Source organism: Gordonia sp. NPDC003585 (genome assembly GCF_040610755.1).
Lineage (GTDB): Bacteria > Actinomycetota > Actinomycetes > Mycobacteriales > Mycobacteriaceae > Gordonia.
The window spans coordinates 1-57671 of sequence record NZ_JBEXMX010000024.1; the positions used below are offsets into that span (position 1 = coordinate 1).

Annotated in this window: 52 protein-coding genes, 1 tRNA gene and 1 pseudogene (1 of these 54 running past the window's edge); 34 read left to right on the forward strand and 20 right to left on the reverse strand. The window is 64.9% G+C overall.

Features of this window, described 5'->3' with window-relative positions; all coding sequences use genetic code 11:
* On the reverse strand, positions 1-286 hold a 286-nt coding region (locus tag ABZW74_RS08700), incomplete at its 3' end, for a DUF5685 family protein (RefSeq protein ID WP_355275703.1).
* Between the two features lie 98 nt (positions 287-384).
* On the opposite strand from ABZW74_RS08700, the gene ABZW74_RS08705 reads away from it, so the two are divergent.
* Positions 385-1767 (forward strand): DUF2252 domain-containing protein, encoded by a 1383-nt coding sequence (locus ABZW74_RS08705; protein ID WP_355275629.1) that lies wholly within the window; start codon positions 385-387, stop codon positions 1765-1767.
* A gap of 12 nt (positions 1768-1779) precedes the next feature.
* Here ABZW74_RS08705 and ABZW74_RS08710 read toward each other — a convergent pair whose 3' ends face one another.
* On the reverse strand, positions 1780-2652 hold the full coding sequence (locus ABZW74_RS08710) for an NmrA family transcriptional regulator (protein WP_355275631.1): 873 nt from the start codon (positions 2650-2652) through the stop codon (positions 1780-1782).
* A gap of 92 nt (positions 2653-2744) precedes the next feature.
* On the opposite strand from ABZW74_RS08710, the gene ABZW74_RS08715 reads away from it, so the two are divergent.
* A complete protein-coding gene (locus ABZW74_RS08715; RefSeq protein ID WP_355275633.1) occupies positions 2745-3728 on the forward strand; it encodes an AraC family transcriptional regulator in 984 nt (327 codons plus the stop codon).
* Here ABZW74_RS08715 and ABZW74_RS08720 read toward each other — a convergent pair.
* Positions 3712-4410: a hypothetical protein gene (locus ABZW74_RS08720; RefSeq protein ID WP_240855750.1), complete on the reverse strand. Its 699-nt coding sequence runs from the start codon at positions 4408-4410 to the stop codon at positions 3712-3714. The genes ABZW74_RS08715 and ABZW74_RS08720 overlap by 17 nt on opposite strands.
* Positions 4411-4613: 203 nt before the next feature.
* Here ABZW74_RS08720 and ABZW74_RS08725 point away from each other — a divergent pair, with 203 nt between their 5' ends.
* The 6 genes from ABZW74_RS08725 to ABZW74_RS08750 all read left to right on the forward strand — a co-directional run bounded on the left by ABZW74_RS08725 (position 4614) and on the right by ABZW74_RS08750 (position 10359).
* Positions 4614-4907 carry a hypothetical protein gene (locus ABZW74_RS08725; RefSeq protein ID WP_355275636.1) on the forward strand — a complete coding sequence of 98 codons (294 nt, stop codon included), beginning with the start codon at positions 4614-4616 and terminating at the stop codon, positions 4905-4907.
* Complete coding sequence (locus ABZW74_RS08730) at positions 4904-5728, forward strand: hypothetical protein (protein WP_240855745.1); 825 nt, start codon at positions 4904-4906, stop codon at positions 5726-5728. The genes ABZW74_RS08725 and ABZW74_RS08730 overlap by 4 nt, the downstream gene beginning before the upstream one ends.
* Before the next feature lie 80 nt (positions 5729-5808).
* Positions 5809-7737 carry a fumarate reductase/succinate dehydrogenase flavoprotein subunit gene (locus ABZW74_RS08735; RefSeq protein ID WP_240855743.1) on the forward strand — a complete coding sequence of 643 codons (1929 nt, stop codon included), beginning with the start codon at positions 5809-5811 and terminating at the stop codon, positions 7735-7737.
* Positions 7738-7755: 18 nt separating this feature from the next.
* Complete coding sequence (locus tag ABZW74_RS08740) at positions 7756-8502, forward strand: succinate dehydrogenase/fumarate reductase iron-sulfur subunit (RefSeq protein ID WP_240855741.1); 747 nt, start codon at positions 7756-7758, stop codon at positions 8500-8502.
* 57 nt (positions 8503-8559) lie between these two features.
* A complete protein-coding gene (locus ABZW74_RS08745; protein ID WP_240855739.1) occupies positions 8560-10065 on the forward strand; it encodes an amino acid permease in 1506 nt (501 codons plus the stop codon).
* 78 nt (positions 10066-10143) lie between these two features.
* On the forward strand, positions 10144-10359 hold the full coding sequence (locus ABZW74_RS08750; protein WP_240855737.1) for a hypothetical protein: 216 nt from the start codon (positions 10144-10146) through the stop codon (positions 10357-10359).
* A 473-nt stretch (positions 10360-10832) separates the two neighbouring features.
* Here ABZW74_RS08750 and ABZW74_RS08755 read toward each other — a convergent pair whose 3' ends face one another.
* The 6 genes from ABZW74_RS08755 to helR all read right to left on the reverse strand — a co-directional run bounded on the left by ABZW74_RS08755 (position 10833) and on the right by helR (position 18632).
* Positions 10833-11786: an SDR family oxidoreductase gene (locus ABZW74_RS08755; protein WP_355275640.1), complete on the reverse strand. Its 954-nt coding sequence runs from the start codon at positions 11784-11786 to the stop codon at positions 10833-10835.
* Positions 11786-12745: a bile acid:sodium symporter family protein gene (locus ABZW74_RS08760; RefSeq protein WP_355275642.1), complete on the reverse strand. Its 960-nt coding sequence runs from the start codon at positions 12743-12745 to the stop codon at positions 11786-11788. The genes ABZW74_RS08755 and ABZW74_RS08760 overlap by 1 nt, the downstream gene beginning before the upstream one ends.
* Positions 12742-14046 (reverse strand): NAD(P)/FAD-dependent oxidoreductase, encoded by a 1305-nt coding sequence (locus ABZW74_RS08765; protein WP_355275644.1) that lies wholly within the window; start codon positions 14044-14046, stop codon positions 12742-12744. Before ABZW74_RS08765 ends, ABZW74_RS08760 begins: the two co-directional genes overlap by 4 nt.
* Positions 14047-14728: 682 nt before the next feature.
* Positions 14729-15610, reverse strand: a complete 882-nt coding sequence (locus ABZW74_RS08770; protein WP_355275646.1) for a 2-hydroxy-3-oxopropionate reductase — start codon at positions 15608-15610, stop codon at positions 14729-14731.
* Positions 15611-15634: 24 nt separating this feature from the next.
* Positions 15635-16447: a TIM barrel protein gene (locus ABZW74_RS08775; protein ID WP_240855730.1), complete on the reverse strand. Its 813-nt coding sequence runs from the start codon at positions 16445-16447 to the stop codon at positions 15635-15637.
* A gap of 37 nt (positions 16448-16484) precedes the next feature.
* Positions 16485-18632, reverse strand: coding sequence for an RNA polymerase recycling motor ATPase HelR (gene helR, locus ABZW74_RS08780; protein WP_240855729.1), 2148 nt, complete (start codon positions 18630-18632; stop codon positions 16485-16487).
* A 123-nt stretch (positions 18633-18755) separates the two neighbouring features.
* On the opposite strand from helR, the gene ABZW74_RS08785 reads away from it, so the two are divergent.
* Positions 18756-19352: a sulfite oxidase-like oxidoreductase gene (locus ABZW74_RS08785; protein ID WP_240855727.1), complete on the forward strand. Its 597-nt coding sequence runs from the start codon at positions 18756-18758 to the stop codon at positions 19350-19352.
* On the forward strand, positions 19349-20065 hold the full coding sequence (locus ABZW74_RS08790; RefSeq protein ID WP_355275649.1) for an FAD-binding oxidoreductase: 717 nt from the start codon (positions 19349-19351) through the stop codon (positions 20063-20065). Before ABZW74_RS08785 ends, ABZW74_RS08790 begins: the two co-directional genes overlap by 4 nt.
* A 114-nt stretch (positions 20066-20179) precedes the next feature.
* Here ABZW74_RS08790 and ABZW74_RS08795 read toward each other — a convergent pair whose 3' ends face one another.
* Positions 20180-20593 carry a MarR family transcriptional regulator gene (locus ABZW74_RS08795; protein ID WP_355275651.1) on the reverse strand — a complete coding sequence of 138 codons (414 nt, stop codon included), beginning with the start codon at positions 20591-20593 and terminating at the stop codon, positions 20180-20182.
* 88 nt (positions 20594-20681) lie between these two features.
* Here ABZW74_RS08795 and ABZW74_RS08800 point away from each other — a divergent pair, with 88 nt between their 5' ends.
* Positions 20682-21092 carry a hypothetical protein gene (locus ABZW74_RS08800; RefSeq protein WP_355275653.1) on the forward strand — a complete coding sequence of 137 codons (411 nt, stop codon included), beginning with the start codon at positions 20682-20684 and terminating at the stop codon, positions 21090-21092.
* 38 nt (positions 21093-21130) lie between these two features.
* On the opposite strand, the gene ABZW74_RS08805 is transcribed toward ABZW74_RS08800, so the two are convergent.
* A complete protein-coding gene (locus ABZW74_RS08805; protein ID WP_240855720.1) occupies positions 21131-21793 on the reverse strand; it encodes a M23 family metallopeptidase in 663 nt (220 codons plus the stop codon).
* Between the two features lie 352 nt (positions 21794-22145).
* Here ABZW74_RS08805 and ABZW74_RS08810 point away from each other — a divergent pair.
* A pseudogene (locus ABZW74_RS08810) lies at positions 22146-23315 on the forward strand (alpha-hydroxy-acid oxidizing protein).
* Positions 23316-23387: 72 nt separating this feature from the next.
* On the opposite strand, the gene ABZW74_RS08815 reads toward ABZW74_RS08810, so the two are convergent.
* A complete protein-coding gene (locus tag ABZW74_RS08815) occupies positions 23388-24008 on the reverse strand; it encodes a malonic semialdehyde reductase (protein WP_355275655.1) in 621 nt (206 codons plus the stop codon).
* Between the two features lie 93 nt (positions 24009-24101).
* Here ABZW74_RS08815 and ABZW74_RS08820 point away from each other — a divergent pair, with 93 nt between their 5' ends.
* On the forward strand, positions 24102-24482 hold the full coding sequence (locus tag ABZW74_RS08820) for a helix-turn-helix domain-containing protein (protein ID WP_240855716.1): 381 nt from the start codon (positions 24102-24104) through the stop codon (positions 24480-24482).
* Between the two features lie 170 nt (positions 24483-24652).
* Here the strand turns inward: ABZW74_RS08820 and ABZW74_RS08825 are convergent.
* Positions 24653-24729, reverse strand: a tRNA-Leu gene (locus ABZW74_RS08825).
* Positions 24730-24877: 148 nt separating this feature from the next.
* Here ABZW74_RS08825 and ABZW74_RS08830 point away from each other — a divergent pair.
* The 12 genes from ABZW74_RS08830 to ABZW74_RS08885 all read left to right on the forward strand — a co-directional run bounded on the left by ABZW74_RS08830 (position 24878) and on the right by ABZW74_RS08885 (position 40199).
* Positions 24878-25501 carry an ANTAR domain-containing response regulator gene (locus ABZW74_RS08830; RefSeq protein ID WP_240855695.1) on the forward strand — a complete coding sequence of 208 codons (624 nt, stop codon included), beginning with the start codon at positions 24878-24880 and terminating at the stop codon, positions 25499-25501.
* Positions 25502-25670: 169 nt separating this feature from the next.
* Positions 25671-26891, forward strand: coding sequence for a branched-chain amino acid ABC transporter substrate-binding protein (locus ABZW74_RS08835; RefSeq protein ID WP_240855693.1), 1221 nt, complete (start codon positions 25671-25673; stop codon positions 26889-26891).
* A gap of 103 nt (positions 26892-26994) precedes the next feature.
* A complete protein-coding gene (locus ABZW74_RS08840) occupies positions 26995-28041 on the forward strand; it encodes a branched-chain amino acid ABC transporter permease (protein ID WP_355275658.1) in 1047 nt (348 codons plus the stop codon).
* Positions 28038-29255, forward strand: a complete 1218-nt coding sequence (locus ABZW74_RS08845) for a branched-chain amino acid ABC transporter permease (RefSeq protein WP_355275660.1) — start codon at positions 28038-28040, stop codon at positions 29253-29255. The genes ABZW74_RS08840 and ABZW74_RS08845 overlap by 4 nt, the downstream gene beginning before the upstream one ends.
* The gene (locus ABZW74_RS08850; protein ID WP_355275662.1) at positions 29252-30220 is read left to right on the forward strand and encodes an ABC transporter ATP-binding protein; all 969 of its coding nucleotides are present in this window, start codon (positions 29252-29254) and stop codon (positions 30218-30220) included. The genes ABZW74_RS08845 and ABZW74_RS08850 overlap by 4 nt, the downstream gene beginning before the upstream one ends.
* On the forward strand, positions 30204-31031 hold the full coding sequence (locus ABZW74_RS08855; RefSeq protein ID WP_355275664.1) for an ABC transporter ATP-binding protein: 828 nt from the start codon (positions 30204-30206) through the stop codon (positions 31029-31031). Before ABZW74_RS08850 ends, ABZW74_RS08855 begins: the two co-directional genes overlap by 17 nt.
* 39 nt (positions 31032-31070) lie before the next feature.
* The gene (locus ABZW74_RS08860) at positions 31071-31643 is read left to right on the forward strand and encodes a GNAT family N-acetyltransferase (RefSeq protein ID WP_355275666.1); all 573 of its coding nucleotides are present in this window, start codon (positions 31071-31073) and stop codon (positions 31641-31643) included.
* Positions 31644-31691: 48 nt separating this feature from the next.
* Complete coding sequence (gene polA / locus ABZW74_RS08865) at positions 31692-34463, forward strand: DNA polymerase I (protein ID WP_355275668.1); 2772 nt, start codon at positions 31692-31694, stop codon at positions 34461-34463.
* Positions 34464-35025: 562 nt separating this feature from the next.
* Positions 35026-37341 (forward strand): bifunctional serine/threonine-protein kinase/ABC transporter substrate-binding protein, encoded by a 2316-nt coding sequence (locus ABZW74_RS08870; protein WP_355275670.1) that lies wholly within the window; start codon positions 35026-35028, stop codon positions 37339-37341.
* A gap of 183 nt (positions 37342-37524) precedes the next feature.
* Entirely contained in the window at positions 37525-38460 is a 936-nt protein-coding gene (locus ABZW74_RS08875; protein WP_240855676.1) for an ABC transporter substrate-binding protein, read from the forward strand.
* A 4-nt stretch (positions 38461-38464) separates the two neighbouring features.
* The gene (locus ABZW74_RS08880; RefSeq protein WP_240855674.1) at positions 38465-39430 is read left to right on the forward strand and encodes an amino acid ABC transporter permease; all 966 of its coding nucleotides are present in this window, start codon (positions 38465-38467) and stop codon (positions 39428-39430) included.
* Positions 39417-40199: an amino acid ABC transporter ATP-binding protein gene (locus ABZW74_RS08885; RefSeq protein WP_355275673.1), complete on the forward strand. Its 783-nt coding sequence runs from the start codon at positions 39417-39419 to the stop codon at positions 40197-40199. The genes ABZW74_RS08880 and ABZW74_RS08885 overlap by 14 nt, the downstream gene beginning before the upstream one ends.
* Positions 40200-40205: 6 nt before the next feature.
* On the opposite strand, the gene ABZW74_RS08890 is transcribed toward ABZW74_RS08885, so the two are convergent.
* The gene (locus ABZW74_RS08890) at positions 40206-41030 is read right to left on the reverse strand and encodes a class I SAM-dependent methyltransferase (RefSeq protein ID WP_240856026.1); all 825 of its coding nucleotides are present in this window, start codon (positions 41028-41030) and stop codon (positions 40206-40208) included.
* A gap of 34 nt (positions 41031-41064) precedes the next feature.
* On the opposite strand from ABZW74_RS08890, the gene ABZW74_RS08895 reads away from it, so the two are divergent.
* Positions 41065-44037: a BTAD domain-containing putative transcriptional regulator gene (locus tag ABZW74_RS08895; protein WP_355275675.1), complete on the forward strand. Its 2973-nt coding sequence runs from the start codon at positions 41065-41067 to the stop codon at positions 44035-44037.
* Here ABZW74_RS08895 and ABZW74_RS08900 read toward each other — a convergent pair.
* From ABZW74_RS08900 to ABZW74_RS08910, 3 genes are all read right to left on the reverse strand, one after another.
* Positions 43981-45078 (reverse strand): class I SAM-dependent methyltransferase, encoded by a 1098-nt coding sequence (locus tag ABZW74_RS08900; protein ID WP_240855670.1) that lies wholly within the window; start codon positions 45076-45078, stop codon positions 43981-43983. The genes ABZW74_RS08895 and ABZW74_RS08900 overlap by 57 nt on opposite strands.
* Before the next feature lie 439 nt (positions 45079-45517).
* Complete coding sequence (locus ABZW74_RS08905) at positions 45518-46054, reverse strand: 2'-5' RNA ligase family protein (RefSeq protein WP_240855669.1); 537 nt, start codon at positions 46052-46054, stop codon at positions 45518-45520.
* 51 nt (positions 46055-46105) lie between these two features.
* Positions 46106-47005, reverse strand: coding sequence for a DUF4189 domain-containing protein (locus ABZW74_RS08910; protein WP_355275678.1), 900 nt, complete (start codon positions 47003-47005; stop codon positions 46106-46108).
* 267 nt (positions 47006-47272) lie between these two features.
* Between ABZW74_RS08910 and rpsA the strand changes: the two genes are divergently transcribed.
* The 3 genes from rpsA to ABZW74_RS08925 all read left to right on the forward strand — a co-directional run bounded on the left by rpsA (position 47273) and on the right by ABZW74_RS08925 (position 50316).
* Positions 47273-48733, forward strand: coding sequence for a 30S ribosomal protein S1 (rpsA, locus tag ABZW74_RS08915; protein WP_240855666.1), 1461 nt, complete (start codon positions 47273-47275; stop codon positions 48731-48733).
* Positions 48734-48821: 88 nt separating this feature from the next.
* Entirely contained in the window at positions 48822-49724 is a 903-nt protein-coding gene (gene coaE / locus ABZW74_RS08920; protein ID WP_355275680.1) for a dephospho-CoA kinase, read from the forward strand.
* A gap of 142 nt (positions 49725-49866) precedes the next feature.
* Entirely contained in the window at positions 49867-50316 is a 450-nt protein-coding gene (locus tag ABZW74_RS08925) for a hypothetical protein (protein ID WP_240855658.1), read from the forward strand.
* 14 nt (positions 50317-50330) lie between these two features.
* Here the strand turns inward: ABZW74_RS08925 and ABZW74_RS08930 are convergent, their stop codons facing one another.
* Together ABZW74_RS08930 and ABZW74_RS08935 are read right to left on the reverse strand one after the other, a co-directional pair.
* Positions 50331-50807, reverse strand: coding sequence for a hypothetical protein (locus ABZW74_RS08930; protein WP_355275682.1), 477 nt, complete (start codon positions 50805-50807; stop codon positions 50331-50333).
* Positions 50804-51331, reverse strand: a complete 528-nt coding sequence (locus ABZW74_RS08935) for a DUF402 domain-containing protein (protein WP_355275684.1) — start codon at positions 51329-51331, stop codon at positions 50804-50806. The genes ABZW74_RS08930 and ABZW74_RS08935 overlap by 4 nt, the downstream gene beginning before the upstream one ends.
* A gap of 74 nt (positions 51332-51405) precedes the next feature.
* Between ABZW74_RS08935 and uvrB the strand changes: the two genes are divergently transcribed.
* Both uvrB and ABZW74_RS08945 read left to right on the forward strand, forming a co-directional pair.
* Entirely contained in the window at positions 51406-53556 is a 2151-nt protein-coding gene (gene uvrB / locus ABZW74_RS08940) for an excinuclease ABC subunit UvrB (RefSeq protein ID WP_240855653.1), read from the forward strand.
* Between the two features lie 171 nt (positions 53557-53727).
* Positions 53728-54174: a universal stress protein gene (locus ABZW74_RS08945; protein ID WP_355275686.1), complete on the forward strand. Its 447-nt coding sequence runs from the start codon at positions 53728-53730 to the stop codon at positions 54172-54174.
* Between the two features lie 12 nt (positions 54175-54186).
* Here the strand turns inward: ABZW74_RS08945 and ABZW74_RS08950 are convergent, their stop codons facing one another.
* Complete coding sequence (locus tag ABZW74_RS08950; protein ID WP_355275688.1) at positions 54187-55092, reverse strand: hydroxymethylglutaryl-CoA lyase; 906 nt, start codon at positions 55090-55092, stop codon at positions 54187-54189.
* A gap of 140 nt (positions 55093-55232) precedes the next feature.
* On the opposite strand from ABZW74_RS08950, the gene ABZW74_RS08955 reads away from it, so the two are divergent.
* The 3 genes from ABZW74_RS08955 to ABZW74_RS08965 all read left to right on the forward strand — a co-directional run.
* The gene (locus ABZW74_RS08955) at positions 55233-55919 is read left to right on the forward strand and encodes a GntR family transcriptional regulator (protein ID WP_355275690.1); all 687 of its coding nucleotides are present in this window, start codon (positions 55233-55235) and stop codon (positions 55917-55919) included.
* A gap of 36 nt (positions 55920-55955) precedes the next feature.
* Positions 55956-57194, forward strand: a complete 1239-nt coding sequence (locus ABZW74_RS08960; protein ID WP_355275692.1) for a CoA transferase — start codon at positions 55956-55958, stop codon at positions 57192-57194.
* Between the two features lie 63 nt (positions 57195-57257).
* Positions 57258-57671, forward strand: partial view of a hydantoinase/oxoprolinase N-terminal domain-containing protein gene (locus ABZW74_RS08965; RefSeq protein ID WP_355275694.1) — the 5' portion only. Its footprint extends 321 nt past the window's final position; only the first 414 of its 735 coding nucleotides appear in the window; it begins with the start codon at positions 57258-57260; its stop codon lies off the right edge, out of view.

The following is a 57671-nucleotide window of genomic DNA, read 5'->3' on the forward strand; positions in this document are numbered from 1 at the left end:
GGCTGGCCGTCAACCGGCCGCCGCGGGAGATCGTCGAGCTGCTCAACGAGTGCTCCCGGCGCATTCCGCGCAGCGCGCACCTGCCCACCTCCGTGGAGGCGGGCGCCTCGACGCGTTGTGCCGCGGTCAGCACGGACACCATGACCGCATCGGTGTTGGTCGTCAGGCGCATTGCCTGGCCGTGGTTGTCGCGCAAGGACACGCACAACCCGCACATGTGACTGCGCCACTGCGACATCAACTCATCGTCGAACGCGTGGCGGCACGGTGAGAGCAGTCCGAACATTGCATATTCAAACACGCCGATCACCGGTTTCGTCGGGGACGAAAGCAGATTCGTTCAGACAACGCAGGCCGCACCACTGATCCGGTTAGATTCTCCTTGTGGCCAAGGAGAAGTCGCAGGTGAACCTGCGTCAGACAGTCAGCGGAACGTCCCTGTTCGAGCGCGGCAAGCAACTGCGCCACACCATCCCGATCGAGGCACACGACCGGGTCGTCGAATCCGTTGAGCGCCCCGGTGTCCTCGACTTCATCGACGCCAGCAATCGTGGTCGGCTGCCGCACCTCATTCCACTCCGCATCGGCCGAATGGTGTCGTCACCGTTCGCGTTCTACCGCGGCTCGGCCGGACTCATGGCGGCTGACCTGGCCGCGTCTCCGGTGAGCGGCATCGAAGCGCAGCTGTGCGGCGATGCCCATGCCGCCAACTTCGGTCTATACGGCACCCCAGAGGGTGACATCGTCATGGACATCAACGATTTCGACGAAACGATCGTCGGCCCGTGGGAGTGGGATCTCAAACGGCTGTCGACCAGCCTGGTGCTCGCGGGTCGGGAAGGTGGTGTGCCCGACACGGAGTGCGTGGAGGCCGCCGAGGACGCGGTGAAGTCTTACCGGCGAACCATTCGTGAACTCGCGCAGCAACCCTTCCTCCAATCCTGGAGTGCCTTGCCCGATCAGTCGGTCATCACGCGCGCCAAGGCGGATGCGTTGCTCGACGATTTCGCCAAGGCCGCGAAGAAGGCCAGCCGCAACACCAGCGCGCGGGTGGCAGAGAAGTGGACCGCACACTTCGACGACCACGAAACGGGTGTCAAGCACCGCAGATTCGTCGAAGAGCCACCCACGCTCACCTCGGTGGACGCAGACGTGGCCGACGCTGTGATCGATGGACTCGAGCGGTACGTCGACACGTTGCGTGAATCCCGGCGCAACCTGATCGGCCGCTACTCGGTGGCCGACGTGGCATTTCGGATCGTGGGTACCGGAAGCGTCGGCCTCCGCAGTTATGTCGCGCTGTTGCTGGGCAACACCGACGAGGTACTCGTCCTGCAGATCAAGCAGGCTCAACCGTCGTCGCTGGCGCCATATCTGTCGGCGGCAGAGCCGTCACACGAGGGCAAGCGGATTGTGCACGGCGCCAGGCTCGTTCAGGCCGAGACCGACATTCTGCTTGGCTGGACCACCATCGACGGAATCCCGTACATCGTGCGCCAGTTCCGGAATCTGAAGGGTGACATCGACCCGAGTGCGTTGGAAGCAGATCACCTCGACGACTACGGCCGACTCGCCGGGGCGCTGCTCGCCCGCGCACATTCACGCTCGCTCGATCCTCGGCTGTTGAGTGGCTACCTCGCCGGCGACCAGGAACTCGACGAGGTCATCGGCCGCTTCGCGGTTCGCTACGCCGACCACGTGGAGGCCGACCATGCTGTGCTGGCAGAGGCCGTGCGAGCCGGACGGATGGCCGCGGAGTCCGGATGACGTTGTCGGACATCATCGATGACGCTCCGCGAAGGCGGCGAAGTAGGTGAAGTCGCGGGCCGGGCGGCCGAGAACGTCGGCGACATCGGTGGTCACGCTGGAGTTCCGCCCATCGAAGAGGTTCGTCAGCAGGGTGGACATGAGTTCGATCGTCGGCGCGTCGAGACCTGCCGATGCCAGTATCGCGCGGTACTCATCGTGGGTCACGCGGTGGAAGGCGATTGCGGCTCCGGTGGCCCCGCCGAGTTCGGTGGCCACCTCGGCGAAGGTGAGTAGCCGCGGGCCGGTCAGGTCGTAGGTCTTGCCGGCGTGTGGGTTCTCACCGTCTGACGTCGTGTCGAGGAGAGCGGCGACGGCCACGTCGGCGATGTCGTCGGCGTCGATGAACGGTTCACCAATCTCGCCCACCGGCAGCGTCAACGACCCGGCGTCGATCTCCGGGGCGAAGCCGCCTTCGGAGAAGTTCTGGTCGAACCACGCACAGGACAGGACGGTCGAATCTGCCTGCGCGGCATGCACGACACGGCCGGCATGCTCGGCCTCGGGTTCACCGCGCCCGGCAAGCAGAACGAGCCGTGCCGCACCCGCCTTGTCGGCGAGTCGCACGAACTCCGCGATGTCGGCGACCGCTCCGTCGGCGATCAGGTCGGGCTGATAGGAGATGTACACCGGACCAACGTCTTCCAGAGCGGACGCCCAGGTGGTGCGGTCGGTCCAGTCGAACCGGGGTTCGGTTGACCGGCCGGCCCGGCGGACGGGAACCCCGCGCGCATCGAGTCGATCGGCGATGCGCCGTCCGGTCTTGCCGGACGCGCCGACGATGAGGGCCGGGCGAAGGTCGGGGCGTTGAATGGTTGCGTCGGGGAGTGTCGAGAGTTGTGTCATGCATCGAGTACACCGCCCTCAGGCGAGACGATCCATGGCTCATAGGATCAGTTGCATGTCCGATCGTCTCATCGCGGCGTACTCTCGTGGTCGTGGATGCTCTGGGAAGTCTGCTGAACGGTCCGCGCGCGCACAGCCCCATGATGCTGCGCATGGTGATGGCGTCGCCCTGGTCGGTTCGCATCGAGGACACGGCTCCGCTCACCGTCGTGGCGGTCACGCGAGGGGAGTCGACGCTGTCCTATGACGACGGTGTGAGCTATCGGGTGCGACCCGGCGATGTCGCGCTGGTGCGTGGGACTCATCCGTATGTGATCGCCGACGAACCCGAACACGAGTGGGTTGCGCGCATCGACACCGGTGGTCAGTGCTTCGACCCGACGGGCACGCACAGTGTCGCCGAGGACATGTGCTTCGGCGTGCGTTCGTGGGGAAACTGCGCCGACGATACTGCGGCGCAAGCGATCATGCTGATCGGCACTTATGCGAGTGGGGAGGTGAGCCGACGCCTTCTCGACGCTCTCGACCGTTTCACCCTGGTGTCCCTGCGCGACCATCCGCTGATCGCGCTCATGGAAGACGAGATCGTCCGTGACTCGCCTGCCCAAGACGCCGTCCTCAACCGTTTGCTCGATCTACTTCTCATCACGGGGCTGCGACAAGCCATGGAACGCGGCGATGTTCGCGCCGCAAAATGGTATCGCGCACACTCCGACCCGGTCGTCGGCCATGCTCTACGCCTGCTGCACAACGGGATTGACCAGCCATGGACGGTGGCCTCGCTGGCCACCGCGGCCGGCGTGTCACGCGCGGCGATGGCCAGACGCTTCACCGACCTCGTCGGTGTGCCCCCGATGACCTACCTCACCGACTGGCGGCTGTCGGCCGCCGCCGACCTCCTCGCCGATCCAGAGCAGACCCTGACATCGATTGCGCGACAGGTCGGCTACGGCAGCCCGTTTGCCTTCAGCGCGGCGTTCAAGCGGCAACACGGTGTCTCGCCGGCAGTCTTTCGAGCGCGCGCGACGCCCGGGAACGCCCATGGCCCGGCGGATGGTGTCAGCCGAGCAGATTGACCGCGTTGGCGACGACGAGGCTCAGGATGACGATCGACAGCATCGACTGCACAGCCATGGCGAGCTTCGCCCATCGGGCGAGTGGCAGGACATCGGTCGGGCTGAACGCGGTGGCGTTGTTCAGGCCGAGGTAGAGGTAGTCGAAGAACACCGGCCGCCAGCCCGGAGCGGCAAGTTCGGGATTGAGTTGCTGGGGGAACGCCAGATCGGTGTACTCGCGGGGATGCAGATGCCGGTTGACCGGCCCGCCGTTGTCGAGTTCCCAATACAGGAACGCGAACGCGATGATGGTTTGGATCCAGACGAGCGCACCGGACACGAGGAGTTCCAGGGCGTTGGTCGTCTGCGGGCTGCCGTGGAGCAGATCCCAGACCAGTCTCGCCGATCCCCACGCCGCGCCCGCGGCGATCGTTGCGACCAACGCGAGCGACAGTCCGCGAACCCACGGACCGGGCCGGTCGATGCGGCCGGGGTCCGCGATCACGAGAGCGAGGAGTGCCACTCCCTGAATGGTGGGGAAGAACCAGGGGATGAACCAGTCGGTGCCCGGGCCGTAGTGGCCGGGCAGAAGAAACGGCACCGACATCGAGACGAGAACGCACGCCGATGCGGCCCAGCGTCGTTCCGCGCGTGGTCTCTGTTCGCCCGGCCCCGTGTCGTCGGGCGCGGTGTCGTCCGCCACCTCGGTTCCCTTCCGGTCGGGCAACGCTCAGGTTCGGGAGCCGGTCACCTCTGCGGCGCCTCCACGAGCATGCATTTGTTCGCATGCTTGCGAGGAAGGGTACCCAGGAGAGGTCAATACGACATGTTGTAGTGGAATGTCGTTGACTGAGGGGTCCCCGACGGTACTGTGGTGCGTATCACATAGTTCTTGGAGGGAGTCCCATGGTAACGGCCGAGATGAATGAACTCCATCGGAGCATCGGGACGCTGCGGCACCACATCGTCAAGCTGAAAGCACGGTATGGCGATGTCGACGCCGTTCGACGGATGATGAACGACCTCGACCGGCTCGAAATCGATCTGCACGACTTCGAACATGCGCCGCCGCCCCTCCTCAAGGCCAAGAGCGGCAAGGACGACGTCATATACGTACCGGACAGCAAGTCGGATGAGTCGGCGTGGCTCGGTGCACAAGACGAAGGGCTGGGCTTCCACTCGCGTGAGCGAACGAAGTGAGCGCCCCCGCAGCTGAGCGGGAGGCAACCGGGGTCTTTTCTCCGGGACGGGCGCGCATTCTGGCGCGAACCCTGAGGGTCGACAGGTGGTGGCTGTCGCCGCTGCTGACGGTGCTCGGTCTGTCGGCTTTCATCGTCTATGCGACGGTGCGTTCGTTTGTTCGCAGCGCGTACTGGGTTGCCGACTATCACTATCTGACGCCGTTCTATTCGCCGTGCCTGAGTGAGTCGTGCGTGCCGGGTTCGAGTCATTTCGGGACCCCGTTTCCGGAACTCCCGATGTGGATCCCGCTCGGTTTCGTGGTGCTCCCGTTCCTGCTGGGATTCCGCCTGACCTGCTACTACTACCGCAAGGCCTACTACCGTTCGATCTGGTTCTCCCCGCCGGCCTGTGCGGTGGCCGAGCCGCACGGCCGCTACACGGGAGAGACCAGGCTACCGCTCATCGTGCAGAACGTGCACCGCTACTTCTTCTATGTCGCGGTGATCGTTTCGCTGATCAACACCTACGACGCGATCACCGCGTTCCACGGGAAAGACGGCGGGTTCGGCTTTGGGCTGGGCAACGTCATCTTGGTGGCGAATGTGCTGCTGCTCTGGACCTATACCGTGTCGTGCCATTCGTGCCGGCATGTCACCGGAGGCCGGCTCAAGCACTTCTCGGCCCACCCGGTCCGGTACTGGATCTGGACCCAGGTGTCGAAGCTCAACACCCGGCACATGCAGTTCGCCTGGATCACCCTCGGCACCCTGGTGCTCACCGACTTCTACATCATGCTGGTGGCCAGCGACACGATCTCTGACCTGAGATTCGTAGGGTGACACCCCTTGGATTTCACAACGACTGACATGTTCACAATCACTGTCGTGCAATCGATTTCACAGTAGGGGGTCTTGGCTAGATGACTGAACCGGAACGCCACAGCTACGACGTCGTCGTCATCGGTGCGGGCGGTGCCGGGCTGCGTGCGGTCATCGAGGCTCGTGAGAAGGGCTATTCGGTTGCCGTGGTGTGCAAATCGTTGTTCGGCAAGGCACACACGGTGATGGCCGAGGGTGGTTGTGCCGCATCGATGGGCAACGCCAACTCCAAGGACAACTGGCAGGCGCATTTCAAAGACACCATGCGCGGAGGTAAGTTCCTCAACAACTGGCGCATGGCCGAACTGCATGCCAAGGAAGCGCCGGATCGGGTCTGGGAGCTGGAAACCTATGGCGCCCTGTTCGATCGAACGGCCGACGGGCGGATTGCCCAGCGCAACTTCGGGGGTCACACCTACCCGAGGCTCGCCCACGTCGGCGACCGGACCGGCCTCGAACTGATCCGGACGATGCAGCAGAAGATCGTCTCGCTGCAGCAAGAGGATTACGCGGCCACCGGAGACTACGAGTCGCGGATCAAGGTGTTTGCCGAATGCACGATCACCGAGCTACTCAAAGACGGCGACGCCATCGCCGGCGCGTTCGGCTACTGGCGCGAATCGGGCCGCTTCGTCCTGTTCGAGGCACCCGCGGTGGTGCTCGCGACCGGCGGCATCGGCAAGTCGTTCAAAGTGACGTCCAACTCATGGGAGTACACCGGCGACGGACATGCACTCGCCCTGCGCGCCGGCGCGAGCCTCATCAACATGGAGTTCATCCAATTCCATCCGACAGGCATGGTGTGGCCGCCGTCGGTCAAGGGCATCCTGGTGACCGAAGGTGTTCGAGGTGACGGTGGTGTCTTGAAGAACACCGAGGGCAAGCGCTTCATGTTCGACTACATCCCGCCGGTGTTCAAAGGGCAGTACGCCGAAACCGAAGAGGAAGCCGACAAATGGCTTGCCGACAACGACAGTGCGCGGCGCACTCCCGATCTGCTGCCCCGTGACGAGGTGGCCCGGGCGATCAACGAAGAGGTCAAGGCGGGCCGTGGCACCGACCACGGGGGTGTCTACCTCGACATCGCCTCCCGCATGCCCGCCGACGAGATCGTTCGCCGGCTTCCGTCGATGCACCACCAGTTCAAGGAGTTGGCCGACGTCGACATCACCGCCGAGCCCATGGAGGTGGGTCCGACCTGTCATTACGTGATGGGTGGGATCGAGGTCGACCCGGATACCGCTGCGTCGCGCGTGCCCGGCCTGTTCGCCGCAGGGGAATGCTCCGGTGGAATGCACGGGTCAAATCGGTTGGGCGGCAACTCATTGTCGGACCTGCTGGTGTTCGGGCGCCGGGCCGGACTGGGCGCCGCGTCTTATGTCGAATCGCTGGACCGACGACCGGAGATCGCGGCCGAAGACGTCGAGCGTGCAGCTTCCTTCGCGCTGGCTCCCTTCGATCCTCCGGCCCAAGGGAAGCCCGAGAATCCCTACACACTGCACACCGAACTGCAGCAGTTCATGAACGACCTGGTGGGCATCATCCGTAAAGAGGCGGAGGTGCAAGAGGCGATCACCGACCTGGAAGAGATGCGAAACCGGTTGGGCGGCATGCAGGTCGAGGGTCACCGGCAGTTCAACCCCGGCTGGCATCTGGCGGTCGACATGCGCAACATGCTGCTGGTGTGTGAATGCGTCGCGAAGGCGGCACTCATCCGTACCGAGAGCCGAGGCGGTCACACCCGCGACGACCACCCGGCGATGGACGCGACGTGGCGTAACACGCTGCTGGTGTGCACCGCTGACGCCGGTGACGATTCGCCGGTCCCCGAGGTCACCGTGGTCCGCGAAGATCAGATCCCGATGCGCCCGGACCTGCTGGAGCTGTTCGATTTCTCCGAAATCGAGAAGTACTACACCGCCGACGAGATCGCCGGGCACCCCGACGCGGACGGCCACGGGGAGAACTGACGGTCACGAGGAGACAAGATGGGCTACGACGCGAAGTTTCGGGTGTGGCGCGGGGACACCGACAGCGGTGATCTCCAGGACTACACGGTGCTCGCCAACGACGGCGAGGTGGTGCTCGACATCATCCACCGTCTGCAGGCCACACAGGCCCCCGACCTGGCTGTGCGCTGGAATTGCAAGGCCGGCAAATGCGGCTCGTGTTCGGCGGAGGTGAACGGTCGCCCGAGGCTGCTGTGCATGACCAGGATGTCGACCTTCACCGAGGACGAGGTCATCACGGTGACACCGCTCCGCACCTTCCCGGTGATCCGCGATCTGGTCACCGACGTCTCGTTCAACTATGCGAAAGCCCGCGAGATCCAGGCGTTCACCCCACCCGAAGGCTTGGAGCCGGGGGAGTACCGGATGAAGCAGGTCGACGTGGAACGGTCGCAGGAGTTCCGCAAGTGCATCGAGTGCTTCCTATGTCAGGACACCTGCCATGTGGTCCGTGACCACGAGGAGAACAAGCAGAACTTTGCCGGACCTCGTTTCCTGATGCGAATCGCCGAACTCGACATGCATCCGCTCGACGTCGCCGAACGCCGCGACTCGGCACAGACCGAGCATGGTCTGGGACTGTGCAACATCACCAAGTGCTGTACCGAGGTGTGCCCCGAACACATCAAGATCACCGACAACGCGCTGATCCCGATGAAGGAACGGGTGGTCGATCGTCGATACGACCCGTTGGTGTGGTTGGGGAACAAGCTCTTTCGTCGCTAGTGGTGTGTCCGTCAGGGAATGCGCGCCAGGCCGTCGAATCGCGGTTAAGCTCAGCGAATGTCGAGTCCTCTCGGGATCACCCCGGACGAGTCCCTGCGCAAGGGGCTGCAAACCCGTCACATCAGCATGCTCGCCCTCGGCGGCGCCATCGGTACCGGTCTGTTCGTGGCGTCGGGTGCGACCATCGCCGACGCCGGACCGGGTGGCGCGATCACGGCATACCTGCTCATGGGCGCTATGGTGTTCTTCCTCATGCAGAGCCTGGGCGAGATGTCGGCGTACATCCCGTGCAGCAACCCGTTCGAGGAGTACGGCAAGCGCTTCGTGAGCCCGTCCTTCGGCTTCGCGGCCGGATGGAACTACTGGTTCAACTGGTCCATCACTCTCGCCGCGGAGGTGGTGGCTGCCGGGCTGATCATGAAGTACTGGCTGCCCGACGTCCCGTCGTGGGTCTGGTCGGTGGTCTTCCTGGCGGGTCTGTTGGCTCTGAACCTGTTCGCGGTCAAGGCCTTCGGTGAGGCGGAGTTCTGGTTCGCCACCATCAAGGTGATTGCGGTGGTGGTGTTCCTGTTCGTGGGCGTCCTGTTGATTCTCGGTGTCGTCGGTGACATGCCCTCGCCCGGGTTCAGCAACTGGACGGTCGGCGACGCGCCGTTCGTCGACTTTCCGCTCGGCATGCTGTCGGTGTTCCTGATCGCGGGCTTCGCGTTCCAGGGCACGGAGATGATCGCGGTCGCGGCAGGTGAGGCGGTCAATCCGAAGACAGCCATCCCGCGTGCCGTCCGCACGGTCTTCGTACGGATCCTGCTCTTCTACGTGGGAACCCTGACCATCATCGGATTCCTGATCCCGTACACCAATCCCAACTTGCTGAATGCCTCCGAGGAGAACATAGCGATCGCGCCGTTCACCCTGGTGTTCAGTCAGGCGGGCATCTCGGTCGCCGCGTCGATGATGAACGCCGTGATCCTGATCGCCATTCTCTCGGCCGGCAACGCCAGCCTGTTTGCCGCGACCCGGGCGTTGTTCGGCCTGTCCCTGGAAGGCAGCGCTCCACGCGCCTTCGCGCACGTCACTCGCACCGGAGTCCCGATACTGGCAGTGGCCGCCACCGCGGCCATCGGAGCTCTCTGCTTCCTCGCCAGCAGGGTGGGCGACGGACGTGCGTACGTGTGGCTTGTCACCGCGTCGTCGGTGGCCGGTTTCGTCACCTGGATGGGAATCGCCTGGGCCCATTACCGCTTCCGGCGGGCCTGGCATGCGCAAGAGCGACCGCTCGACGACCTGCCGTACAAGGCATGGCTGTATCCGGCCGGCCCGATCATCGCGCTGGTCATGTGCGTGGCCGTCATCGCCGGCCAGAACCTGCCCGCCATCCGCGACGGCAGCGCAGGCAATCTCGAACTATGGCTGACCGCCTACGGCGCGTTGTTCGTGTTTCTGGGGCTGTGGTGGGGACACAAACTCGTCACCCGACTACCGGCGGTGGACTTGCGCACCGCCGACCTCTCACCCAGGTCGGCCGCGTCGGCGCATTACCTGACCGACGAACACGCGAAGTAGATCTACTCCGGCACCGATGTTGCCGAATGAATGACCCGTTTTTGTTGACTACCAGGCACTCGAACTACCATCCAGCCCATGAAAATGCGCACCCTCGTCTTGTCGGTCCTCATCGCAGGCGGAACCGTTCTCGGTGTGGCCGGGCATGCCGATGCCGCCACCAAACCACGCGTCGGGGCACCCTGCTTGCTGTCCGAGGAAGGCAAGTTCCGCACGGCTCCCGGCGGTCAGACAGTGCGCTGCACCAACACCGGATACTCCGGGATGAAGTGGGTGCGCGTCGCGCAACGCTAGTGCTCGCCCTCCACTCCTGACATCCATCGGATCGGTGACCGCGGCTACGACCTGTACAGGCCTGCCGGTCTGCGGGTTCCGGCCCCGCTGGTCGTGGTGCTGCACGGTGCACTTCGCAGCGGACACGAGGCCGAGGAACGCTTCGGTTGGGGATGCGGCGGCCGACCGTGGTGGCTTTGTCGCGGCCTTCCCCGACGGACTGAATGGTTTCTGGAACGCCGGGGCGTGCTGTGGCACGGCTTCTCTGCACGGCGTTGACGATGTCGGCTTCGTCAAACAGGTTGTCGCCGACGTCAAACGCACGGTCGACATCCACGAGTCGAGAGTGTTCGTCTTCGGTATGTCGAACGGCGCCATGCTGGCCTACCGATTCATCTGCGAGACAACACTGTTCGTGGCAGCCGCACCTGTCGCCGGTTCGCTCGGGGTCCCGTGCGTGGGACATCAATGGCCCGGTGGCCGATGGGCGCCGCTCAGCGTGCGACGACGTCCGGATGTGTGTTCAGGTACGCGTCGAATGCGTCGGCGGTGGTGAGCTCCGGGGTGTATCCGAACTCGGACTTCAAGCGGGTGTTGTCCAGCACAGGGCGGTAGCGCAGAAACCGGACCTGGGCGGGACCGTGGGGCGTCAGACGCAACGCACGCGCCACGAGCAGCCCTGCGGCCAACAGCGGTGCAGGAACTGTCAAGCGCGGTTTGCCGAGTCGCGCGGCGATCTGTTCGACGGTCAATGCGCCGTCGCCGGCGACGTTGAAGATCCCGGCCGGCCCGTCGGTGGCGGCGCGCGCCATGGCACGCGCCACGTCGTCGACCCAGACGAAGACGAACGGCGAGCCCGAACCTCGAATCGTCAAGATTCGCTTGCCATCCCACAGGGCGGTGATCTGATTGGCGACGGTGGGGCCGAGGATGGTGCCGATCCGAAACACCACCTGCTCGAGTTCCGGGTGCTCGACGCGAGTCCGGGCCAGCATCTCTTCCACCAGTCGCTTGTGCCGCGAATACGGGAATTCGTCGTTGCCGCGCGTAGGCTCGTCCTCGGTGATCCACCCCGGATTGTCCGGGTGATAGCCATATGCCGCGCCCGAACTCGACACCACGATTCGCCGAACCTGTGCCCCGACGCACGCGCGCAGCACATTCGCACTTCCCGTCACGTCCACCCGGTACTCCAGGTCCACGTCTCGTCCGGGATTGACGATGGCGGCCAGGTGCACGACCACGTCGATGTGATGCTCGCGCAACAGCGGCTCGATGCGATCGGGATCGGTGACGTCGAGGACCACGTCGACGACGCCCGCACGGGGTGCGTCGGGTATCCGGATGTCCGCGGACACCACCGTGTCCACCTCGTCACGACCGACGAGTTCACGCGCCACCGTCGACCCGAGGAAGCCGGCCCCGCCGGTCACCAGCACATTGGTCATCAGGGCGCCACCGGATTGGCCACGGCGGCGTCACCTTTCGCCGAGCCGGTCCGCTTGAGCGTGTGACGGCCCCACACAGTTGCCAGCACCAACCCGGCGAGGACGTCCCACACTCCCCACCAGCCGGCCACGACTGCCATCCCGCCCAGTCCGTCGAAGAAGGTCATCACCAGACCGAGTCCCAGGCCGGCATTGCGGATGCCGACCTCGAAGGTCATCGCCTTGCGCTCGCCAGTGCCGAGGCCACCGATGGCCGCGGTCGACCACCCGATCCCCAGTGCCGCGGAGTCGTGGATGGCGACGACCACCAAGATGATGCCGAGGTGAGAGACGAAGGCCTCCCAGTTTCCGGCCAAGGCGGCCACGACGAACCCGACAAGAGCAAGCAGCCCAACCCATTTCACGGTGGGTTGCACGCGGTCGGCGAAGCGTGGGTACGCGCTTCGCAGTCCTAGGCCCAACGCGAAGGGCACCCCGATAATGAGTGCGATCTCGACCAACATGCGCATTGGGTCGAGTCGGACGTCGGTCAGCAGATCGCCGGCGTCGGGGTGGATGGATCCCCAGAAGGAAATGCTCAGTGGCAGAGCGACTATGTAGATCACATTGCTCACGGCGGTCATCGAGACCGACAACGCCACATTGCCCGCGGCACGATGCGTCAGGATCTGCGAGATGTTGCCCGGTGGGCAGCACGCCACCAGCAGCATGCCCAACGCCATCGAGGGGGTTACGGGCAGGATCAACGTCAACACGAAGGTGATCGCCGGCAGGATCAGCAATTGGGCCGCGATGGCGAGGACGAATGGGCGCGGATGCCGTGCGACCACCCGAAAGTCCCGTGGTGTGGTGTCCAGGGCGATACCGAACATGATGAACGCGAGCAGGATGCTCAAGAGAGTCAGCGATCCTGGCGTGAAGTTGACGGTGACCTCGTCGATACCGGCGGCGAGTGTCATGGGTGTGCTCCGGTCTCGCCCGCAAGCACCGCAGTTTCCTTCAGCACAGCTCGACGGTAGGCGTCCTTGTTGACGTAGTAGGACATTCGCGCCAGGCCGAGGTAGCGATAGCCTGCCGTGAGGTCCGGCCACGGATTCTCGCGAACCCGGGACCGAAACGCTTCGGCAGCGGCCGGGTCGTGCTCGACGGCGTGTAGGTAGGCCGCGATCAGTTCGGCCTGTTCGTACCGTCCTTGCCATCCCAAACCGGACGCCTCGACCATTCCCATCACGAACAGGCCGGAGAAGTCCGGCGGGAAGATGTTCATGAACAGTTCGGGTGCGTCCGAGGTCCAGTTCAGCAGGGCAGAGTCGACGAACGGGTAGTCGAGTCGGTAGCCGGTGGCCAGTAGGAGTACGTCGTAGTCCCCGCTGCTGCCGTCGCGGAAGGTGACCGTGGTGCCGTCGAAGCGTTCGACGTCCGGGCGGATCCGCAGATCACCCTGGCCCAGGTGATTCAGGATCGCCGTGTTCACGACCGGATGCGACTCGTATATCCGGTGGTCCGGTGTGGGGAAACCGAACCGAATGGGGTCACCGGTGAACAGCTTCAGAAGGCGGGTGTCGATGAATTGTTTGATACGCCGGGGCAGTGGCCGGCCCTGGTTGAGGGTGTCTGATGAACGCCCGAAGAGATATCGGGGCACAAAGTAATAGCCGCGTCGCACACTCATGTCCACGGTATCGGCGTGGTGGACGGCGTCGACGGCGATGTCGCAGCCGGAGTTGCCCGCGCCGACCAGCAGCACTCGTTTGCCGGCGAGTTGTTCTCCACGTTTGTAGTTGCTCGAGTGCAGGATCTCACCGGTGAACTCGCCCGCGAACTCCGGCACATTCGGCTCGGCCAGGGTGCCGTTGGCCGCGATCACACCATCGACGAACTCGGTGACTTCGCCGTCACGTGTGGTGACCGTGAGCAACCATCCGTCGCCCTTGGGTTCAGCTCGATCCACACGGGTGTCGAAGTGGAAATGCCGCGTGAGGTCGAAATGGGTGGCGTAGTCGTCGAAGTAGCGCTTGAGCACGCGGTGACCCGGATAGTCGATCGTGCTGTTCATCGGAAACTCGCTGAACTCGGTGGTGGTTCGCGAGGAGATCAGATGAGCGGACTCGGACACGGTGCTGCGCGGGTTGTCGATGTCCCACAGCCCACCGACCCCGGACGCCGCCTCGAACCCGACGAATGCGATGCCCGCAGCTTGCAATGCCCGTGCGGCTGCCAGCCCGCTGGGCCCTGCCCCGATGATCGCGTACTTACTCACCCGACTCACCCAACCCGTACCTGCGCTGATCGTTCACCGCATCGACTCCGACGATTTCGAGCCATATTGTGTCATCGTCGGGAGCCCTGGATTGTCCGACGGCAGGTTTGACCTGCGGTGAGGTGCGCGGGGGCCTTCGGATCACGGCGGTGGAAAGTCGATCGTGTCCCGGGGTGCCTTCTGACGATTCTGGGGCGGATGCCTCACGCGAGTGACGACGCCGCAATCGCCCGCGTTCACCACGACCACCTCGACGGGGCCGCTGACTCGACGAGTACGGTGACCACCGCTATGACCTGGAGAGATGCAGCCTGTCGCGGGAGGCGCGCCGGACACTCTGTGTCCTGTTGGAGAATCTGTGCGCTGCAGCACACGGTTTACCCGATTCGGCACAGGGTGTGGCCTGAGGGCATCCATGGCACATCACCGCCCGGTCGGGCGCGGCCTGGGCTTCTGTCTGGCCACCTACCACGTTGATCTACGAGAACTCGAGTTGAGTTGGAGAACGCGAGTGCTGCAGCACTCGCGTTCTCCAACTCGGCACCGGTTGTCGTGGGTGCCGGCTATCGGCGTGGCGCAATGTCAGAAGCCGCGTGGATGGTCATAAACCCTATGCGCACCAGCGGTTTCCGACCACACTAGCGGTTTGTGGCGAGGAACGCGGCTAACGGGTAGGAGGCTCTCAGCCGAGTCGCCCGGACAGTCGTTCGACGCCGCGGAACAGTGCGCTGTGATCGAGTCCGCCGTCGCCGTTGGCGCGTGCCGACGCCATCAGCGTGGCGACGAGGTTTCCGACCGGAAGCGCGAGCCCGGCGTCGCGTGCCGACGCGGTGACGATCCCGAGATCCTTGTGGTGCAAGTCAATTCGTGCGCCCGGAGCGAAGTCGCGGTCGATCATCCGCTGCGCCTTGTGGTCGAGAACCGTCGACCCGGCAAGCCCACCACCGAGGACGCGAACAGCAGACGACGTGTCCACGTTGTGGGCTTCGAGGAAGACGATGGCCTCGGACAGTGCCGCTATGTTCGCTGCGACGATCAGTTGATTGGCGGCCTTGACGAGTTGGCCACTGCCGCAGGATCCGACGTGAACGACAGTGGTACCGACCGCATCGAACACGGGCCGGGCCTTCGCGAACGCGTCGTCGGGTCCGCCGACCATGATCGACAGCTTTGCGTCGATGGCGCCCTCCTCGCCGCCGGAGACCGGTGCGTCGAGAAAGACGTGGCCGTGCTCGGCTGCTGCGTCGGCCATGCCCATGGCCACGTGAGGGCTGATGGTGGAGAAATCGATGACCACGGTTCCCGGTGCGGCATGGGTGAAGACACCGTCGGGGCCGGTCAGGACCGATTCGACATCGGCGGAGTCGGGCACCATGGTGGCGACGAACTCGGCGTTGGAAACCGCTTCGGCGATCGAATCCGCGGCCGTGCCCCCGGCCTCCACGAGATTTGCGGCTCGCGACGGTGTCCGGTTGAAGCCGACGACCCGATGGCCGGCCCGGACCATGTTGATCGCCATGGGGCTGCCCATCACGCCGAGTCCGATGAATGCGATCGATGTCACTTCTGCTCCCTGGTCGGTTGCTGATTACGTTGTGCCCCAGGCGAACCCCGGGAGCCAGTCGAACGGATCCGGGCGCGTCGCCTCGTACTCGAGACTGATCCATCCCCGATAGCCTTCGGCCGCCAGGGTCCTCAGGTGGCCGGCGAGATCCAATGTCCCGGTGCCGGGTTCGCTTCGGCCGGGAGCATCGGCGATCTGCACGTGACCGATGTCATCGGTGAGACCGGATAAGACCATCCCGAGATCCTCGCCATTGACCGCCAGATGGTAGAGGTCGGCGAGCAGCTTGAGGTTGCGGCACCCGTGTTCTCGTCGCACGCGCTCGATGACTTGTATCGCATCGGCGGCACGCCGCAGCGGGTACGTGGGAATCGCACTGAGGGGCTCGATCAGAATGTCCGCGTCGATCGTCGCCGCGGCCCGCGCGGCAAATGCGAGGTTCTCGGCGGCCAGGTGATCCTGGCTGTCGGCACCGACGCCCTCGATCCGGTTGCCGTAGAGCGCATTGAAACCGACTGTCCCCAAAAGCTTACCGATGCCGACCGCCACGTCGACGCTGTCTCGGAACTCGCCGGATGCTCGAGGATCGGAGACCAGGCCGCGGTCACCAGCCGCGAGGTTGCCCGCAGCGAAGTTCAAATGGGTCAGTCGAACACCGGCGTCGCCGATCGCCGTGACGAACGCGTCGACATGGCTGTCTCTGGGCACTGCGGACTCGAACGGCCACCAGAACTCGACGGCGTCGAAACCGGCTTCTCGGGCTGCCTGCGGGCGCTGATGCAGTGGCAACGACCGGAAGAGGATCGAACAGTTGACTGTCAGACGTCGATGGTCCATCGCCTGCTCCTGCATCCTCGTTTCCCTGCATACTCGCTCACCGTGCGATGACCAATTCTGCCGTGGCCCGGGTCATGGCCACATAGGTGTCCACCGATCCGGTGATACCAGAGCCGAAGTCTTCCGGCCGCACCACGATGACCAGGTCGAATTCGAGGCCCTTGACTCGTTCGGGGCTCAGTGACCGGACGCGCGGCCTCTCGTCGAACGTGGCGTCGCCGATGACACATGCCGTCGTGTCGGGATGATCCGCGAGCCACTTGTCCAGGAACCCGTGGAGGTCGACGATCGGAATGTGCCCGACGGGCCGGCCGGATCGGCGTATGGAGGTGGGCACATTGGCGTCGGGGAGGGCGGCGCGGATGATGGGTTCGGCGGTCTCCATGATCTCCGCCGGGGTGCGGTAGTTGACGCTGAGAGGCGCGATTCGGACCTCGCCCAGCCCGATGCGGGTGAGGCGTTCTGTCCACGACTCCGAGAACCCTCGCCGAGCCTGTGCGCGGTCGCCGACGACGGTCATGCTCCCGGACGGGCATCGGTCGGTCAGCATGTGCCACTGTGCGTCGGCGAGTTCCTGCGCTTCGTCGACGATGATGTGTGCGAAGGGACCGGCCAACAGGTCGGGATCTGCACGAGGCACTTCGCTCTCGTCGACGAGCGCGTCGCGCAGGTCACCTTGCCGGAGCATCGACATCAAGCCTTCGCCGTCGTCGTACTCTCTCGATGAAATCAAGTGGCTCACCACGTCATCCATTTCTGCCCGCTGGGCGGCCAGTACCTTTGCGCGGCGCCGACGACGCTGCTCGGCCCCGGGGTCGCCGAGGCGGCGACGGGCAGCATCGAGGAGGGGGAGATCCGCGGATGTCCACGCCGCTCCATCGGGGCGTTGGAGTAGCCGGACCTGGTCCTCGGTGAGGTCGGGATCGCACCAGCGCAGGAATGCCGGAACCGTCCACAGATCGCCGACGATGTCGGTGGCGTGCACGATGGGCCAGGAGCGGCTGACCAGGGCAGCCAGGTCCTCGTCGGACTGCAGTGCGGCGCTGACCATTTCACTCGCGATGTCCCCGACAACGGCGCGAATCGAATCCACGGCGATATCGCTCAGCGTCTCCCAGATGTGTTCGCGGGCTTCGTTGTGTGGCGCGTCGCCGGCGGCATCGAAGGCCTCCGACCAGTCGGCGGCCGTGAACGTGACTTCGCCCCAGAGTGTGTCGACCGTGGTCGTCGACGGTGGTTGCTCATAGAACAGCACCGCGCGTTCCACTGCGCGCACCATCGCCAGCGAGCCCTTGAGGTGCGCCACGCCCGGATCGCGTTCTGGCCGAGACTGTTCGCCCTCGGCGACGATGTCGTTCGGTGTGCACAGCCGCACCCCGTCGGTACCGAGATTGGGCAAGACGTCGGCGACGTAGCCCAGATACGGCTCGTGCGGTCCCACCACCAGCACGCCGCCACGGTGCCCGCTCACGCGCTCGTCGGCGTAAAGCAAGTACGCGGCACGATGTAGTGCGACAACGGTTTTGCCCGTTCCGGGACCGCCGTCGACGACGAGTGCGCCCTGCGACGGCGCGCGCACCGCGAGGTCCTGATCTGATGCGATAGTGCCGAGGACATCGCGCATCCGAGGCGAACGTCCGACCGACAGCGTGGCAAGGAACGCGGAATCGTCGTCCGGAGCGACCGGGTGGGTGAGCGGGGCGTCGACCAGGATCTCGTCCCAGAAGTCGACGATGCTGCCCTGCGACCAGCGATACCTACGCCGACTCTCCAGGTCTGCGGGATGAGCCTGCGTCGCTCCGAAATATGGCTCGGCCTCCGGAGTGCGCCAATCGACGAGCAGTACGTCGCCGTCGAAGTCAACGAGACCGACGCGGCCGATGTAGACGATGCTGCCATCGCGACAGACGAAACGCCCGAGGCAGACGTCGCGCTCGTGGCGTCGGAGTACGGCGAGTCTCGAGGTCAGACCGCGGATCTCCAGATCACGATCGGACGCCTCCTGCCATTCGTTGCCCGACAGTGTTCGGCGCAGCTCGTCGAGCCGGGCGGTGAGCGTGCTGACAGAGTGCTCCAGGTGTTGGGCGATACGCGCCATCCATTCGGTGTCAGTGGTGATCAGAGTCGGGTTGGCGTGAGCGGGATGGTCGGCGGCAAGGGTGAAGATGGGGCGGTCGAACGGCATGCAGTCTCTTCCGTGAGGTGGCGGAGTCGACCATGGTGCACCACGATGGGGGCCTTGCCGCAAGCCCCCTACCTCGGTATATGGTGAAAGGGGAAGTGATCGTGAAAGTGGGGGTTGCGCCCGATGGCGATTGTCAATCGAGGTTTTGTCGGCCGTCGGGACCGCGCCGCCGATCGGCTTCCGCCCGGACAATACTCGACCGTCGACTTCCCGGTGCTCTCCGCGGAGCCGACACCTGTTCTGCCCCATGACTCTTGGCGACTGACCATCCAATCGTCCGAGCATCGCGCGCACTCAATGGACTGGGCGGCCTTCAGTGCATTGCCGCATCGGGACCTCACCACCGACATTCACTGCGTGACCCGCTGGTCAAAGTTCGACACCCGTTGGCGTGGTGTGGCTTTCGATGACCTACTGGGAGTTCTGCCCTGGCAGCCCGACGCCTACGTGATGGCGCACTGCTACGGCGGATACACCACCAATGTGCCGTTGGCCGACTTGGTCGACGGCAAGGGATGGCTCGCCGACACCTACGACGGCGAGCCCCTCGCGCCCGAACATGGCGGTCCGGTACGCCTTCTGGTACCGCACCTCTACTTCTGGAAGAGTGCCAAATGGGTTCGGCGCCTTCGGTTCATGCCCCACGATGCGCCAGGTTTCTGGGAGGAACGCGGATACCACATCTACGGCGACCCCTGGCGTGAGCAGCGCTATTCATGACCACCCACTGGCAGGTCACCACGGTGATCGCAGCCGAGCTGCAAACGCCGACCGCCCGCTCCTTCCGATTGGCCTTGAGCGAACCGTTTAAGGCCGACGCGGGTGCACATGTCGACATCCGACTGACCGCCGAGGACGGCTATTCCACCGCGCGTGCCTACTCGCTGTCCGATGTTCGTGAGACCCGCACCATCGAGGTCACTGTCGAGAGGGCCGACGACGGGGAGGTGTCGCCCTACCTTGTCGATGTCGTGGAACGAGGCGACCCTCTGGAGATCAGCGGTCCACACGGAAATTGGTTCACGTGGGACCCGGCCGGCACCGAGCCGGTGCAGTTGATCGGTGGCGGCTCGGGAATCGTGCCGCTGATGTCGATGATTCGTCTCCGCGAGGTCGCCGCGCCGTCGGTGCCGTTCAACCTCGTCTACTCTCTACGAGCCCCGGATCGACGCTACTTCGGTGCCGAGCTCGATCAGCTGTCGTCGCACCACCGGATGCCGATCACGTACTTCCACACCCGGAATGCACCTGACGGTGATCCGCGTCGTCCCGGTCGCGTGACCGCAGATGAACTCACGGCCGTCACCATACCGCCCGAGCGTCAACCGACCGTCTTCATCTGTGGCCCAACGGATTTTGTCGAGCACTGCGTGCGGGCGATGATCGCGGCCGGACACGACGCTGCGCGGATCAGGACCGAACGGTTCGGGTGAACCCACTCCAGCGGGCATCGACCCTCCGATGGCCGAGGTGTGAGGAGCCCTGACGACGAGCCTCGAAGCCCCTGGCGAGAGTCCATTGTCGTCTCAACAGCAGTACTCTTCGGATCAGCCGAGGCGGTCGAGCAACTGTGTCAGGGTCTGTCGTTCGCTCGGAGTCAACGGCGCCAAGAATTCCTCTTGTACCGAGGCGAGGACTGCGGCCAGGCGATCGAGTTCGCGATGCCCGGCAGGGGTCAGGCGGACCAGCATTCGCCTGCCGTCGGTCGAATCCGATTCTCGCGCAATGAAACCCTGCGCTTCGAGGGTCCTGAGTGAATTCGTCACATCGCTGCGATCCAGTCCGGTCGCTCGGCCGATGTCGGCCTGGCTCAGTCGATCTGCCGATTCCAGGGTCGCCATGATGCGGTAGAAGTATGGCCGCGAATCGGCTGCGGAGAACGCCTGCTGGAGGAGGGTGTGAGCGCGAAGGTTCGCGCGACTCATCAGCCACGTGGCCTGGTGCCGGAGACGATCCGTCATGTCGTGACCGTACCAGTTCGTTGGCCAGGCCAACGTTATCGGAGTATTGTTGGTGCAACCAACGAATAAAGACGGCGAGGAGAGCGGGATGATCGAGTTCGGGCCCCAGTTGATCGGTCAGGTCGAGAAGACGCTCGGCGCACTACTGGAGTCCGTACTGCGCGACTCCAATATCTCCGAGAGGGAATGGGTCACCTTGCGGATCGCGGCGCAGAACACGAACGGACCCGCCGGCCTGTCCGCGGTCGTCTCAGATCGGGCACGTTTTGCCGATGCCGAGCAGATCATCGGTGGCCTGGCGGAGAAGGGGTTGCTCGATGGCGACGCGCTGACCATGCGCGGCCGGGAGTTCCTCGAACAAACAGGAGCGAGGATCTCCCGGCTGACCGCGCCGATCTGGGGTGGCTTGCCCACCGCAGACGTCGAGGCGGCCACACGCGTGCTCAACGAGGTCCTCGACCGGGGTCGCGTCGTCGCGAGTTCCGCGGAATCGTCGTAGCGACGATTCCGCCCGGGCCGCGTTGGTTGGTCAGCGGGTCACGGGTGGACGTTGCGCTTGTTCAGCCAGACCTGCGGATTGATCTTGTTGCCGCTCTTGTCCCAGACCTCGTAGTGCAGGTGCGGCCCGGTGGACTGGCCACGGTTTCCGACGGTGGCGATCTTCTGGCCGGCGCTGACCTTCTGTCCGGCGTGGACAAAGCTCTTGTCGACATGGCCGAAGACGCCGGTGGTGCCGTCGTCCTGCCGAACGCGGACCCACTGGCCGAAGCCCGACGCCGGACCGGATTCGAGGACGACTCCGTCGGTCACCGCGTAGACCGGGGTCCCGATCTTGTTGGCGATGTCGACTCCGTTGTGGTGGCTGCCCCAGCGTTCGCCGTAGCCCGAGGTGACGGTGCCGCTGGTCGGCGCCACGGCGCGGCCCGGCACGTGCGGGAGAACGCGCGGCGGAAGGATGTTCGGGGGGAGAATGCCGCGCGCCAGGTTGTCGACCTGCGGCGGAAGTGTCACGTTCGCGGGCAGCTTGGGCATCGGGGGAGCGGGCTGCGCCGCCGCGTGGGCTGCGCCTCCGATGGTGAGGCCGATCGTGCCCGCGAAGGCTACGACGGCGCCGGTCTTGACCTTGGTGGTCCAGGCGCGGGTGACGGGCTTTGTCGAGTTGTGTGCGTTCAGTTGGTTTCGTGGCACGTCGTTGTCCATTTCGTCTTTTGGTAACAGTTCGGTATCGGCAAGGACACGGCGAGGCTACTCACGGAAAGGTCGGCGAAGCCAGCGAGAAGGGGGTGGACGTGAGGGGGCTCACCCGTCACGCCGCGAGCGACAAATGCCACGATTGGGATGAAATACCAGGTGAAAGGCGGATCAGGCGCTTCACGCGTGCTCGGGCCCGGATTCCCAGAAGTCGACACGCGGGCCCTTGGCGACGGGCGTGCCGGCTTGTCGGGCTCAGCGACCCAGTCGAACGTCGCGTTGTGACCACAGTCACAAGGCTTCGGCCCAGAGTCGGAGGCTGATCTGGGCGCCCAGGCTTGCGCCACGAGGAGGCACTGACATGACACCCGATTACGGGGCTTTTCAACTCGAGATATACCTGGCCGGCACCCAGGGCCGACTTCCGAGGTATCCCGTGGATTCGGAGTCCCTGGAACACCGGGCGCAGGAGGTGTTGCCGCCCTGGATCTGGTCCTATGTCGCCGGTGGGTGTGGGAACGAGCGGACGCAGCGGGCAAACGTCGATGCCTTTGAGAAGTGGGGCGTAGTGCCCCGAATGGGTGTGGGGGCGGTCGAACGTGACTTGTCCGTCGAATTGTTCGGCATGACGCTGCCGTCGCCGGTATTCATGGCGCCGATCGGGGTGATCCGGATCTGCTCACAGGACTTCCACGGCGATCTCGCGGTCGCACGCGCCGCCGAACGCACCGGAATCCCGGCCGTGCAGTCCACGCTGTCCATGGACCCGGTCGAGGAGACCGGTGCCGTCCACCAGGAGACGCCGGGCTTCTTTCAGCTGTACATGCCCAGGGATCGTGACCTCGCGCTGAGCTTCATCCGCCGTGCCGAGCAGTCCGGGTACAAGGGAATCGCGGTCACCCTCGACACCTGGACGCCTGGCTGGCGGCCGCGTGACCTCATTACATCCAACTTTCCGCAGCTGCGTGGGATGTGCGTCTCCAACTACTTCACCGATCCCAATTGCCTTGCCAAGCTCGCCAAGAGCCCGGAGGAGGACCTGCCGACTGCGATCCTGACGTGGGCGGCGAACTTCGGGCAGCCGGTCACTTGGGACGACCTCGCCTGGATTCGAGAGGTGACCGATCTCCTCGTCATTCCGAAAGGGGTATGTCACCCCGACGACGTCCGCCGCGCCATTGACGTCGGTGCCGACGCGATCTACTGCTCGAATCATGTTGGGCGCCAGGCGAATGGAGGACTACCCGCCTTGCAGCACTTCCCGGCGTGGTGGCCGCCGCGGGCGATACGCCGGTCCTGTTCGATTCGGGGGTGCGCAACGGGAGCGACGTCGTCCTCGCGCTGGCGCTCGGGGCCACCGCGGTCGGTCTCGGACGCTCTTATGCATACGCGCTGGCCGTCGGCGGCGAGGACGGGCTGGTGCATCACCTCCGGTCGGTGCTGGCCGAGGCCGATCTCCTGATGGCGATCAAACGGCTACCCGACGCTGGCCGACCTGCGCGCCGAGGGTGCCATTCGCCGCGAGATGTAGTCGCCACGGCTCGCGCTCGGTTTCGGGCGCTCGCTCGCGATCTGCGCCGACGTCTATTGCCGTCGGTATGGATCACCCCCAGGCGAGGGCGGTCTCCGCCGGGACGCGCGGCAGTCGGTCAAACCACGGGTTGTCCCCGGGGTGTCCGATGGTGACAACCAGATGGCTCTTCCACGTCGTGCCGGCGAAGAACTCCGCGTCGACACCAGCGCGGTCGAATCCGCCCATCGGGCCGGCAGCGAGCCCTTGTGCGCGGACCGCCATGAGGAACACACCGGACTGCAGAGCGGCGTTGTACTCGGCCATGTCCTTGACGACGTCCTCCGGCATCGAGGAGAAGTGCTGGAAGTACATCTCGGCACGATCCGGGAATGTCGTTGGGAACTGTTCGTAGAAGCGTCCGTCGTAGGCCAGGATGGCCAGCGCGGGGGCGGCGAGAACCTTGTCGCCGTTGGTCTCCATCATGTGCGGCGCCAGTCGTTCGCGCCCGTCCTGGGTTCGGATGAACAACGCGCGCAGGGGCTGCGCGTTGGCGCCCGACGGAGACCACCGGGCGAGATCCCAGATGCCCTGCAACTCGTCGTCGGAGACGGGGATGTCGGCAAACGAATTGGCGGTTCGCGCTTCGGTGAACAGCAGCGATCGGCCGCGCTCGTCCAGCTGTTCGAGGTCATACCCAAGATCTACACTCATCGATTTACTCCTATAATCAGTGTGGCTCTTCAATTTGATGGTACTACTAATCTAGTAGTTAAGTCCAAACCGAGAGTTGCTAAGATCGGACACATGCCTACTCGTCGCGCTGCATCGGTGGCATCGTCGACGGATGGTCAGCCCCCCGCCTGCGATGCGACGCTGACCCGGGCGTTCACCTTTCTGGGCAAACGCTGGAACGGACTTCTGCTGGGCACGTTGATGCACGGGCCGGCAGGTTTTGCCGAGCTCAAGCGCGGACTGGGCATCAGCGATTCGATGCTGTCGGACCGACTCAACGAACTGACGAGAGCAAATCTCGTCGAGCGCAAGGTGGACCCCGGACCTCCAGTCGCCGTGACCTACGCGCTCACCGACGACGGACTGGCGATCTCACCCGTTTTCGAGGCGCTGGTCAAGTGGGCCCACAGTCATCTTCCCGCGGAACAGTGCGTCGGCCACGCCGACGGCTGACCGGAGAACTCCCACCCGCGCACCAGAAGGATTGCGCAAGCGGGATATTCGTGAGCGACCGACGGTTCTCGCTTACCTCGGCGGCATCGCGGAAGCCAGGTTGACGCCGATGACCCGGCATTTCATGTTGTCGGGTGGCGAGCAGAAAACCCCGCTGAACAGGGGTTTCATGGTGCCCTCGGTGAGACTCGAACTCACACTGGACGGGTTTTGAATCCGTTGCCTCTGCCAATTGGGCTACGAGGGCGTGCGCGCGACGGTGTCGGTTGCAACAGCCAACTCTAGATGATCGGCCGGTGGGCACGTCACCCGGTACTCTGCCAGCATCGACCTCCGTGCTGCCGGGCCATGCTCGGTGGCCCGACCTGCGGGGTCGCCGACATCGAGGAGGGGAAGTGACGGTGACCGACAGCGTCAAGGCACATGCCGACGGTGCGACGACGGCACACAAGGTGCTCGTCGCCGAGGACGACTCGCTGATTCGGATGGACCTCATCGAGATGCTTCGCGAAGAGGGTTACGACGTCGTGGGGGAGGCGCCCAACGGTCAGGCGGCCGTCGAACTCACCGAGAGCCTGGGTCCCGACCTGGTGATCATGGACATCAAGATGCCGATCCGCGACGGGATCGACGCGGCCACCGAGATCGCCCAGAAACGGTTGGCGCCGGTGGTGATGCTGACGGCATTCAGCCAGCGCGATTTCATCGAGAAGGCTCGCGACGCCGGCGCGATGGCATATCTGGTGAAGCCGTTCACCAAGGCTGATCTGGTCCCGGCGATCGAGGTCGCGGTGAGTCGCTACCAAGAACTCAAGATGCTCGAGCGTGAAGTCGCGACGGTCAACGATCGTCTGGAGACACGCAAGGTCGTCGAACGAGCCAAGGGTCTGCTGATGGAGAAGCAGGGCTTGTCCGAACCCGAGGCGTTCAAGTGGATTCAGCGTGCAGCGATGGATCGTCGGACGACGATGAAGGCGGTGGCGCAGGTCGTCGTGGAGACGCTCGGTCCCCAGGGCTGACTGAACTGCGAGCCTCGTAAATTCTGGGAAAACCTCACCGCGTTTGTCGTGGGAGTTTGCGCCCAATCCATCGCACCCAGCGCTTGGGCGGTCTATGTTTTCTCAAGGTCTGCTCAGCAGATCTCTCGACCAAGGGGTCGGGCCGGCTCTTGGAGAGAGGTACTGAACAATGCACCGTCGCGTGACGACAGTTGCACTGGCGACGACGCTGGCAGCTGTACTCGCCGTTTCGGCATGTAGTAGCAAATCCACGGATTCGGGTTCTGAATCCAGTGGATCGGCCGGCTCCGGACTGACGATCTCGCCTGTGGCCCAGATCAATACCGCGGGCGAGGAACAGCCCGCGGTACAGGAGGCCAACGCGCTCAATCCCGCCGAACCCGGCGGCCAGACCTGTGCCCCCGCGACCATCGCGATGGCCGGCGCCCTCACGGGTGCCGATGCGGCTCTGGGCATCAACATCAAGTACGGCGCTCAACTGGCCGTCGACCAGCACAACAAGGCCAACCCGAACTGCCAGATCACGCTGAAGACCTTCGACACAGAAGGCGATCCGCAGAAGGCAACTCAGGTAGCCCCGCAGATCACCAACGATGATTCGATCATCGGACTGATCGGTCCTGCCTTCTCGGGCGAGACCAAGGCGACCGGCGGCATCTTCAATCAGGCGGGGCTGGTGTCGGTGACGGCGTCGGCCACCAATCCGGGCCTCACCGGAAACGGCTGGAAGACCTTCTTCCGCGGACTGGCCAACGATGACGTGCAAGGTCCCGCCGTCGCCAACTACCTGACCGGCAAGCTCGGCAAGCAGAAGGTGTGCGTCATCAAGGACGACACCGACTACGGCGCCGGCCTGGAGAATGCGGTGACCGAGGCGCTGGGTGCCAAGGCCGACGCCAGTTGCTCCGGCGATGTGAAGAAGGGTGAGCGCGATTTCTCGGCGGTCATCTCTAAAGTAACTGCGGCACAACCGGATGCGGTGTTCTACGCGGGGTACTACGCGGAGGCCGCGCCACTCGCGCAGCAGCTGAAGACCGCAGCCCCCAACGTGACCTTCGTGTCGGGTGACGGTGCCAACGATCCGCAGTTCACCGCGCAGGCGGGCGACTCGGCGAAGGGCGCCTACCTGTCGTGCCCGTGTGGTCCGGCTCCCTCGCAGTTCGCGCAGGAGTATCAGTCGGCGTTCAACCAGGCTCCGGGCGTCTACTCCGTCGAGGCCTACGACATCGCGGCCATCATGATGAAGGGCATCGAGGAGGGCAACACCACCCGACCGAAGCTCCTGCAGTACATCGGGCAATACAAGGGCGCGGGTCTTGCGCGTCAGTACTCGTGGCAGACCAACGGCGAGCTCTCGACATCGCTGATCTGGGTGTACGAGGTCAAGTAACGCATCAACCAAACACTCGGTGCGTCCGTGCCGCCCACCGGCGTTCGGGCGCACCGAGTGTTTGTGAAGTACACCCGTGAACGATGACGGCTGAAGGGGACGAATGACCACCACCTACCTGGTGGCCGAGACGACAACAGCGGTGGCGTCGACCATTGGATTCGACGTCGGATCGCTTGTCGACAGCTTCTGGTATCTGACCATCGAGGGCCTGACGTACGGCTCCGTGTACGCCCTGGTGGCGGTCGGTTACACGCTTGTCTACGGCGTTTTGCGGCTCATCAACTTCGCGCATTCCGAGGTCTTCATGCTCGGCATGTTCGGCACCTACGTCGGATTGCTGCTGCTGGGGTTCACCCCGTCCGGCAACACGTACGCCGAGGGCACGTTGATGACGGTGGTTTATCTGGTGCTGGCGGGTCTGTTTGGCATGATCGTGTCCGGCGGTGCGGCCATGGGGTTGGAGTTCGTGGCCTATCGGCCGCTGCGACGGCGAAACGCCAAGCCGTTGGCCTTCCTCATCACCGCCATCGGCATGTCGTTCGTCTTGCAGGAGTTCGTGCACTACGTGCTGCCGAAGGCCCCGGTCGAGCCACCGCTGGGCGGCTCGTCGGCTCAGCCGACAATTCGCTTGGTCGCGCCGGTCGAACAGTTCACGATCTTCGGCGCCCCGGTCACGAACCTGACGATGGTGATCATCTTCTCGGCCGTGATTCTGGCGCTGGGCACCGACTTCATGATCAACAACACCCGGCTGGGTCGCGGGATTCGATCGGTGGCGCAGGACCCGGATGCCGCGCTGCTGATGGGCGTATCGCGGGACCGGGTCATTCTGCTCACCTTCTTGATCGGTGGTCTCCTGGCCGGTGCGGCCGCGCTGCTCTACACGCTGCGTGTCCCGAACGGGATCATCTTCAACGGCGGGTTCATCCTGGGTATCAAGGCGTTCTGCGCCGCGGTTCTCGGCGGCATCGGCAATGTCCGCGGAGCTCTGCTCGGCGGGCTGCTGCTCGGCGTGATGGAGAACTACGGATCGGTGCTGTTCGGCAACCAGTGGAAAGACGTGGTGGCCTTCGCATTGCTGATCCTGGTGCTGATGTTCCGTCCGACGGGCATTCTGGGTGAGAAGCTCGGAAAGGCGAGGGTATGACGACGCAACCGGTCGGCACGACAACGCCCCAGGCCCCCGAGCGCCACGGACTCGGCGACGCGATCCGCACGTGGTGGGAGGCACTCCCGCGCGTACAGCAGTGGCTGGTCGGTGCGCCATTGATCCTTCTCCTCGCGCTGCTGCCCGTCATCAATCCGCCGCTGATCACCACGACGGCCACCAACTTCGGAGTGGTCATGGCGACTTTTGCCATGACCGCGCTCATTGCCATCGGCCTCAACGTGGTGGTCGGACAAACCGGCCTCCTCGACCTCGGCTACGTCGGCTTCTACGCCGTGGGTGCTTATGTGGTAGCGCTGATGACCAGTCCGTCGAGTCCGCTGTGGAACAGCCCAGACCATGGGTTCTTCTCGGGCCCCTGGGCCTGGCTTGCGTGTGTTCCGCTCGCGATCGTGATCACCGGTGTCACCGGGCTCATCCTGGGCACGCCGACGCTGCGAGTGCGCGGCGACTACCTGGCCATCGTCACGCTCGGCTTCGGTGAGATCGTGCGACTGCTCGCCGACAATCTCACCGAGGTCACCAACGGGGCGTCGGGCCTGCAGGGCGTCCTGTACCCCGAACTCGGCCGCAGTGACGAGAGCCCAGGCGGTGTGTTCTCGACCGCCAACAACAGCACCGACCTCAACTACGGCGTGTGGTGGTACTGGCTCGGGATAGTCGCGGTGATCATCGTGCTCATCGTCGTCGGAAATCTGGAGCGCAGTCGCGTCGGCCGGTCGTGGGTCGCCATCCGTGAGGATGAGGATGCCGCAGAAATCATGGGTGTGCCGACCTTCAAATACAAGCTCTGGGCGTTCGTCATCGGTGCGGGAATCGGCGGGCTGTCCGGGGCGGTCTATGCGGGTCAAGTGCAGTACATCGATCCCAAGGCGTTCACGGTCATCAACTCGATGCTGTTCCTGTGCGCCGTCGTCCTCGGCGGTCAGGGAAACAAGCTCGGGGTCATCGCCGGTGCGTTCATCATCGTGTACCTGCCTGCGCGAGTTCAGGGCGTCGAGGTCGGCGGCCAGGCGCTGAGTGAATACAAGTACCTCTTCTTCGGGCTCGCACTCGTGGTGCTCATGATCTTCCGCCCGCAAGGGCTGTTCCCGGCCCGAGCACGATTGATCACCTTCGGTCGGCAAGTGTATTCGGTTGCGCGGCGCACACCAGCGCCCGCACCGTCGGGCAGTGAGGAGGCCCGCGCATGACGCACCGCTTGCCCGACGAGCCAGAACAGACGCCCCCGACACCCGACCTCGCCGAGCAGTTGGCAGAAGCCCACGCCGACGTCGAGGCCACCGTGGTGGTGAACCCCGCAGACGTCGACCCCACTCTTGCCGATCCGGAAGCCGTTGCCGAAGCCGTTGCGCCGCAACGCGAGATCGCTGCCGAAGAGGGTGAGACGCTACTGAAGGTCGAGGGTCTCACCGTGGAGTTCGGCGGGCTGGCCGCACTCGACGACATCAGCTTCGACATCAAGCGCGGCGAGATCCTCGGACTCATCGGACCCAACGGTGCGGGCAAGACCACCTGCTTCAACGCGATCACCGGTGTCTACCGGCCCACCAAGGGAATCATCACCTTTGATCAGGCGCCACTCGGAAAACTCAAGCAGCACAAGATCACTCGCCGCGGAATCGCGCGCACCTTCCAGAACGTGCGGCTGTGGGGTGAGATGACGGCGCTGGAGAACGTGTGCGTCGGTACCGACGCCCGACACAAGACGTCGGTCTTCGGTGGAATCTTTCGCACACCACGCCACTACCGCGAAGAACGCGATGCCGTCGATCGCGGCATGGCGTTGCTGGAGTTCGTGGGCATCGGACCGCGTGCGGCCGAGAAAGCGTCCAATCTGCCCTACGGCGATCAGCGGCGTCTCGAGATCGCGCGGGCACTCGCGACCGAACCCAAACTGCTGTGCCTCGATGAACCGGCGGCCGGCTTCAACCCGAGCGAGAAGACGGCGCTCATGGGACTGATCAAGAAGATTCGCGACGACGGATACACGATCTTGCTCATCGAGCACGACATGCGGCTGGTCATGGGCGTGACGGACCGGATCGTGGTGCTCGAGTTCGGACGCAAGATCGCCGAGGGCAGTCCTCGCGAGGTCCGCGACAATCCCGCCGTCGTTGCCGCCTACCTAGGAGTTCCCGATGACGAGATCGCCTGAGCACGACGACTCCGAAACAACGAACACCGTCGAGTCGGACACCGCGACCCCGGACGCCCCAACCACAGACGCCACGCCCGCCGACACCGGGACGCCGGTCCTCGAACTGACCGACGTCGTCATCCATTACGGACGTATCCGTGCGCTGCACGGGATTTCGTTGCACGTGAACGCGGGTGAACTCGTCACGTTGCTCGGTGCCAACGGGGCAGGGAAATCGACCACCATGCGCGGCGTTTCCGGGCTCAACAAACTCAGCGCCGGAGACATTCGCTTCCACGGTGAATCGATCACGAAGTGGTCGCCGCACGAGCGGGTGGCCCGTGGCATCGTCCAAGTGCCGGAAGGGCGCCGGATATTCCCCGGGATGACCGTCCTGGAAAACCTCGACATGGGTTGTTACGGAAGGAAATTCCCCAACAAGGCGGCCTACAAAGAGGCGCTCGACCACGTATTCGACGTGTTCCCACGTCTGGGTGAGCGACGCAAGCAATACGGCGGCACGATGTCGGGCGGCGAGCAGCAGATGCTGGCAATCGGTCGCGCGTTGATGGCCCGACCCACGCTCTTGCTGCTCGACGAACCGTCGATGGGGTTGGCGCCCATGGTGATTCAGCAGATCTTCCGGATCATCGCGCAGATCAACGCCGATGGCACAACCGTATTGCTCGTCGAGCAGAACGCGCAACAGGCGCTGAGCCGATCCGACCGCGGCTACATCATGGAAACCGGGACCATCACCAAGGAGGGGCCCGGCAAAGCGCTGTTGGTCGACGACGCGGTGCGAGAGGCGTACCTCGGCGTGGCGTGAGGACCGAACGCACCGTCGTCGATGAGTACTGTCGATGCCATGGTGGACGTCACAGTGGATACCGCGACCGATCTGGACACCGTTGAGCGAGTGCTCACGCAGGCGTTCGCCGACGACCCGGTCATGCTGTGGATACAGCCCGACGCGCGTCGTCACCGGATGATCTTCCATACGCTGTTGCGCAATGTGCACGGCCCGACCGCCACGCTGGAACTCGCCGTCCGCGACGGCGCCACCATCGGAGCGGCGGCCTGGGACCCGCCCGGGCACACGATCAGCGCCAAGGAGCAGGTGATGTCCTCGTTGTGGTTCATTCGTGCCCTCGGACCGCGGATTGGTCGGGGGATCGTGCTCGAACAGACCTTTATGAAACGACGTCCCAAGGAGCCGCACTGGTACCTCGGTCAACTCGGTGCCGCTGCTCCAGGTTTGGGAGCAGGGACCGCGCTGCTCGAACACCGTCTGTCGCAGATCGACGCGCCGGCGTATCTGGAGAGTTCCAACGAGCGCAATGTGCCGCTGTACGAGCGGTTCGGTTTCCGGGTGACCGAGGAGGTCGTACTGCCCTTTGACGGTCCGACGGTGTGGCTGATGTATCGGCCCATGCCGTGAGGTGCATGGGCGCTCAGGCTGTCGGAGCGCATCACTAGACTTCGAGAGGTGAGTCCCGCGCAGAGTTCCAGCCCCGCCCGATCCACGACGCGTGGCAAGGGCGCCGACCGTAAACCTGTGTTGATGCTCCTCGACGGGCATTCCCTGGCCTACCGGGCGTTCTTCGCGCTTCCTGCGGAGAACTTCAAGACCGCGAGCGGCCAGACCACCAACGCCGTATACGGCTTCACGTCGATGCTGATCAACCTGTTGCGCGACGAAGAACCCACGCACGTCGCCGCGGCCTTCGACGTGTCGCGCAAGACGTTCCGGTCCGAGATGTATCCGGAGTACAAGGCGCAACGATCCAAGTCGCCCGACGAGTTCAACGGGCAGGTCGACCTCACCAAAGAGGTTCTCGACGCCCTGGGCATCCCGGTGATGGCGATCGAGGGATACGAGGCCGACGACATCATCGCGACGCTGGCCACCCAGGCCGACGAGGAGGGATTCTCGGTGCTCGTCGTCACCGGTGATCGCGATTCGCTGCAGCTGGTCAACGAGCGAATCACCGTTCTCTATCCCCGTAAGGGCGTGTCGGATCTGACCCGCTTCACCCCGGAAGAGGTCGAGAAGAAGTACGGGCTCACGCCGGTTCAGTACCCGGACTATGCGGCCTTGCGCGGCGATCCGAGTGACAACCTGCCCGGCATCCCCGGGGTGGGGGAGAAGACCGCCTCGAAGTGGATCCGTGAGTACGGTTCGCTTGCGTCGCTCGTCGACCACGTCGACGAGGTGAAGGGCAAGGTCGGCGATGCCCTGCGCGCACATCTCGCGTCGGTGCAGACCAATCGTCAGCTGACCGAACTGGTCCGGGACATGCAATTGCCGGCCACGCCCGACGAGCTGGCCGTGGTCGGATGGGACAGAGACCGCATTCATCAGCTCTTCGACGATCTCGAGTTCCGCGTCCTTCGCGACAGGCTGTTCTCGACATTGAGTTCTGTTGAGCCAGAAGCGGAATCCGGATTCGACCTCGACGGCGCGATCTTGGCGCCGGGTGAGGTGTCGGACTGGCTGACCACACACGCCCGCACCGGCCGCAGCGGAGTCGCGGTGACCGCACCGCACGTCGTGGTGGGGGCCGATCCCACCGGTCTGGCGATCGCCGCTGCCGACGGTACGTCGGCCTACATCGATGCCAGTGCGGTCGACCCCGACGACGAGCGTGCGCTGGCCGAGTGGCTGGCCGACGACACCGTCGGCAAGGCGCTGCACGAGGTGAAGTGGGCGATCCACGCACTGGCGTCGCGTGGCTGGGCGCTGGCCGGCGTCACCAGCGACACGTCACTGGCCGCCTACATCGTCCGGCCCGGTCAGCGCACCTTCAACCTCGATGATCTGGCCTTGCGCTACCTGCGGCGGGAACTGCGCGACGACACGGCCACCGACGACGGGCAGTTGTCGCTGCTCGACGACGACGGCGGTGCCGCGAAGCTGGCCGAACAGCACATGCTCGAGGCGCGTGCCGTCGCGGAACTCGCCGACACCCTGGACACCGAGCTCGACCGGATCGATTCGCGGCCCCTGCTGACCGACATGGAACTGCCGCTGGCGTTTGTGCTCGCCGATCTGGAGGCGGCCGGAATCGCCGTCGACGTCGCACATTTCGAGGAGCTCGAACAGAACTTCGCCGAACGGATTCGGGTCGCCGCGGACGCTGCCTACGACGTGATCGGCGAGCAGATCAACCTTGGATCGCCTAAACAACTGCAGACCGTGCTGTTCGACAAGCTCGACATGCCGAAGACCAAGAAGACCAAGACCGGCTACACCACCGACGCCGACGCGTTGCAGGCGCTGTACGAGAAGACCGAGCATCCGTTCCTCGCGCATCTGCTGGAGCATCGCGACGCAACCCGACTCAAGGTCACCGTCGACGGGTTGTTGAAATCCGTCGCCGACGACGGTCGTATCCACACCACGTTCAACCAGACGATCGCCGCGACCGGACGCCTGTCGTCGACCGAGCCGAATCTGCAGAACATCCCGGTCCGCACGGCGGCTGGTCGGGAGATCCGGCAGGGCTTTATTGTGGGCGCCGGGAGCGTAGCGAGCGGGCCCGGTGTAGTGGGCGCCGAGAGTGACTGCCTGATGACCGCCGACTACAGCCAGATCGAGATGCGCATCATGGCGCACCTGTCCGAGGATGCCGGGCTCATCGAGGCGTTCAACACCGGGGAGGATCTGCACAACTTCGTGGGTTCGCGGGCGTTCGGCGTCCCGATCGACGAGGTGACCACGGAGATGCGGCATCGGGTGAAGGCGATGTCGTACGGCCTCGCGTATGGGCTGAGTGCCTTCGGTCTCGCCGCGCAGCTGAAGATCTCCCGTGACGAGGCCAAGGAGCAGATGGAAGCGTACTTCGCCCGGTTCGGTGGGGTCCGTGACTACCTGCACAACGTTGTGGCGGAAGCACGCCGAAACGAGTACACCGCAACGCTTTTCGGTCGTCGCCGATACCTGCCCGACCTCAACAGCGACAACTGGCAGCGTCGACAGTCCGCCGAGCGCATGGCCCTCAACGCGCCGATCCAGGGAACTGCAGCAGACATCATCAAGGTTGCAATGATCAACGTGCAGAAGCGGGTTCGCGCGGAGAAGCTCGATTCGCGCATGCTGCTGCAGGTGCACGACGAACTCGTCGTCGAAGTGGCCAATGGCGAACGCGATGCGATCGAGGCCGTGGTACGTGAGGAGATGGGTAGCGCCATCGAGTTGTCGGTGCCCTTGGAGGTGTCGGTTGGCTTCGGTCGGTCCTGGGACGACGCGGCACACTGATTCGAAGGGTACTGCCTTCGGCCTCCTGACCTGCGAAAACCCGCCTGCTGGTTGAGTAGCGTCCTGCCCGTGGAATCTAGGGGAAGAACTTTCATCCCCGGGGTTCGTGGTCGTCCGCGAGAAATTTCTGGGGGAGGGCACCAAGGGTAGGGGACGAGTTTCTTCCCCTACTTCTTGTGGCGGTTTGGGTCCGTGATCGCAGGGTTTGGGCCGTGACGACGGTGCCGACCAGAGGGGCCGGCCATCAGTATGACTCTGTGTCCGGAATCCGAACACGAAATCATACTGATCACCGCGACTGTGATACCCGCCCTCGACGACGACCCTCATCCGCCTCCACGGTCGCCGACGCCGTCGGCGGGTGGTCGTTGATGCGACGGGTTCGGTGGCGAACAGTTGAAGGTGAATCGAGAAACTTCAAGGGGGGTCGGCCACATGGTTGAATCCGCGCCACTGATCGGGTGGTGAACTGCGACCCGACCCTAAGGTGATGGCCATCACAGTTAGGGCGGATGGCTGTGACGTGTCGAGTATCCGCATCGTCATGCCCAGTGGAGGCCCCGTGATACTCGAAACGGGACGTATCTTTGCAGGTTATCGGGTCGTTCGGCCCATCGGTCAGGGCGGGATGGGTCAGGTCTATCTGGTCGAGCACCCACATCTTGGCCGGCTCGAGGCGCTGAAGTTGATCGCCGTCGACCACGGAGACCCGCAGTTCGAGGAACGATTCACTCGCGAGGCGAGGACGGCGGCCGCCCTGAAACATCCCGGCATCGTGACGATCTACCACTACGGGGTCGAGCAAGGCATGCCGTGGTTCACGATGGACTACGTCGATGGCACCGACTTGGCGTCGACCCAGCGACTGACTCGTGACGAGGTCGGGGTGGTCGTGTCGCATGCCGCGGACGCGCTGGATTACGCGCATCGCCATGGAGTCGTCCACCGCGACGTCAAACCGGCAAACATCATGGTCACCCGCGACGACGCAACGGGTTCGCTCGAGCGGGTGGTCTTGCTCGATTTCGGAATCGCCCGACTCATGTCGGGTGCACGTCTGACGGCGACGTCCGCCTTCATCGGCACATTCCGCTATGCGGCACCCGAGGTGCTCGACGGGACGTCGGCGACCGACCGTGCCGATCAGTACTCGCTGGCCTCCACGACGTTCGAATTGCTCACCGGCAGAGCGCCTTTCACTGCCGAGCACCCGGCGGGTCTGATCGCGGCACAATTGAGCAAGCCACCGATGTCGCCGTCGGAGGTCTCGCCAGAACTGGCGCCGATCGACCCGTGCGTCCAGCGTGCCCTGGCCAGGAATCCCGCCGCGCGTTACGCGTCGTGCTCGGACTTCGCACGTGACTTCGCCGCCGGTCTACAGGTCATGAATCCAAGTGCATCGGTCACGGCGACCCAGGTGGTGGTGCCACCGTCCGGTCGCGGGGACGACAGCAATCCGGCCGCCGTCCCGACGTCGATGCGGGCGAGTAGGGCCGCTTCGGTGGCCGGTATGGGGTACGGCCCCGGAGGAGCATCGGGACCCGGCTCGACGCCCGGCGAACCACTGGGCCCGTTCGGACCACCCTCGGGTCCCGGACCACATCCCTCGTGGCCGTCCCAACCACCGCCACCACCGCGCAAGAAGCGGCGAAAGGCTTTGTGGGCAGGGGGCATTGCCGCAATGATCGTGGCGGCGCTGGTCGTCGCCGCCGGTGTGTACGCATTCCGATCGGATGACGAGTCCGAGGTCGAGGCCAAGGCATCACGGGCGGTTGGCCCCGGTGTGTTCATGCCGATCACGCAGGTCGCCGTCGACGGTAGCCCGGCCGCGCATGACGTGAGTCAAGCGCTGGATCCACGTGGATCGGGAGACGCGAAATGTGCGCCGACGACGATTGCGTGGGCCGGACCGCTCAGTGGCAAGCGCGCCACTCGTGCAGCCGGCACGCGTAACGGGGTGGCGCTCGCCGTGCAGGCTCACAACGACGCTAATCCCGATTGTCCGGTGACGGTGCGCGAGGTCGACACCCAGGGAGATCCGGAACAGGCGGCGAGGCTGACTCCCGGCATCATCGGTGATCCCTCGGTCATCGGTGTCATCGGTCCGTGGACCTCGGGCGAGGCCTTTGGCATGGGCCCGGCGTTCAACGCAGCCGGCCTGGCCTTTGCGAGCGGTTCGACGACATCGCCGAAGCTGGGCACCGACGGATGGCGCACCTTCTTCCGGGGCACCATCTCCGACGATGAACTCGGGTTCGCCATCGCGAACTACCTGGCCAAAACCCGGCGATTCTCCAAAGTCTGTGTGGTCGGCGACGACACGGACCTGTCCGGTTCCCTGTCGCCGTCGGTGGCGGCGAACCTGGGATCGGCACTTGCGGCGGACTGTAACCTCACTCTGAAGGCCGGGTCCACGGATTACGCCCAGCAGGTGGCACGCATCAAAGCGGTCGCTCCCGACGCCGTCTTCTACGGAGGCAACTACCCGGAGGCCGCGCCGCTGGTGCGGCAGATGCGCGACGCGGGTGTCTCGGCCACGTTCGTCGGCGGGTCCGACGGAATCTTCAACCCGCTGTTCGTGGAGGCAGCCGGCCCGGCCGCGAAGGGAACTCTGGTGGCGTGCACCTGCGGTCCGTCGTCGGAGCAATTCCTTGCGGCCTACCGTGACAAGTTCCAGGCCGAGCCACTGGTGTTCGCGTCGGAAGCCTACGATCTGACGACCATCATGCTGGCGGGCATCTCCTCGGGTGTGAACACGCGGGAGGCGATGGTCGCCCATCTGCAGCGCTACGCGGGCATGGGGATGGCGCGGGAATACCAATGGGGCACCAACGGAAACCTCACGTTCCCGCGGGCATGGGTCTTCCAGGTCGCTTGATCGAACGAGCCCACGACGGCGAGCGAGCGATCGCTCATCTGGCTGTCGGGATCGGCTCCGCCGGTTAATCTTTCGTAACCGACCGGTGAAGTGCGACCGCAGGCAGTAAGTTCAGACGCCGGGGGACACGACAGTTTCGGTTGGTTACCTGCTCTGAGTATCGGGGCACGAAGGGGTTTTGTGATGCGCGACCTGCGATCGATCCGTCCGGCAGCGATGAGGCTGCCGGCAATTCTCACGCTGCTCTTGGCCGTGATCGCCCTTGTGGTGGCGGGCTGCTCCAATGACGAGTCCACAGAGGGCAATGGTGGCAGTTCCGCAATCCAACCGATTTCCGTGGATGTCGAGAAGCAGGCCGATATCGCAGCACTGTTGCCGCCGGAGATCGCGCAGTCCGGGCAATTGATCGTCGGCGTGAACGTTCCCTACGCACCCAACGAGTTCAAGAACAGCAGCGGCGAGATCATCGGCTTCGACGTCGATCTCATGAACGCCATCGGCAAGGTGCTCGGCGTGACACCGGTCTACAAGGAAGCCGACTTCGACAAGATCATTCCCGCGATCCAGGCAGGGACGTTCAACATCGGCATGTCGTCGTTCACCGACAACCTGGAGCGGCAGCAGCAGGTCGACTTCGTCACCTACTTCAATGCGGGCACGCAGTGGGCGCAGCAGGCCGGTGGGAACATCGATCCGAACAACGCCTGCGGCAAGAAGGTTGCCGTGCAGGCCACGACCGTGCAGGACACCGACGAGATCCCCGCGAAGAGCAAGGCGTGCACCGATGCCGGTAAGCCGGCCATCGAGAAGGTGAAGTTCACCGATCAGTCCGAGGCGACCAACGCGCTCGTGCTCGGTCGGGTGGACGCGATGTCGGCGGATTCGCCGGTCACCGCCTACGCGATCAAGCAGGCCGGCGGCAAGATCGAGGCGGCCGGCGAAGTGTTCGACTCGGCGCCGTACGGATACCCGATCGCCAAGGGCTCGCAACTTGCGCAGGCCATCCAGAAGGCAGTGCAGTTCCTGATCGACAACGGCCAGTACAAGGCGATCACCGAGAACTGGGGCGTCCAGGCAGGTGCCATCCCCACCGCGGTCATCAACGGCGCGACCAGCTGATCGGGTGAGTTCACCGACCACCGGCCCGACCGGTGTGGGTTCTGACGCGGAGTCAGAACCCACACCGATCAAGGCCGTACCACTGCGACATCCTGGTCAATGGGTAGCGGCAGCGATCGTCGCGATCCTGGTCTTCCTGTTCATCTGGGGCGCAGCCACCAACGACGCTTACGGGTGGAGTACCTACGCGAAGTATCTCTTCGACACCCGCATCCTCGAGGGTGTCGGGTACACCATCGCGCTGACGGTGCTGTCGATGGTGATCGCCATCGTTCTCGGTGTGCTGTTGGCGATCATGCGACTGTCACCCAATGTCGTGTTGCGGTCGGTGTCGTGGGTGTACCTCTGGATCTTCCGTGGCACACCCGTGTACGTGCAGTTGGTCTTCTGGGGACTGTTCCCGTCGCTGTACAAGCAGATCGATCTCGGAATCCCGTTCACCTATCAATTCGTTCACTTCGACATCCAGTCGCTCAATGCGGCATTCACCTTCGCGATGATCGGCCTGGCGCTCAACGAATCGGCGTACATGGCCGAAATCGTCCGCGCCGGCATCTCCTCGGTCGGTGAGGGTCAGACCGAGGCATCGGTGGCACTGGGGATGTCGTGGACGCAGACGATGCGTCGCACAGTGCTGCCGCAGGCGATGCGCGTCATCATCCCGCCGACCGGCAACGAGGTCATCAGCATGCTGAAGACCACGAGCCTCGTGACGGCGGTGCCGTTCAGTCTCGAGCTCTACGGTGTGGCCCATGACATCTCGGGTGTCAATTTCCAGCCGATCCCGCTGTTGCTCGTCGCGTCGACCTGGTACCTCGCGATCACCAGCGTGTTGATGGTCGGCCAGTTCTACCTCGAGCGTTACTACGCCCGAGGTGCCTCGCGGCAGCTCACCGCCCGGCAGTTGAAGGCGATGGCCGCAGTGCGGAACGAGGTCGTCGTGGATGAGGAGAGCGATGAGCGCCGGTGACACGAAGCCGCAGCCCATGGTGCTGGCCGACCGCGTGTGCAAGAGCTTCGGGACCTTGCAGGTCCTCAAGGGCATCACGCTGGAGGTCGGCCGGGGTGAGGTGCTCTGCCTGATCGGTCCCTCCGGGTCGGGCAAGTCCACCTTCTTGCGCTGCGTCAATCACCTCGAGGTGGTCAACGCCGGTCGGCTATACGTGGACGGTGACCTCATCGGCTACCGGGAGCGCGGCGACAAGCTCTACGAGATGAGCCCGAAGGATGCGGCCAAGCAGCGCCGGGATATCGGGATGGTGTTCCAGCACTTCAATCTGTTCCCGCACCGCACTGCGCTGGAGAACGTGATCGAGGCGCCCACGCAGGTGAAGAAGCAGTCGAAGACCGAGGCGCTCGCCCGGGCCCGGGAACTCCTCGATCGGGTGGGGCTCGCGGACAAGGCCGACACCTATCCGGCGCAACTGTCCGGCGGCCAACAGCAACGCGTGGCCATCGCGCGGGCGCTCGCCATGGACCCGAAACTGATGTTGTTCGACGAACCGACATCGGCGCTCGATCCCGAACTGGTCGGCGAGGTCCTCGGCGTGATGCGTGAGCTCGCGGCGTCGGGAATGACGATGGTGGTGGTCACCCACGAGATGGGCTTCGCCCGTGAGGTGGCCGATCAACTGGTCTTCATGGACGGCGGGGTGGTCGTCGAAAGAGGCGATCCGCGCGAGGTTCTGGCCAACCCGCAGCACGAACGGACCAAGCTCTTCCTGTCGAAGCTGCTCTGATGGTCCTCAGCGGACCGGCTTCGTGCAGGAGAAGATCGCCGTCCCCGGAAAGTAGCTGCCGCGCAACGGACTCCACTGGCCCCACACGCGATCGAAGTCGTCGGGCCATTCCGGTTCGATGATGTCGTCCAGAATCAGTCCGGCGGAGCGGATCTCGCGGACCCGATCGCCGATGGTGCGGTGGTGTTCGGCGTAGGTCACCTGCCCGGCGTCGTCGATCTCGGTGTAGGGAGTGCGGTTGAAGTACGGGATGGTCACGGTCAGTCCGTCGGGACCCGGGTCGTCGGGAAACATCCAGCGCATCGGATGATTCACGGCGAACACCCATCGCCCGCCGGGGCGGAGCACTCGGGCCACCTCGGCCATGACGCCGGCCGAATCGGCCACGAACGGCACAGCGCCGAAGGCCGAGCATGCGGCGTCGAAGGAATCGTCGGCGAACGGGAGTGCCTCGGCGGTCGCTTGCACAAGTGGCACCCGCTGCTCGTCGCGGGCCATGGCGGCGACACCGATGCCGAGCATGCGCCGCGACAGATCCATGCCCACCACGCGGGCGCCCTGTGCGGCGAGCCAGCGGGCACACGGAGCCGAGCCGCAGCCGACCTCCAGGATGTCGCGACCGGCTACCTCACCGAGAAGGTGGACGTCGGCTTCCCGAACCCGCTCGGGACACCAGACAAAATCGCCGCCGTCGCGACCGACGCCGAGGAATTCTCCGTGTTCGCGGTGGTAGTTCTCGGCGTCGGAGTCCCACCACGACCGGTTTGCTCGTTCGGTGACCTCCGAGGTGGCATCGGGAAGTAGCTGGGGCGGACGCGGAACCTGCGGCATGTCGTCGTGCACGCCTCCGATGATAGAATTTCGCGTGGTCAGCGTGCTTCTGCTGGGTCCGATCGACGTTGCACCGACAGTTCCGTCGGTGCGAACCACCGCGCAATTCGGCAGTCCACGTCTGCGCTGCCTGCTCGCTGCGCTCGCGGTCCACGCCGGTGAGATCGTGAGCGTCGACCAGCTGGCCGACATCCTCTGGGGCGACGAGCAACCGACCCGACCCGAAGCCTCGCTGCACAACCTGGCATTCCGTCTGCGCTCCGAATTGCGGCGCGCGGGGCTGGAATCGGTGACGGTCCGCACGATGGCTCCGGGATACGGATTGACCGCCAAGCCGACCGACCTCGACGTCGCGGTCTACGCGGACGCGATCCGGTCGGCGGCCACGCTCCTCGGACCGGATCCGCAGGCGGCCCTCGACCTGGTCGACGACGCCGAAGCTCTGTGGCGCGGAGACCCATTCGGTGAGTTCACCGACGCCCACTGGGTGCGCGAGGCGGTCGGTGATCTGGTCGAACTGCGTCTTCGTGGCGTGGAGATCGGTGCGGACGCGCTCTTGTCGCTGGGTCGCGCACCCGATGCAGTACAGCGACTTTCGTCGACGACGGTGGAGCATCCCTACCGTGAGAGTCTGCACCTGCGTCTGATGCAGGCGCTCTCGAGCGCGCATCGGCCGACCGACGCGCTCGCCGTCTACCGCAGCCTGCGGGACAGGCTGGCAGAAGACCTTGGCACCGAACCCGATGCCGCGCTTGGGCGGTTGCACGCAACGATCCTGGCCGGTCCCGAAGCCACCGCGGCCGCCCCCCGACGTGAGCACGCCGAACTCTTCGGCCGCCGGCACGATCTCGCCGCGGTGACGGACGCGTTGGCGGCCGATCGGGTCGTCACCGTCGTCGGGGTGGGTGGGGTGGGCAAGACGGCGTTGGCCCGGGAACTCGCGACGCACTTCGGTCCGACGTCATGGTGGTGGTCAGAACTGGCGTCGGTGACCGACGGCCCTGCCGTGGCGCCATTGGTGGCAGCGGCCACGGGCGTGCGGCTGCGCGGGGACCTGAATCCGGTCGATGGGCTGGCCGACGCACTCTCAACCGCGGAAGGCGTTGTGGTGCTGGATAACTGCGAACACGTCATCGATGCGGCGGCGGTGGTCGCGTCGACGTTGCGGTCGCGGTGTCCGGGTATCACGGTGCTGGCGACCTCGCGCATGCCGCTCGGGGTGGACGGAGAACGAATCTTGCCGCTCGAGCCGCTCGCCGCGCCCGGCGAAATCGGTGATGTCGGGTCGTCGCCCGCGGTCCAACTCCTTTGTGCGCGTGCCTCGTCCCGCGATCCGGACTTCTGCCTGACCGAGGCGAATGAGGCTGCTGTTGCGGAGATCTGCCGACGGCTCGACGGTATCCCACTGAGTCTCGAACTGGCTGCCACCAAGATGCGGGCTCTCGGGCCGGAAGTACTGGCGGGGCGGCTCGAGTGGCGATTCCGGGTGCTCCGCGGCGGGGTTCGTGCAACGCACCCGCGGCATCGAAGCCTGCACGCCCTCGTCGACTGGTCGTATTCGTTGCTGGGCGAACGCGAACGGGAACTCTTCGACATGCTGTGGGTGTTTGCCGGCGACTTCGATCTTGCCGCGGTTGAGTTTGTCGTTGCCGAGGTCGAGGGACCCGCTACCCGCGACGACGTCGAACTGCGGATGTCCGAACTCGTGGAGGTGTCGATGGTGGCCGTGCGCGGCGGCAGATATCGCCTGCTCGAGACGCTGCGCAGCTTCGGCGTGCAACAGTGCACCCAGGGTCGTGACGAGACCCTCCGCCGTGCGCATGCGGGCTACGTCGCCGATCGGCTTGCCGGGCGAGAACGCGATCTGTGGGGACCGGGTCACGCCGCGGCGGCACAGATGGCCGCGGCCATGCTGGACGACGTTCGCCGTGCCATGGATTGGGCGGTCACCCACGACCGACGGCTCGCGATCCGCATCCTCCTCGGGTTGCTGCCCTATCTCGAACTGTCGATGAGTACCGAGGTGACCGGATGGGCGCGAGACTTGCTGCGCAAGAGCGGAGATGAGCATCGTCGTGAACGAGCGGTCGTCCTCGCGGTTGCGGCAAGCGGTGCCCGTTTCGACGGCGACCTGTTCGCTGCGGGGCAACGGGCGCGGGACGGGCTCGACTGCGATCCGCACGGACCGGTCCTCGTGTATTTGCACATGATCCTGCTCGATGTGGCCATGTTCCAAGGGGATCTCGATCTCGCGCAGGAGCACACTCACCGCTATCGCGTCGCCGCCGCCGATGCGGGTATGCCGTCGGTAACGTACATGGCTCGTGCCTGTTCGGTTCTGGTCGACTCGTATCGCGATGACGCCGACGAACCAGAGGCGGGTTCGGCGCACGTGATTGCGGTCGCCGGCGCTGCGGCGGACGCGGGCGACGACGTCGTTGCGTCGTGGTGCAACTACATCGCCGGCGAGGTGTTGCGCGAGTGCGACCCGCATCGGTCGATTGGGTTGTTCGACAACGCGATCGAGGGTTCGGCCCGAACCTGCGACCGCTATCTGCAAGGGGTGGCCATGGTGTCGCGGGCGTCGGTGGAGTTGCGGGCCGGTGACCCGTCGATCGCGGCCGGCATGTTCCGCGACGTGGTCGAGCACTGGCGCAGATCGGGCAACTGGACTCACCAGTGGGTGGCAATGCGAACCGTCGTCGAACTGCTTGCACACCAGGGCGATAAGGCGGCTGCGGCGCGGTTGCTCGGAGCCATCCGGCACTCCGGTGAACTCAGCGGTGCCGGGGTGTACGGCGAGGACGAGGAGCGCCTGGCCGGGATTGAGCATGAACTGACCGAGACTCTCGGCGACGACACTGTGGCGGTCCTGATGGAACTGGGTGCCGCCCTGCACCCGGCTGCGGTGGTCGCGTCGAGTGCCGCCGCCCTGGACATACTGTCGCGGTCAGGTCCGGGTGGTGAGCTCGTAGAAACGGAAGAAGCTGAAGTCGTCGATGGGTAGCGTCGCGGCGCCGGCGAATCCGGCGTCCTTCGCGTAGCCGTCCAAGACGCTCGGTCGCATCACCGTACCGGTGGCGGACGACGGTTCCGAACACATTCCGTCGGGCAGACAGACGAAGATCGAGAATCCGTACATGAGCCGGTCGACCTCGTCGGCGGACCCGGCGAACTCCCCGGACACCGCCTCGTCCATGACCACCATCGAACCGCCCGGCACGAGCGCGGCACGCACCGATCGGAGAACCTCTACCGGGCGTGGCATGTCGTGAATGCACTCGAAGGCGAAGGCAATGTCGAAAGTGCCTGCTTCGCCGGCGGTGTTGCCGTCGGCGAGACGGAAGTCGACACGATCGGCCACCCCATGGTCTGCTGCGTTGCGCCGAGCCATCGCCACCGACTCCGCATCGACGTCGAGTCCGGTGAAGAGTGCCTCGGGGTAGGCCTGTGCCAGAGCGATGGTCGACCATCCGCCGCCGAATCCCACGTCGAGAATGCGCGCTCCCGGCCTCGACAGGGTCCGGTGGATGTGGTCGACGCCGGCGATCGCGGGTCCGAGGCGTTGAGCAAACCACGGCCGGTTCAGGGCCGCTTGACATTCGCGGGCATCGGCGCCCAGGGCTTCCCAGCTGACGCCGCCGCCGCGTCGGTAGGCCGACATCAGTTCGGGAAGGTGCGTGAAGGCGGCCGCGAACATCCGTGGGAGGGCGCCGAGGTAGGCAAGACTGTGTTCGTCGAGCAGCACCTCGGCGACCCCTGGTGCGATGGCGAACTTCGGGGTTGTCGAGGTGGTGTCGGCGTCCAGTATCCCGAAGGCGGCTTGCATCTCCAGCCATTCGCGGACGTATCGGCGATGGGTTCCGGTGCGTGCGGCGACGTCGTCGGCAGTCGAGGGTCCGTGATCGGCGAGGTCGGCATACCAGCCGAGACGTTCGCCGAGGTAGATGCTCATCGTCTCGGCCGTGGCCAGAGTCGAGGTGAACAGCCGCTCGGCGAACTCGTCGGCGGACGGTGCATGGTCGGTGTGAATCTGTGTGAGTGTCATGCCGGAAGTCTTGCCCGGCGACCTCTCAGATCACTCTCACCGCCTGAGTGCCGAGTTGGAGAACGCGAGTGCTGCAGCACTCGCGCTCTCCAACTCAACTCGAGTCCTCGCAGCTCGAGGTGGAATGTGGCCAGGAGGAAGCCCAGGCCGTGCCCGACCTGGTTGTCTATGTGCCGTGGGTGGCCTCAGGCCACACCCTGTGCCGAATCGTTGAATCTGTGTGGTGCAAAACCCAAGTTCTCCACAAGTACCCGGAGTGTAAGGATCGCTTCCACGGCAGGAACCGCGGCCGGTTCACAGCGTCGCTAACCCTCATTTTGCGGGCGCCAAACCATCGTGTTTTCCCAGGTCAGAGCGCTGGCCGCCAAACCTTCGTAACGGGGAGCAGAGGGACGTGACGCGTTGGTGCAGGTCAGCGTCATGATCACCGGACTTGGAGTCAGCGAACCCCAGCAATCCGAGTTTCGGTGCGCGCGTCGCTGTCCCATCGTCGGAGAGCCACGAACCGGCCATCGATCGGAGTTTGGAGGTCGGCCACGTCGAGTGCGCGGGTGAGTTGCTCGGGGTCGAGACGCCGAGCGATCGTGACGTGTGGAGTCCAGCTTCCCGGTGCGGTGTGGAGCGGCGGCGGGGCATCGGCGATGTGGTCGGCGGACAAGTCGACAACCTCTGCGTGCAGATCGAGCAATTCGGCGGTCGGAACCACGAGCCGTGCGAGGATCACCCGTTCGGGCCGGCCGAACAGAATCGGCGCACCGATGGTCATCGGGATCGGGAATCGCATGGACAGGTGGGCGCACGCTGCATCTGCCTCGGCCCGAATTCGCGAACTCACCAACACGGTGACGTGCGGGCGATTGGTCGGAGTGAGATGCCGGCCCGCGCTCGGGAGGCCGGCGTCGGTGAGCTGTGACCAGTGGGTTCGCACGGTCGCATCGCTGCGCTCGTCGAGCAGGAGCTCGATGGAATGCATCATCGCGTCAAGTCAACCAGCCGGTCTGTGAGCCCGATACCAGGTTGGGAATGGTCACATACAGGTGGTGATGAGCTCGCTGCACGTGCCCTGGCCGATCGACGTGCACTTGTCCCGTGCCGCGGTGATCACCGAAGAGCGCACTCGACCGTTCGCCCAACCCGTGGGCCCCCAGCCGCTGGCGGCCGGAGCCGTGGCCACCGAGGCGCACCACCCGGTCTGCATCGGTACCCATCCGCAATAGCTGTCCGACGGCCAGCCCTTGCTCCAGATGGCCTGGTTGCAGGCGTTGACGGCCGCCGTCTTCGCGGCGGTGCTGGTCGGATAGTTGGTGGCGACCTTGTACGCGCCCGACCCGGAGAACGCGATCGCCCCGTAGTAGATGGTCTCGGGTGTAGTCGTGGTGGTCGTCGTATACGGCGTGTACGACGGGCTCACGGTGGATTCGGTGGATGTGCTCTCGGTCGAGGTGCTCGCGTGGGCACTGTTCTCGGAATCCTTGTCGTCGCCCGATTTTGCGATGGCGATCACCGCGACGGCGACCACGACGCCGACGATCAAGACGAGGACGCCGACGATCGCGAGCACGGTGGTGCCCGAGTTCCCGCCACCGCCGTTAGGTGGCGGGCCGAACGGGGGACCCCCGAAGGGCGGCCCGCCGAACGGAGGGCCGACGGGCGGTGGTCCCGACGGTGGTGGTCCGTACGGTGACGATGGGTATGGGGGAGTCCCGCTCGGTGGTGGCCCGCCGAACTGGCCCGGGCCGTTCTGGACGGGGTTGTACTGGGTCGCCCCGTACTGGTTGGGATCGTATGGGGGCGTCGGATTGTGGCCGGTCGGCGTGCCGTACGGGTCTGGGGCTCTCTCGCCGCCCCTGCCGTTCTGAGCACTGCCGTTTGGAGGACCGCCGTGTGGATCACGGCCGTATGGGTCGCCGTTGTATGGATTGTTCATCGCGATATCCCCGATCCTTCTACTGGCGTGCACGGCCACGACGTCCCACCGTGAGCCAGACACCCGCCCCGAACGCTCGACCGGAACCTGCCCTTGAGGTCGTATTTGCCCAGGACAACCCGTCTCGCGTAGTCTTGCACGAGCACGCGCGCATGGTCGCGTGCCCTCGTTGTGCCCAACGCCGATCCAGTGTCAGTCGACTCAGTGTCAGCGGGCCCGACAAGCGGAACTGTACCTACTACACACCTGTCCGGAGCAACTCAACATATGTCGTCCCCCACGATCACCTCGCCGCAAGTAGCCGTCAACGATATCGGCTCGGCCGAGGACTTTCTCGCCGCCATCGACTCCACGATCAAGTACTTCAACGATGGCGACATCGTGGAAGGCACCATCGTCAAGGTCGATCGGGACGAGGTTCTGCTCGACATCGGTTACAAGACCGAAGGCGTCATCCCTTCCCGTGAACTCTCGATCAAGCACGACGTCGACCCCAATGAGGTCGTCAACGTCGGTGACGAGGTCGAGGCCCTGGTCCTCACCAAGGAGGACAAGGAAGGCCGCCTGATCCTGTCCAAGAAGCGCGCTCAGTACGAGCGTGCGTGGGGCACCATCGAGGAGCTCAAGGAGAAGGACGAGGCCGTCAAGGGCACCGTCATCGAGGTCGTCAAGGGCGGCCTGATCCTCGACATCGGCCTGCGTGGCTTCCTCCCGGCGTCGCTGGTGGAGATGCGTCGCGTTCGCGATCTGCAGCCGTACATCGGCAAGGAGATCGAGGCCAAGATCATCGAGCTCGACAAGAACCGCAACAACGTGGTGCTGTCGCGTCGTGCCTGGCTGGAGCAGACCCAGTCCGAGGTCCGCAGCGAATTCCTGCACCAGCTGCAGAAGGGCCAGGTCCGCAAGGGCGTCGTGTCCTCGATCGTCAACTTCGGCGCGTTCGTCGACCTCGGCGGCGTCGACGGTCTGGTGCACGTCTCCGAGCTGTCCTGGAAGCACATCGATCATCCGTCCGAGGTTGTCACCGTTGGTGACGAGGTCACCGTCGAGGTTCTCGACGTCGATCTGGACCGCGAGCGTGTTTCGCTGTCGCTCAAGGCAACTCAGGAAGATCCGTGGCGTCAGTTCGCCCGCACCCACGCGATCGGTCAGATCGTGCCGGGCAAGGTCACCAAGCTGGTGCCGTTCGGTGCGTTCGTCCGCGTCGACGAGGGCATCGAGGGCCTGGTGCACATCTCCGAGCTGGCCGAGCGTCACGTCGAGGTGCCGGATCAGGTTGTCGCCGTCGGTGACGACGCGATGGTCAAGGTCATCGACATCGACCTGGAGCGTCGTCGGATCTCGCTGAGCCTCAAGCAGGCCAACGAGGATTACACCGAGGAGTTCGACCCGTCGAAGTACGGCATGGCCGACAGCTACGACGAGCAGGGCAACTACATCTTCCCCGAGGGCTTCGACGCCGACACCAACGAATGGCTCGAAGGCTTCGAGAAGCAGCGTGAGGCATGGGAGGCCCGGTACGCCGAGGCCGAGCGTCGCCACAAGATGCACACCGCTCAGATGGAGAAGTTCGCCGCTGCTGCCGCCGAGGCCGCCAACGCCCCGTCGGACTACTCGTCGGCATCCGAGAGCCGCACCGCGAGCAGCGCTCCCGCGTCGACCGGCGGTTCGCTGGCCAGCGACGAGCAGCTCGCAGCACTGCGCGAGAAGCTGTCGGGCAACGCCTGATCGCTCCGTAGTCACTGACTGACGAGGCCCCCTCCCGATTCGGGAGGGGGCCTCGTTGTCGTCTGTGTCGGTTTGCGAAACTGATGGGGTGATCAGGCTGGGGCTGACCGGCGGCATCGGAGCCGGCAAATCGACAGTGGCCAAGACCTTCGTCGACCGGGGCGCGTACATCATCGACGCCGACAAGATCGCCCGTGAGGTGGTGGCACCCGGATCGGAGGGGCTCGCCTCGCTCGTGACGGCCTTCGGCGACGACATCCTCACCGCCGACGGCAGCCTCGATCGGCCGGCGCTGGCCGCCAAAGCCTTCGTCGACGACGAGCAGCGTGCCAAACTCAACGGCATCACCCATCCGTTGATCGGCGCACGGACTCAGGCGCTGCTCGACGCGGCGCCGCCGGATGCGATTGTGGTGCAGGATATTCCGCTGCTCGTGGAGAACCACACGGCACCGTTCTTCCATCTCGTCGTCATCGTGCACGCCGATGAACAGCTTCGTCTGCATCGTCTGACCACCATGCGCGGTGTGGATGAGGCCGATGCCCGGGCTCGGATCGCTGCTCAGGCCACCGATGAGCAGCGGCGCGCGGTGGCCGACGCCTGGCTGGACAATTCCAGTACGCCCGAGGACCTGGCCGCAGCTGCTGCGGCGCTGTGGGACGAACGGCTGGTGCCGTTCGAGGCGAATGTGCGTGCGCGTCGGCCTGCGGAGCCGATCGAGGCTCTCGTGGCGGCCGACCCGGACCCGGGTGCGTTGCCCGGCCGTCTCACCAACCGACTCTGGGCGATCGTCGGCGCGAACGCGACCGCGGTCGAGGTCACCGCGAGCGAACCGTCGATCGAGCTGATGGTGACCGCACGGAGCGACGATGCGGCCGCCGAACTGGGCGATGCGCTCGCCGATGGCGGGTTTGCTCCGGTGGCGCCTGGTCGCCATCGATCCTGCGATCCCGGCAAGCCTGCGACGGTCGCGGTGGTTGCGCCGACCTGATCCGAAGCTCGTGACTTCTTCCCCCGTCCAATAGGTTCCTCGATTCTTGCGTCCGGAGCCGTCGTAGATTGCTACCCTGAGCCAGAAATGTTTCATATATGACCTGGGGACTGGTCGGGGAGAGTCGGGAAAAGCTATGTCGGTGAACAAGTTTCGTGTTGGTGCAGCGGTTGTCGGGGTTGGGCTGGCGATGTCGGCGGCAAGTGTGGCGGGCCTGGCGCCTGCCCCGGAGGCCGGGGCCGCGGTCGAGGGAGTCGCGATCGGAACGCATGCGGGCTACGGTTCGGTCGCCAGCCGCTACGGGGCGGGATGCACTTACAAGGTGGCGGCGATGGTCAGCGACTACTCGCCCAACGCGGAGCGGGTGACCATCACGAGCCGACGGCTCGGCGGTGGCCCGACGGTCACGCTGGTGAGCAAGAAGCCGACCCGGCCTGTGGTTGCCGCGTCGTGGATGCCATCGGCGCCCGGTGTCTACGTCATCAAGGCAACGCAGGGGAACTCGACGAGGTCGCTGACCGCACAGGCCGGCATCGGGGTGCAGTTCCCGCCGTTCTTCGGCCGAGGGCAGTGCGCGGTCCTGATTCCTTGACGTAACTATGGCGTTCACGCGAAATGCGCGGCGAGGCGTCGATGTCGGTGACGGAAGAGGTGGCCGACGAACCAGACGAGATATGGTGTCAGCGGACGCAGAAGTAGCCGTGGCCGGAACTCGAGCACGTCGCTGACCTCGGTGCGGCTGTCATCGAGGGCCGTCAACCGGCGAGTGTGGGTCCATGTCTTCATCGTCACCATCGACGACTCTTCGCGGAACCCGACGCCCGGGGTCAGCTCGACGATCCTCAGATCGTCGTAGTCGAGCGGGAGGACGCCGCCGTAGAGTAGCCACACCTTGCCGACAGGTTCACCGATCTCGATGTCGGCGATGGTCTTTCCGCGGTGCCGTCGAGGCAACACCATCTTCATGTATGGCATCAGTTCGGCGTTGATCCCGTCCATGCTCGCGACGCGTTCCCACGCGGTCTCGGACGGTACGTTCAGGACCGAGGTCTGGCCGACACGGCTCAGTGCGGTTTCAGTCATGGCCGGTCCAGCCACGTCAGACGGTCGCCGACGGACTCGTCGAGCCACAGTTGCACGTCATGTGCGTTCTCGGCGGCGCCCACCAGGGTTCGGGCCGCGATGGCGACGGCGTGGTCGCAGTCGGCGAGTTCGAGCAGGCCGGCGGCGTGTGCTTCGAACAGCTCGTCGACGTCGAGCAACTGCAGTGGAGTTCCCGGAACGTCGACGAGGTCGAGGTACCAGTCGGCGGCGTGCCAGCGCCCGTCCGCGTCGGGCCCCGAGAACTGCCCGACGTCCAGGTACAGGCGCTGGCCGTCGCGGTACCCGTCCCGGAAGTGGAAAATGTTGGCGCGCAGGCCAAGTGTGGGGAGTAACCAGGTCTCGAGATGCTCGAACCGGGGATGGTCGGCGGTCCGCGACATGTACAGCCCGAAGCCGGTGATCCGATAGTCCAGCACAGGCCGGACGAATCCCTTGTTGTCGGTGTTGGTCATCGCGGGCACGTCGAACACCTCACGCTTGGGCGGGTGCGGGGACTCGGCCATGTCGTCAGCCTAATGGCGCCTCGGCGCACCTGCGCCGGAACATTCCTGTCATAGGCCGCGTTTACCCTGGCACTATGGCTTTTGCTGCTGAACACCCTGTTCTTGCCCACTCCGAGTTCCGCCCGGTCGGCGAGGTCGTGCGCGCCGGTGGAGACTTCGAGGTGGTCAGCGAGTACGAACCAGCCGGCGACCAGCCAGAGGCGATCGATGATCTCGAGAAGCGGATCGCCGCGGGTGAGAAGGACATCGTGCTGCTCGGCGCCACCGGCACAGGCAAGTCCGCGACCACCGCCTGGCTCATCGAGCGCGTCCAACGACCGACGCTGGTGATGGCGCCGAACAAGACGCTCGCCGCTCAGCTCGCCAACGAGCTGCGCGAGATGCTGCCCAACAATGCGGTCGAGTACTTCGTCTCGTACTACGACTACTACCAACCCGAGGCGTACATCGCCCAGACCGACACCTACATCGAGAAGGACTCGTCGATCAACGACGACGTCGAGCGGCTGCGGCACTCTGCGACGTCGAGTCTGCTGTCGCGGCGTGACGTGGTGGTTGTGGCGTCGGTGTCGTGCATCTACGGCCTCGGCACCCCGCAGTCCTACTTGGACCGCTCCGTGGAGGTCGAGGTCGGGCAGGAGATCGACCGTGACGCACTGCTGCGCCTCCTCGTAGACGTGCAGTACACCCGCAACGACCAGTCGTTCACTCGCGGTGGCTTCCGGGTTCGGGGCGATACGGTCGAGATCATCCCGTCCTACGAGGAGCTCGCGGTGCGCATCGAGTTCTTCGGCGACGAGGTGGAGGCGCTGTACTACCTTCACCCGCTGACCGGAGATGTTGTTCGACAAGTCGATTCGCTCCGAATCTTCCCGGCGACACACTACGTGGCCGGTCCGGAGCGGATGGAACGCGCGATGAAGGGTATCGAGGAGGAACTCGAGCAACGGCTGGCCGACCTGGAGGGCAAGGGCAAGCTGCTGGAGGCCCAACGACTCCGGATGCGCACCACTTACGACCTGGAGATGATGCGGCAGGTCGGATTCTGTTCGGGTATCGAGAACTATTCGCGCCACATCGACGGCCGCGCGGCGGGCAGTGCCCCGGCGACCCTCATCGACTATTTCCCTGACGACTTCCTGCTCGTCATCGACGAGTCCCACGTCACCGTTCCGCAGATCGGCGGCATGTACGAGGGCGACATGTCCCGCAAACGCAACCTGGTGGAGTACGGATTCCGATTGCCGTCGGCGGTGGACAATCGTCCGCTGACCTGGGACGAGTTCGTCGACCGGATCGGGCAGACCGTCTACCTCTCGGCAACCCCCGGTCCCTACGAATTGGGACAGGCGAACGGTGAGTTCGTCGAGCAGGTGATCCGGCCGACCGGACTCGTCGACCCGGAGGTCGTGGTCAAACCGACCAAGGGGCAGATCGATGATCTCGTGCACGAGATCCGGGAGCGGACCGAGCGCGACGAGCGGGTCCTGGTCACGACGCTGACAAAGAAAATGGCCGAGGATCTCACCGACTACCTGCTGGAACTCGGCATCCGGGTGCGATACCTGCATTCCGAGGTCGACACCCTGCGACGCGTGGAGTTGCTGAGGCAGCTGCGATCCGGCGACTACGACGTGCTGGTCGGCATCAATCTGCTCCGCGAGGGACTCGACCTGCCCGAGGTATCGCTGGTCGCGATCCTCGATGCCGACAAGGAAGGATTTCTGCGCAGCACCACCTCGCTGATCCAGACGATCGGACGCGCGGCGCGCAACGTCTCGGGCGAGGTGCACATGTATGCCGACAAGATCACCGACTCGATGCGCAACGCGATCGACGAGACCGAACGGCGGCGCGAGAAGCAGGTCGCGTACAACACCGAACACGGAATCGACCCGAAGCCGTTGCGCAAGAAGATCGCCGACATCCTCGACCAGGTGTATCGCGAGGCCGACGACGTTGCGGTGGGCGGTTCCGGGCGCAACGCCAGCCGGGGCCGGCGCGCGCAGGGCGAGGTGTCCAAGGCCGGCAGCGCGGGCGTGCTGGAGAAGCGGGACGTGTCGTCGATGCCGCGGGCCGAACTCGCCGATCTGGTGTCGCAGCTCACCGATCAGATGATGAACGCGGCCCGCGACCTGCAGTTCGAGCTGGCCGGCCGCCTGCGTGACGAGATCGCCGACCTCAAGAAGGAGCTCCGCGGAATGGACGCCGCAGGAATCAAGTAGCCGAGAGTCGGGGGCAAGCCACCGCGGCGGCTATTTGTGCGGATCACCACGAACCGGGGACAAACACGGCGCGGGCAAACTACCCTGCCGGATCAGGGGCCCTACAGTATGGGGATGGCATGAGCCCCGCTGGAGGGCAGCGGGGTGGGAATCTCTTCTGAGAGGTTGGCAATGAGCGCATACCAGACCGTCGTCGTTGGAACGGACGGTTCCGAATCGTCGATGAAAGCAGTAGAACGTGCAGGCGCCATCGCCGGTGAGGCGGCGCAGCTTGTGATCGCATGCGCATATTTCCCCAATGATCGCAGCGCCGGTGGGGCGGCCGACGTGCTCAAGGACGAGGCGTACCAGGTGACCGGGTCGGCACCCACCGAAGAGATCCTGCGGACCGCCAAGGAACGGGCCTCCGGTGCCGGTGCGGGGAACATCGTTGCGCGCCCGATCAAGGGCGCGCCCGTGGATGCTCTGCTGCAGCTGGTGACCGATGTGAAGGCGGACCTTCTCGTCGTCGGAAACCGCGGGTTAAATTCCATCGCCGGTCGTCTGTTGGGCTCGGTGCCCGCCGATGTGGCACGCAAGTCGGCTTGCGACGTCCTCATCGTGCACACCACGAACTGACCTATTTGCACGTCACGGTCGCGTCGGAAATCCTCCGGCGCGACCGAGTAGCGCCGGGACCGCCTTGTCCAACGTCTTGCCGAGCCATTCGGCTGCCGTGACGAGTCCCGTCATGTCGACGCCCGTGGACACATCCGTCCGATCGAGGGCGTACAGCAGATCCTCGGACGCGATGTTGCCCGTGGCCGCGGGAGCGAACGGACAGCCGCCGAAGCCGCCGATGCTGGCGTCAAGGGCCGTTGCACCTGTTTCCAATGCGGTGAGGGCGTTGGCGTAGCCGGTATTTCGTGTGTTGTGGAAGTGCCACCGCTGTGGAATCCCAGGAGCCCGTTCGGCGGTGATCCTGGCAAGTGCGCGAACCTGTGCGGGCACGCCCACTCCGATCGTGTCCGCCAGCGCGATCTCGTCGGGGGCGCCGGCGTCCACCAGTTCGGACACGATTTGTCCGATCCACGTGGGATCGACCTCCCCGGAGAACGGGCATCCGAACGCGGTCGCGATGGTCACGGTGGTGGCCAGACCCGCGGCGCGCGCATCGCGCACCACATCGGCTGCCGCTGAAATACCTTCGGCGACGCTGCATCCCTGATTTCGCCTGCTGAACTCCTCGGTGGACACCACAACCGCGTTGACCTCGTCGACCCCGGCCTCGACCGCGCGGTCCAGACCGCGACGATTGAGAACAAGTCCGATATAGGAAACGTCGGCCCGGTCTCGGGGCACGGCAGCCATCACATCTTCGGCGCCGGCCATCTGCGGTACACGCTTGGGATTGACGAAGCTGACGGCCTCGATGCGGCGTACGCCGGCCTCGACCGCGCGGTTGATCAACTCGACCTTCTCGTCGACCGTGAGCAGTTTCTGTTCGTTCTGCAGTCCGTCACGCGGACCGACCTCGACGAGCTGTACCGATGCCATGCCTCATCCTCGCACTATCCGAGATTGTATGCAATAAACCGATGGTTGATCGAAATTTAACGCGATTCGGCGGACATATCGGTCATGGCCCGCTAGATTGTGAACAATCAATGGTGAGGGAGTGGGGCGAATGGAGTCCGATGACAAGGGCAGTTGACCGCGTGTACGGCCACATCCGGGACGCCATCGTCGACGGCACGTATGCGCCGGGCTCGCGGTTGGGCGAGGTGGAGATCGCCGAATTGACCAGCACGAGCCGCACCCCCGTCCGGGAGGCGCTTCGTCAGCTCGAGATGGAAGGGCTGGTCGAGGTGCTGCCGCACCGGGGCGCCCGGGTGTGCACGTGGACCGCGGCCGACCTCGAGGAGATCTACGAACTGCGGATGTCGCTCGAGGCGTTGGCCGCCGCGCGGGCGGCGCGGCGCATCGGCCCCGATGAACTCGATCGCCTGGATGCCTTGTGCTCGCGGATGGAAGCGGCGACCCTCCCCGAGGCCGATCTGGATCTGCTCGCACAACTCAACGACGAATTCCATGCCGTCGTCCGGTCCGCCGCTGCGAGCCCGCGGCTGGTGTCGATGCTGGCTTCGGTCATCTCCCTCCCGCTCGTGATGCGTACCTTCCACCGCTACGCCCCGGCCGATCTCACGCGCAGTCACGCCCACCATCGTGATCTCGTGGCGGCACTTCGGGCCCGCGACGACGTTTGGGCCGACGCGGTCATGCGCGCGCATGTGCGCGCGGCCGAGAACGTCCTATTGCAAGCGCACGCCGCCGACCAGGCGGCAGCCGACCACGCCGATGCCCGATCGGACACCGCTGTCTGATCTGCGTTGGTGGACAACAGGAATGAGGAATGCCAGATGAACGCTGCTGCTGCGACCGCAGTCGATGCGACGGCCGGATCGACGTCGGGTCCGCTGTCGGATCTGCGGGTGGTCGAGATGGGTCAGCTACTTGCCGGCCCGTTCTGTGGTCAGCTGCTCGGCGACTTCGGTGCCGAGGTGATCAAGCTCGAACCGCCGGGTTCGGGGGACCCGATGCGTCAGTGGGGACGGGAGAAGCCGCACGGAAGGTCGCTGTGGTGGCCGGTCGTGGCGCGCAACAAGAAGTCGGTCACCTGCAATCTGCGTGACCCCGAGGGGCAGCAGTTGGCCCGCCGCATCATCGCCGAGGCCGACATCGTTGTCGAGAACTTCCGGCCGGGCACGCTCGAGCGTTGGGGCCTCGGCTTCGATGAACTCCGCAAGGACAACCCCGGCCTGATCATGGCGCGCGTCAGTGGCTACGGACAGTCGGGCCCCTACTCGTCGCGTGCCGGCTTCGGGTCGATCGGTGAGGCGATGGGCGGAATCCGTTATGTGACAGGCGATGCCGGCATGCCGCCATCGCGCAGCGGGATCTCGATCGGCGACTCACTCGCGGCGGTCTTCGCCACCGTCGGCGTGCTGGCCGCCATCCATCAGCGCGAGCGGTCCGGGCGTGGACAACTCGTGGATTCGGCGATCTACGAGGCGGTCCTGGGCATGATGGAGTCGCTCTTGCCGGAATGGGAGATCGGCGGCTACCAGCGTGAACGGACCGGATCCGTACTGCCGAACATCGCGCCGAGCAACGTGTACCCGACGAAGGGTGACGAGATGATCCTGGTCGCCGCGAATCAGGACACGGTCTTCGCGCGACTTGCGACAGCGATGGGACGCGACGATCTGATCACCAATCCGCGCTACCGCGATCATGCGTCGCGCGGTGAGAACATGGTCGAACTCGACGACGTGATCGCCGACTGGACCCGCGATCACGGAACCGAGGAACTCCTGGCGATCCTGCACGAGGCAGGTGTGCCGGCCGGCCGCATCTACACGGCACGGGACATGTTCGCCGATCCGCATTTTGCGGCACGGGACGCGATTGTGCGGTTGGCGCACCCCGATTTTGGGGAGATCCCCATGCACGGCGTTTTCCCGAAACTGAGCGAGACACCCGGATCGGTTCGGCATGCCGGACCCCAACTGGGTGAGCACAACGCAGACATCTATCACGACCTACTCGGCGTCGACGATCAGGCGCTCGCCGACCTCACCGAACGCGGCATCATCTAACCCCCAATATGCTTGCCGCACAGCATCTGTCACACACAACCCCCCAACAGCTTGGAGATCACCATGAGCTACCGACTCGGCGTCGACGTCGGCGGTACCTTCACCGACGTCTTGCTTCTCGAGGAGACCACCGGGACCACCTATCGCGCAAAAACCCCGTCGACACCGGCGGACCAATCGGTCGGAGTACTCAACGGAGTGACCAAGGTGTGCGAGGAGGCGGGGATCGAGCTCGCTGCGGTGGGCCAGGTCCTGCACGGGACCACCGTGGCCACCAACGCCATCCTGCAGGGTCGTGGCGCGCGCGTCGGATTGGTGACCACCGACGGCTTCCGGCAGGTGCTGCAGATCGCGAGATCCTTTGTGCCAGGGGGTCTCGCAGGTTGGATCATCTGGCCCAAGCCCGAGCCGTTGGCGAAGCTCGAGCACACCATCGAGGTTGTCGGTCGGATTGCGGCCGACGGCAGCGAGGTGACG

Coding starts and splice junctions, on each gene's coding strand:
- ABZW74_RS08710 (WP_355275631.1), bottom strand. CDS start 2,652: ATGACACAACTCTCGACACTCCCCGACGCAACCATTCAACGCCCCGAC.
- ABZW74_RS08725 (WP_355275636.1), top strand. CDS start 4,614: ATGGTAACGGCCGAGATGAATGAACTCCATCGGAGCATCGGGACGCTG.
- ABZW74_RS08735 (WP_240855743.1), top strand. CDS start 5,809: ATGACTGAACCGGAACGCCACAGCTACGACGTCGTCGTCATCGGTGCG.
- ABZW74_RS08740 (WP_240855741.1), top strand. CDS start 7,756: ATGGGCTACGACGCGAAGTTTCGGGTGTGGCGCGGGGACACCGACAGC.
- ABZW74_RS08745 (WP_240855739.1), top strand. CDS start 8,560: ATGTCGAGTCCTCTCGGGATCACCCCGGACGAGTCCCTGCGCAAGGGG.
- ABZW74_RS08750 (WP_240855737.1), top strand. CDS start 10,144: ATGAAAATGCGCACCCTCGTCTTGTCGGTCCTCATCGCAGGCGGAACC.
- ABZW74_RS08755 (WP_355275640.1), bottom strand. CDS start 11,786: ATGACCAATGTGCTGGTGACCGGCGGGGCCGGCTTCCTCGGGTCGACG.
- ABZW74_RS08760 (WP_355275642.1), bottom strand. CDS start 12,745: ATGACACTCGCCGCCGGTATCGACGAGGTCACCGTCAACTTCACGCCA.
- ABZW74_RS08775 (WP_240855730.1), bottom strand. CDS start 16,447: ATGGACCATCGACGTCTGACAGTCAACTGTTCGATCCTCTTCCGGTCG.
- helR (WP_240855729.1), bottom strand. CDS start 18,632: ATGCCGTTCGACCGCCCCATCTTCACCCTTGCCGCCGACCATCCCGCT.
- ABZW74_RS08785 (WP_240855727.1), top strand. CDS start 18,756: ATGGCGATTGTCAATCGAGGTTTTGTCGGCCGTCGGGACCGCGCCGCC.
- ABZW74_RS08790 (WP_355275649.1), top strand. CDS start 19,349: ATGACCACCCACTGGCAGGTCACCACGGTGATCGCAGCCGAGCTGCAA.
- ABZW74_RS08795 (WP_355275651.1), bottom strand. CDS start 20,593: ATGACGGATCGTCTCCGGCACCAGGCCACGTGGCTGATGAGTCGCGCG.
- ABZW74_RS08800 (WP_355275653.1), top strand. CDS start 20,682: ATGATCGAGTTCGGGCCCCAGTTGATCGGTCAGGTCGAGAAGACGCTC.
- ABZW74_RS08805 (WP_240855720.1), bottom strand. CDS start 21,793: ATGGACAACGACGTGCCACGAAACCAACTGAACGCACACAACTCGACA.
- ABZW74_RS08815 (WP_355275655.1), bottom strand. CDS start 24,008: ATGAGTGTAGATCTTGGGTATGACCTCGAACAGCTGGACGAGCGCGGC.
- ABZW74_RS08820 (WP_240855716.1), top strand. CDS start 24,102: ATGCCTACTCGTCGCGCTGCATCGGTGGCATCGTCGACGGATGGTCAG.
- ABZW74_RS08835 (WP_240855693.1), top strand. CDS start 25,671: ATGCACCGTCGCGTGACGACAGTTGCACTGGCGACGACGCTGGCAGCT.
- ABZW74_RS08840 (WP_355275658.1), top strand. CDS start 26,995: ATGACCACCACCTACCTGGTGGCCGAGACGACAACAGCGGTGGCGTCG.
- ABZW74_RS08845 (WP_355275660.1), top strand. CDS start 28,038: ATGACGACGCAACCGGTCGGCACGACAACGCCCCAGGCCCCCGAGCGC.
- ABZW74_RS08850 (WP_355275662.1), top strand. CDS start 29,252: ATGACGCACCGCTTGCCCGACGAGCCAGAACAGACGCCCCCGACACCC.
- ABZW74_RS08855 (WP_355275664.1), top strand. CDS start 30,204: ATGACGAGATCGCCTGAGCACGACGACTCCGAAACAACGAACACCGTC.
- ABZW74_RS08860 (WP_355275666.1), top strand. CDS start 31,071: ATGGTGGACGTCACAGTGGATACCGCGACCGATCTGGACACCGTTGAG.
- ABZW74_RS08875 (WP_240855676.1), top strand. CDS start 37,525: ATGCGCGACCTGCGATCGATCCGTCCGGCAGCGATGAGGCTGCCGGCA.
- ABZW74_RS08885 (WP_355275673.1), top strand. CDS start 39,417: ATGAGCGCCGGTGACACGAAGCCGCAGCCCATGGTGCTGGCCGACCGC.
- ABZW74_RS08890 (WP_240856026.1), bottom strand. CDS start 41,030: ATGCCGCAGGTTCCGCGTCCGCCCCAGCTACTTCCCGATGCCACCTCG.
- ABZW74_RS08900 (WP_240855670.1), bottom strand. CDS start 45,078: ATGACACTCACACAGATTCACACCGACCATGCACCGTCCGCCGACGAG.
- ABZW74_RS08905 (WP_240855669.1), bottom strand. CDS start 46,054: ATGATGCATTCCATCGAGCTCCTGCTCGACGAGCGCAGCGATGCGACC.
- ABZW74_RS08910 (WP_355275678.1), bottom strand. CDS start 47,005: ATGAACAATCCATACAACGGCGACCCATACGGCCGTGATCCACACGGC.
- rpsA (WP_240855666.1), top strand. CDS start 47,273: ATGTCGTCCCCCACGATCACCTCGCCGCAAGTAGCCGTCAACGATATC.
- ABZW74_RS08930 (WP_355275682.1), bottom strand. CDS start 50,807: ATGACTGAAACCGCACTGAGCCGTGTCGGCCAGACCTCGGTCCTGAAC.
- ABZW74_RS08935 (WP_355275684.1), bottom strand. CDS start 51,331: ATGGCCGAGTCCCCGCACCCGCCCAAGCGTGAGGTGTTCGACGTGCCC.
- uvrB (WP_240855653.1), top strand. CDS start 51,406: ATGGCTTTTGCTGCTGAACACCCTGTTCTTGCCCACTCCGAGTTCCGC.
- ABZW74_RS08945 (WP_355275686.1), top strand. CDS start 53,728: ATGAGCGCATACCAGACCGTCGTCGTTGGAACGGACGGTTCCGAATCG.
- ABZW74_RS08950 (WP_355275688.1), bottom strand. CDS start 55,092: ATGGCATCGGTACAGCTCGTCGAGGTCGGTCCGCGTGACGGACTGCAG.
- ABZW74_RS08955 (WP_355275690.1), top strand. CDS start 55,233: ATGACAAGGGCAGTTGACCGCGTGTACGGCCACATCCGGGACGCCATC.
- ABZW74_RS08960 (WP_355275692.1), top strand. CDS start 55,956: ATGAACGCTGCTGCTGCGACCGCAGTCGATGCGACGGCCGGATCGACG.